52 protein-coding genes (2 of these 52 cut by a window edge) are annotated in these 56,272 nt (G+C 65.3%); 29 read left to right on the top strand and 23 right to left on the bottom strand.

Annotated features, from left to right (window positions below):
* The 3 genes in view from IAE34_RS10255 to IAE34_RS10245 are tightly spaced (at most 23 nt apart) and all read left to right on the top strand, a layout consistent with a single transcriptional unit that may run on beyond the window.
* Positions 1 to 795, top strand: partial view of a glucosyltransferase domain-containing protein gene (locus tag IAE34_RS10255; RefSeq protein WP_200138830.1) — the 3' portion only. Its footprint begins 726 nt before the window's first position; 795 of the gene's 1,521 nt are visible here — the last part of the coding sequence; its start codon lies beyond the left edge, outside the window; its stop codon occupies positions 793 to 795.
* Positions 796 to 818: 23 nt separating this feature from the next.
* The gene (locus tag IAE34_RS10250) at positions 819 to 1,160 is read left to right on the top strand and encodes a GtrA family protein (protein WP_200138829.1); all 342 of its coding nucleotides are present in this window, start codon (positions 819 to 821) and stop codon (positions 1,158 to 1,160) included.
* A complete protein-coding gene (locus tag IAE34_RS10245) occupies positions 1,157 to 2,095 on the top strand; it encodes a glycosyltransferase family 2 protein (protein WP_200138828.1) in 939 nt (312 codons plus the stop codon). The genes IAE34_RS10250 and IAE34_RS10245 overlap by 4 nt, the downstream gene beginning before the upstream one ends.
* Positions 2,096 to 2,177: 82 nt before the next feature.
* Here the strand turns inward: IAE34_RS10245 and IAE34_RS10240 are convergent, their stop codons facing one another.
* Positions 2,178 to 3,152 (bottom strand): 2-hydroxyacid dehydrogenase, encoded by a 975-nt coding sequence (locus IAE34_RS10240; protein ID WP_200138827.1) that lies wholly within the window; start codon positions 3,150 to 3,152, stop codon positions 2,178 to 2,180.
* 151 nt (positions 3,153 to 3,303) lie between these two features.
* Positions 3,304 to 4,245: a LysR family transcriptional regulator gene (locus IAE34_RS10235; RefSeq protein WP_200138826.1), complete on the bottom strand. Its 942-nt coding sequence runs from the start codon at positions 4,243 to 4,245 to the stop codon at positions 3,304 to 3,306.
* Between the two features lie 179 nt (positions 4,246 to 4,424).
* Here IAE34_RS10235 and IAE34_RS10230 point away from each other — a divergent pair, with 179 nt between their 5' ends.
* From IAE34_RS10230 to IAE34_RS10215, 4 genes are read left to right on the top strand one after another with little or no spacing between them, the layout of a single operon-like run.
* Positions 4,425 to 5,897, top strand: coding sequence for an efflux transporter outer membrane subunit (locus IAE34_RS10230; RefSeq protein WP_200138825.1), 1,473 nt, complete (start codon positions 4,425 to 4,427; stop codon positions 5,895 to 5,897).
* Positions 5,894 to 8,053 (top strand): FUSC family protein, encoded by a 2,160-nt coding sequence (locus IAE34_RS10225; RefSeq protein WP_200138824.1) that lies wholly within the window; start codon positions 5,894 to 5,896, stop codon positions 8,051 to 8,053. Before IAE34_RS10230 ends, IAE34_RS10225 begins: the two co-directional genes overlap by 4 nt.
* Entirely contained in the window at positions 8,043 to 8,243 is a 201-nt protein-coding gene (locus tag IAE34_RS10220) for a DUF1656 domain-containing protein (RefSeq protein ID WP_200138823.1), read from the top strand. The genes IAE34_RS10225 and IAE34_RS10220 overlap by 11 nt, the downstream gene beginning before the upstream one ends.
* Positions 8,244 to 8,298: 55 nt before the next feature.
* The gene (locus tag IAE34_RS10215) at positions 8,299 to 9,156 is read left to right on the top strand and encodes an efflux RND transporter periplasmic adaptor subunit (RefSeq protein ID WP_200138822.1); all 858 of its coding nucleotides are present in this window, start codon (positions 8,299 to 8,301) and stop codon (positions 9,154 to 9,156) included.
* A gap of 79 nt (positions 9,157 to 9,235) precedes the next feature.
* Here the strand turns inward: IAE34_RS10215 and IAE34_RS10210 are convergent, their stop codons facing one another.
* Positions 9,236 to 9,679, bottom strand: a complete 444-nt coding sequence (locus tag IAE34_RS10210; RefSeq protein WP_200138821.1) for a universal stress protein — start codon at positions 9,677 to 9,679, stop codon at positions 9,236 to 9,238.
* A gap of 165 nt (positions 9,680 to 9,844) precedes the next feature.
* Here IAE34_RS10210 and IAE34_RS10205 point away from each other — a divergent pair, with 165 nt between their 5' ends.
* From IAE34_RS10205 to IAE34_RS10190, 4 genes are all read left to right on the top strand, one after another.
* Positions 9,845 to 10,738 (top strand): LysR family transcriptional regulator, encoded by an 894-nt coding sequence (locus IAE34_RS10205; protein WP_200138820.1) that lies wholly within the window; start codon positions 9,845 to 9,847, stop codon positions 10,736 to 10,738.
* Between the two features lie 140 nt (positions 10,739 to 10,878).
* Entirely contained in the window at positions 10,879 to 12,396 is a 1,518-nt protein-coding gene (locus IAE34_RS10200; RefSeq protein WP_200138819.1) for an MFS transporter, read from the top strand.
* A 24-nt stretch (positions 12,397 to 12,420) separates the two neighbouring features.
* Positions 12,421 to 13,482 carry an HlyD family secretion protein gene (locus IAE34_RS10195; RefSeq protein ID WP_200138818.1) on the top strand — a complete coding sequence of 354 codons (1,062 nt, stop codon included), beginning with the start codon at positions 12,421 to 12,423 and terminating at the stop codon, positions 13,480 to 13,482.
* Positions 13,479 to 14,975 carry an efflux transporter outer membrane subunit gene (locus IAE34_RS10190; RefSeq protein ID WP_200138817.1) on the top strand — a complete coding sequence of 499 codons (1,497 nt, stop codon included), beginning with the start codon at positions 13,479 to 13,481 and terminating at the stop codon, positions 14,973 to 14,975. The genes IAE34_RS10195 and IAE34_RS10190 overlap by 4 nt, the downstream gene beginning before the upstream one ends.
* 49 nt (positions 14,976 to 15,024) lie before the next feature.
* On the opposite strand, the gene IAE34_RS10185 is transcribed toward IAE34_RS10190, so the two are convergent.
* From IAE34_RS10185 to IAE34_RS10120, 14 genes are all read right to left on the bottom strand, one after another.
* Positions 15,025 to 15,837: an SDR family oxidoreductase gene (locus IAE34_RS10185; RefSeq protein WP_200138816.1), complete on the bottom strand. Its 813-nt coding sequence runs from the start codon at positions 15,835 to 15,837 to the stop codon at positions 15,025 to 15,027.
* A gap of 80 nt (positions 15,838 to 15,917) precedes the next feature.
* On the bottom strand, positions 15,918 to 16,382 hold the full coding sequence (locus IAE34_RS10180; RefSeq protein ID WP_200138815.1) for a multidrug transporter: 465 nt from the start codon (positions 16,380 to 16,382) through the stop codon (positions 15,918 to 15,920).
* Between the two features lie 166 nt (positions 16,383 to 16,548).
* Entirely contained in the window at positions 16,549 to 18,003 is a 1,455-nt protein-coding gene (locus IAE34_RS10175) for a mannose-1-phosphate guanylyltransferase/mannose-6-phosphate isomerase (protein ID WP_200138814.1), read from the bottom strand.
* A 33-nt stretch (positions 18,004 to 18,036) separates the two neighbouring features.
* Positions 18,037 to 18,684, bottom strand: coding sequence for an alginate O-acetyltransferase AlgF (locus IAE34_RS10170; RefSeq protein WP_200138813.1), 648 nt, complete (start codon positions 18,682 to 18,684; stop codon positions 18,037 to 18,039).
* A 17-nt stretch (positions 18,685 to 18,701) separates the two neighbouring features.
* Positions 18,702 to 19,859: an alginate O-acetyltransferase gene (locus IAE34_RS10165; RefSeq protein WP_200138812.1), complete on the bottom strand. Its 1,158-nt coding sequence runs from the start codon at positions 19,857 to 19,859 to the stop codon at positions 18,702 to 18,704.
* 10 nt (positions 19,860 to 19,869) lie between these two features.
* Entirely contained in the window at positions 19,870 to 21,330 is a 1,461-nt protein-coding gene (locus IAE34_RS10160; RefSeq protein ID WP_200138811.1) for an MBOAT family O-acyltransferase, read from the bottom strand.
* Positions 21,331 to 21,448: 118 nt separating this feature from the next.
* Entirely contained in the window at positions 21,449 to 22,552 is a 1,104-nt protein-coding gene (locus IAE34_RS10155; protein WP_200138810.1) for a mannuronate-specific alginate lyase, read from the bottom strand.
* 7 nt (positions 22,553 to 22,559) lie between these two features.
* Positions 22,560 to 24,002: an alginate O-acetyltransferase gene (locus tag IAE34_RS10150; RefSeq protein ID WP_200138809.1), complete on the bottom strand. Its 1,443-nt coding sequence runs from the start codon at positions 24,000 to 24,002 to the stop codon at positions 22,560 to 22,562.
* A gap of 13 nt (positions 24,003 to 24,015) precedes the next feature.
* Entirely contained in the window at positions 24,016 to 25,575 is a 1,560-nt protein-coding gene (gene algG / locus IAE34_RS10145; RefSeq protein ID WP_200138808.1) for a mannuronan 5-epimerase AlgG, read from the bottom strand.
* Between the two features lie 19 nt (positions 25,576 to 25,594).
* Entirely contained in the window at positions 25,595 to 27,073 is a 1,479-nt protein-coding gene (locus IAE34_RS10140) for an alginate export family protein (RefSeq protein ID WP_200138807.1), read from the bottom strand.
* Positions 27,070 to 28,602 carry an alginate biosynthesis TPR repeat lipoprotein AlgK gene (algK, locus tag IAE34_RS10135; protein WP_200138806.1) on the bottom strand — a complete coding sequence of 511 codons (1,533 nt, stop codon included), beginning with the start codon at positions 28,600 to 28,602 and terminating at the stop codon, positions 27,070 to 27,072. The genes IAE34_RS10140 and algK overlap by 4 nt, the downstream gene beginning before the upstream one ends.
* Before the next feature lie 13 nt (positions 28,603 to 28,615).
* Positions 28,616 to 29,782 (bottom strand): alginate biosynthesis protein Alg44, encoded by a 1,167-nt coding sequence (locus IAE34_RS10130; protein ID WP_200138805.1) that lies wholly within the window; start codon positions 29,780 to 29,782, stop codon positions 28,616 to 28,618.
* A gap of 35 nt (positions 29,783 to 29,817) precedes the next feature.
* Entirely contained in the window at positions 29,818 to 31,299 is a 1,482-nt protein-coding gene (locus tag IAE34_RS10125) for a glycosyltransferase family 2 protein (RefSeq protein WP_200138804.1), read from the bottom strand.
* A 63-nt stretch (positions 31,300 to 31,362) separates the two neighbouring features.
* Positions 31,363 to 32,679 (bottom strand): nucleotide sugar dehydrogenase, encoded by a 1,317-nt coding sequence (locus IAE34_RS10120; RefSeq protein WP_200138803.1) that lies wholly within the window; start codon positions 32,677 to 32,679, stop codon positions 31,363 to 31,365.
* Positions 32,680 to 33,720: 1,041 nt separating this feature from the next.
* Here IAE34_RS10120 and IAE34_RS10115 point away from each other — a divergent pair.
* From IAE34_RS10115 to IAE34_RS24510, 3 genes are read left to right on the top strand one after another with little or no spacing between them, the layout of a single operon-like run.
* On the top strand, positions 33,721 to 34,653 hold the full coding sequence (locus IAE34_RS10115; RefSeq protein ID WP_200138802.1) for a hypothetical protein: 933 nt from the start codon (positions 33,721 to 33,723) through the stop codon (positions 34,651 to 34,653).
* 15 nt (positions 34,654 to 34,668) lie between these two features.
* Positions 34,669 to 35,241 carry a hypothetical protein gene (locus IAE34_RS10110; RefSeq protein ID WP_200138801.1) on the top strand — a complete coding sequence of 191 codons (573 nt, stop codon included), beginning with the start codon at positions 34,669 to 34,671 and terminating at the stop codon, positions 35,239 to 35,241.
* A gap of 11 nt (positions 35,242 to 35,252) precedes the next feature.
* The gene (locus IAE34_RS24510) at positions 35,253 to 35,765 is read left to right on the top strand and encodes an ATP-binding cassette domain-containing protein (RefSeq protein WP_325100983.1); all 513 of its coding nucleotides are present in this window, start codon (positions 35,253 to 35,255) and stop codon (positions 35,763 to 35,765) included.
* A gap of 16 nt (positions 35,766 to 35,781) precedes the next feature.
* Here the strand turns inward: IAE34_RS24510 and yaaA are convergent, their stop codons facing one another.
* Positions 35,782 to 36,561 (bottom strand): peroxide stress protein YaaA, encoded by a 780-nt coding sequence (gene yaaA / locus IAE34_RS10100; protein ID WP_200138800.1) that lies wholly within the window; start codon positions 36,559 to 36,561, stop codon positions 35,782 to 35,784.
* 134 nt (positions 36,562 to 36,695) lie between these two features.
* On the opposite strand from yaaA, the gene IAE34_RS10095 reads away from it, so the two are divergent.
* From IAE34_RS10095 to moaE, 5 genes are all read left to right on the top strand, one after another.
* Complete coding sequence (locus IAE34_RS10095) at positions 36,696 to 37,823, top strand: polysaccharide deacetylase family protein (protein WP_200138799.1); 1,128 nt, start codon at positions 36,696 to 36,698, stop codon at positions 37,821 to 37,823.
* A gap of 303 nt (positions 37,824 to 38,126) precedes the next feature.
* On the top strand, positions 38,127 to 39,521 hold the full coding sequence (locus tag IAE34_RS10090) for a PhoH family protein (RefSeq protein WP_200138798.1): 1,395 nt from the start codon (positions 38,127 to 38,129) through the stop codon (positions 39,519 to 39,521).
* A 106-nt stretch (positions 39,522 to 39,627) separates the two neighbouring features.
* Positions 39,628 to 40,098: a cyclic pyranopterin monophosphate synthase MoaC gene (moaC, locus tag IAE34_RS10085; RefSeq protein WP_200138797.1), complete on the top strand. Its 471-nt coding sequence runs from the start codon at positions 39,628 to 39,630 to the stop codon at positions 40,096 to 40,098.
* A complete protein-coding gene (locus IAE34_RS10080) occupies positions 40,098 to 40,343 on the top strand; it encodes a MoaD/ThiS family protein (RefSeq protein ID WP_200138796.1) in 246 nt (81 codons plus the stop codon). Before moaC ends, IAE34_RS10080 begins: the two co-directional genes overlap by 1 nt.
* A 2-nt stretch (positions 40,344 to 40,345) precedes the next feature.
* Entirely contained in the window at positions 40,346 to 40,795 is a 450-nt protein-coding gene (moaE, locus tag IAE34_RS10075; protein ID WP_200138795.1) for a molybdopterin synthase catalytic subunit MoaE, read from the top strand.
* A 72-nt stretch (positions 40,796 to 40,867) separates the two neighbouring features.
* Here the strand turns inward: moaE and rhlB are convergent, their stop codons facing one another.
* Together rhlB and IAE34_RS10065 are read right to left on the bottom strand one after the other, a co-directional pair.
* Positions 40,868 to 42,322, bottom strand: coding sequence for an ATP-dependent RNA helicase RhlB (rhlB, locus tag IAE34_RS10070; RefSeq protein WP_200138794.1), 1,455 nt, complete (start codon positions 42,320 to 42,322; stop codon positions 40,868 to 40,870).
* A 102-nt stretch (positions 42,323 to 42,424) separates the two neighbouring features.
* Positions 42,425 to 43,081, bottom strand: coding sequence for an alpha/beta hydrolase (locus tag IAE34_RS10065; protein ID WP_200138793.1), 657 nt, complete (start codon positions 43,079 to 43,081; stop codon positions 42,425 to 42,427).
* A gap of 335 nt (positions 43,082 to 43,416) precedes the next feature.
* On the opposite strand from IAE34_RS10065, the gene IAE34_RS10060 reads away from it, so the two are divergent.
* The 4 genes from IAE34_RS10060 (at position 43,417) to IAE34_RS10045 (ending at position 47,574) form a co-directional block, all read left to right on the top strand.
* Complete coding sequence (locus tag IAE34_RS10060) at positions 43,417 to 44,445, top strand: amino acid ABC transporter substrate-binding protein (RefSeq protein ID WP_200138792.1); 1,029 nt, start codon at positions 43,417 to 43,419, stop codon at positions 44,443 to 44,445.
* A gap of 67 nt (positions 44,446 to 44,512) precedes the next feature.
* Positions 44,513 to 45,691 carry an amino acid ABC transporter permease gene (locus IAE34_RS10055; RefSeq protein WP_200138791.1) on the top strand — a complete coding sequence of 393 codons (1,179 nt, stop codon included), beginning with the start codon at positions 44,513 to 44,515 and terminating at the stop codon, positions 45,689 to 45,691.
* A gap of 10 nt (positions 45,692 to 45,701) precedes the next feature.
* The gene (locus IAE34_RS10050; RefSeq protein WP_200138790.1) at positions 45,702 to 46,799 is read left to right on the top strand and encodes an amino acid ABC transporter permease; all 1,098 of its coding nucleotides are present in this window, start codon (positions 45,702 to 45,704) and stop codon (positions 46,797 to 46,799) included.
* A gap of 10 nt (positions 46,800 to 46,809) precedes the next feature.
* Positions 46,810 to 47,574 (top strand): amino acid ABC transporter ATP-binding protein, encoded by a 765-nt coding sequence (locus IAE34_RS10045; RefSeq protein ID WP_200138789.1) that lies wholly within the window; start codon positions 46,810 to 46,812, stop codon positions 47,572 to 47,574.
* 45 nt (positions 47,575 to 47,619) lie between these two features.
* On the opposite strand, the gene algW is transcribed toward IAE34_RS10045, so the two are convergent.
* Positions 47,620 to 48,786: a Do family serine endopeptidase AlgW gene (gene algW, locus IAE34_RS10040; RefSeq protein WP_200138788.1), complete on the bottom strand. Its 1,167-nt coding sequence runs from the start codon at positions 48,784 to 48,786 to the stop codon at positions 47,620 to 47,622.
* A gap of 190 nt (positions 48,787 to 48,976) precedes the next feature.
* Here algW and IAE34_RS10035 point away from each other — a divergent pair, with 190 nt between their 5' ends.
* From IAE34_RS10035 to IAE34_RS10020, 4 genes are all read left to right on the top strand, one after another.
* Complete coding sequence (locus IAE34_RS10035) at positions 48,977 to 49,735, top strand: Nif3-like dinuclear metal center hexameric protein (protein WP_200138787.1); 759 nt, start codon at positions 48,977 to 48,979, stop codon at positions 49,733 to 49,735.
* A gap of 231 nt (positions 49,736 to 49,966) precedes the next feature.
* Positions 49,967 to 50,884 carry a sulfate adenylyltransferase subunit CysD gene (gene cysD, locus IAE34_RS10030; protein ID WP_200138786.1) on the top strand — a complete coding sequence of 306 codons (918 nt, stop codon included), beginning with the start codon at positions 49,967 to 49,969 and terminating at the stop codon, positions 50,882 to 50,884.
* 15 nt (positions 50,885 to 50,899) lie between these two features.
* Entirely contained in the window at positions 50,900 to 52,801 is a 1,902-nt protein-coding gene (gene cysN / locus IAE34_RS10025) for a sulfate adenylyltransferase subunit CysN (protein ID WP_200138785.1), read from the top strand.
* 90 nt (positions 52,802 to 52,891) lie between these two features.
* Positions 52,892 to 53,377, top strand: coding sequence for a hypothetical protein (locus tag IAE34_RS10020; RefSeq protein WP_200138784.1), 486 nt, complete (start codon positions 52,892 to 52,894; stop codon positions 53,375 to 53,377).
* 6 nt (positions 53,378 to 53,383) lie between these two features.
* On the opposite strand, the gene IAE34_RS10015 is transcribed toward IAE34_RS10020, so the two are convergent.
* Positions 53,384 to 53,863, bottom strand: a complete 480-nt coding sequence (locus IAE34_RS10015) for an Lrp/AsnC family transcriptional regulator (RefSeq protein ID WP_200138945.1) — start codon at positions 53,861 to 53,863, stop codon at positions 53,384 to 53,386.
* Between the two features lie 127 nt (positions 53,864 to 53,990).
* On the opposite strand from IAE34_RS10015, the gene IAE34_RS10010 reads away from it, so the two are divergent.
* A complete protein-coding gene (locus IAE34_RS10010; RefSeq protein WP_200138783.1) occupies positions 53,991 to 55,187 on the top strand; it encodes a methionine gamma-lyase in 1,197 nt (398 codons plus the stop codon).
* Positions 55,188 to 55,283: 96 nt separating this feature from the next.
* Here the strand turns inward: IAE34_RS10010 and IAE34_RS10005 are convergent, their stop codons facing one another.
* Entirely contained in the window at positions 55,284 to 55,721 is a 438-nt protein-coding gene (locus tag IAE34_RS10005) for a YhcB family protein (protein WP_200138782.1), read from the bottom strand.
* Between the two features lie 135 nt (positions 55,722 to 55,856).
* On the opposite strand from IAE34_RS10005, the gene IAE34_RS10000 reads away from it, so the two are divergent.
* Positions 55,857 to 56,272, top strand: partial view of an alpha/beta hydrolase gene (locus tag IAE34_RS10000; protein WP_200138781.1) — the 5' portion only. 220 nt of this gene lie beyond the right edge of the window; the window shows 416 of its 636 coding nt (coding positions 1–416); its start codon is at positions 55,857 to 55,859; its stop codon lies beyond the right edge, outside the window.

The raw sequence follows: 56,272 nt of genomic DNA, 5'->3' as shown, positions 1-56,272 counted from the left end.
CTTGCCGAGATGCAGGCGCGTCTTCAAATCACCTCGGAGCATGTGGCGCTGTTGCTCACGCCGGGAACGATCTGGTTGTGCTGGACCCTGATCGGACTGGCGCTGGCGATGCTGACCGTCCATCTGGTTGCGATAGCACGCAGTTCTCGCCCGGTATGGGAGCGCTGGTGCCTGGGCGTCGCGTTGCTGCTACCGGTGCCGGTATCGTTGGTGATGGTATCGGGAATGGCGCTGCTGTTTGCCGAGTTCAACCCAGGCGCGCGCTTGCTCATGGGGTTTGGACCGTCGCTGGTCATCCTGCTCTGGTTGGCTCATGACGCCTTGCAGCGCGTCCACTCACGCCTGAGCTGGGTCATTGCGTTGCCCGTCTTGTTCATGCTGTCTTTTTCCTTCGCCTATGGTCGGGTGCTGGTGCAACAGAAAGAATTGCAGCGTGTGGTGAGCTTCTCGCTGGCCCACGAGTTGCAGGTCCAGCCGACTCTGCGCGATGCAGACCACTACTATCTGTTGGGTTACGATGCCGATCATTCCTGGGTGCCGGCCGCCAGTGGATCCTTCAAGGCGATGCCTGCGTTGGAGTACGTGCTCAATATCCACTTCATGATCCTGCCGGAGATGATGCCGAGGGTCGGTATCAAGCCTTTCCAGGGTGAGCCGCCACTGGATCGCCAGCAGCTTCAGGCATTGGCTCCCCGAGCGGTGGTGAACAGTGAGTTCTTCACGATTTACCGTATCGAGCAAAGCGTCTACGTGGTGATGAACTTGCCGCACGACCTGAGCAGTCCGTCCCTGTGAGTGGTCGGCGGATTGCGCGCTTCATGCTGGTGGGCTTGGGCAACACCCTCGTCCATTGGCTGGTGTTTTCGCTGGTCTATCTGATCTCGGGGCTCGGCCAGGCCGCGAGCAATCTAGCCGCTTTCATCGTAGCCGCAAGCGTTTCCTATTACCTCAACGCCCGCTTCACCTTCGCCGCCACGCCCAGCAGAGGCCGCTACCTGCTGTTCGTGGTCGGCATGGGCGCCTTGAGCCTGCTGCTCGGCGCGCTGGCCGACCGGGCGCGCCTGTCGCCCTGGTTGACCCTGGTGAGCTTTTCGCTGGTCAGTCTGGTGGTGGGCTACAGCTATTCCCGTCGAGTGGTTTTCAAAGGAAGAACGCCATGAACATCAGCTTGATCGTGCCGGTGTACAACGAACAGGACACCCTGGAGCACTTCTACCGGACCGTGCGCGGCGAGCCCTCGTTGCAGGGGATGACGGTGGAGATCCTGTTCGTCAACGACGGCAGCAGCGATGCCACCGAAGCCCTCTGCGAGGGCCTGGCGCAGCACGACGAATGGGTCACGGTGATCAACTTCTCGCGCAATTTCGGCAAGGAATCGGCGCTGTTCGCCGGGCTCGAATACGCCGATGGCGACGCCATGGTGCCCATCGACGTGGACTTGCAGGACCCCATCGAGCTGATCGCACAGATGGTTGAGCGCTGGCAGCAGGGCGCCGACGTGGTGCTGGCCAAGCGGCGCAGTCGCCAGGCCGATACCCCGCTCAAGCGCTGGAGCGCGCGGTTGTATTACCGGCTGCACAACCGCATCGCCTCGACCCACATCGAGGAGAACGTCGGCGATTTTCGCCTGCTCGACCGCAAGGTGGTGGAGGCGATCCGTCAGTTGCCCGAGCAGCAACTGTTCATGAAAGGCGTGTTGTCGTGGGTGGGCTTTCGTACCGAGATCATCGAGTACGACCGCCCGGCCCGCGTCGCCGGGCAGAGCAAGTTCGGCCTGTGGCGCCTGTGGAACCTGGCGCTGGACGGCATCACCTCGTTCAGCACGGTGCCGCTGCGGTTGTGGACCTACATCGGCGCTGGGGTATCGCTGTTCGCCTTGCTGTTCGCGGTGTACCTGATCGTGCAGAAGGTGCTGTGGGGCACCGATCTGCCCGGTTATCCCTCGCTGCTGTCGGCGATCCTGTTCCTAGGCGGCGTGCAACTGATCGGCATCGGCATCCTGGGCGAATACGTGGGGCGGATTTACCAGGAGGCCAAGCACCGGCCGCGCTATGTGGTGCGCAAGGTGCTGGGCAGACGGCGGCAGCCGCGTTGATGGCGTAGCGCCAGCGTCGTGCAGGGTTCGCAGCGGCACGGTGCCCGGTATCACGCCGGGCACCGTGCCCCTCGCGCTGCCGTCAGCCCTTCCACACCTGCGGGTTGACCAGGTCCTGCGGTCGCTCGCCCAGCAGCGCCGCGCGCAGGTTGTCCATCGCCCGGTTGGCCATGGCCTCGCGGGTTTCAGCGGTCGCCGAACCGATGTGCGGCAGGGTCAGGGCATTGGGCAGGCGGAACAGGGGCGAGTCGGCCAGCGGCTCCTTCTCGTACACGTCCAGCCCGGCGCCGCGAATGGTGCCGGCTTGCAGCGCCTCGATCAGGGCCGCCTCGTCCACCACCGGCCCACGGGCGATGTTGATCAGGAACGCGCTGGGCTTCATGCGCTTGAGCTCAGCTGCACCGATCAGCTTGCGCGTGGCCTCGGACAGCGGCACCACGATGCAGACGAAGTCCGATTCGGCCAGCAGTTGCTCCAGGCTGCGGTATTGCGCGCCCAGCTCCTGCTCCAGCGCCGGCTTGCGACTGTTGCCGGCGTACAGCACCGACATGTTGAACCCCAGGGCGCCGCGTCGGGCGATGGCGGCGCCGATGTTGCCCAGGCCGACGATGCCCAGGGTCTTGCCGTGCACGTCGCTGCCGAAATGCGTCGGGCCCACGCTCGCCTGCCAATGGCCGGACTTGGTCCAGGCATCCAGCTCGGCGGTGCGGCGGGCGCAGCCCATGATCAGCGAGAAGCCAAGGTCGGCGGTGCTTTCGGTGAGCACGTCCGGGGTGTTGGTGAGGGCGATGCCGCGTTCGTTGAAGTAGTCCAGGTCGTAGTTGTCATAGCCCACCGAGACGCTGGACACCACTTCGAGCTTGCCGGCGCCTTCGAGCTGCGCACGGCCGAGCTTGCGACCCACGCCGATCAGGCCATGTGCCTGGGGCAGCGCTTCGTTGAACTGGGCACTGACGTCGCCGAGCTTGGGGTCGGGCAGGATCACGTCGAAATCCTCGCGCAGGCGCTCGGCCATGGCCGGGGTGATACGGCTGAAGGCCAGGACGGTCTTTTTCATCGGCTACTCCTGTAGGCGCGGCATGACCCGCGATGGCCAGCGCTGCTGGCCGGTTGGATGTGCTGTCGTCGGTCGTTCACAGGGTGAAGGGACATGGGGTTGCCTGGCAACCCGTTGTGGGTGAATCGCCCCGGGGAACCGCCGTCGCCGCTCAATGAGCGCCTTCGTGGGTCTTGAGGTCGGCTTCGTGGGCCGCGAGGATTTCCGGCAGCGAATTGCGCAGGTACTCCACCCAGGTCTTGATCTTCGCATCCAGATACTGGCGCGAGGGATAGATGGCGTACAGGTTCAGTTCCTGCAAGCGGTAGTCGGGCATCACCCGCACCAGGCTGCCGTCGCGCAGACCGTCGATGGCCGAGTAGATCGGCAGCACGCCGACCCCCATGCCGCTGCGAATCGCGGTCTTCATGGCGTCGGCGGAATTGACCTGGAACGGCGAGCTGTGGATGTTCACCACCTCCTGCCCCTGCGGACCATCGAACAGCCATTTCTCCAGCGGGATCACCGGGCTGACCATGCGCAGGCAGCGGTGCTTGAGCAGTTCGGCCGGCTTCTGGGCGCTGCCGTGCTGGGCGATGTACTCGGGCGAGGCGCAGACGATGCTGTAGGTGATGCCCAGGCGCTGGGACACGAAGCCCGAGTCGGGCAGCTCGCTGGCCAGCACGATGGACACGTCGTAGCCCTCGTCGAGCAAATCCGGTACGCGGTTGGCCATGGTCAGGTCGAAGGTCACGTCGGGGTGAGTCTCGCGATAGCGGGCGATGGCATCGACCACGAAATGCTGGCCCACGCCGGTCATCGAATGCACCTTCAATTGCCCGGCGGGCCGGGCATGGGCGTCGCTGGCCTCGGCCTCGGCCTCTTCGACGAAGGTGAGGATCTGTTCGCAGCGCATCAGGTAGCGCTTGCCCGCTTCGGTCAGGGCGATGCGGCGGGTGGTGCGGTTGAGCAGGCGGGTTTGCAGATGGGCTTCCAGGTTCGACACCGCCCGCGACACGTTCGCGGTGGTGGTGTCCAGTTGCCCGGCGGCGGCGGTGAAGCTGCCGAGTTGGGCGACGCAGCTGAAAGCACGCATGTTTTGCAGGGTGTCCATGGGTCACTCTCGATCTAGAGGACGAAATTGTGCCATGACGCGCTGGAAATGCACGTGCGACCAAAGCCGGATTATCACGATTCCGGTAACAAAGATTCGCAGGAATGCGCGCTTATCGCCAATGAAACCGGCCCCTAGAATTGCCTCGCCCTTCACCTCACCCTCGGGAAATCGCCGCAGTGCCGCGTCGCTACCTCGGAGCGCTCAACGCGCTCAGTGCCTGTGCCCTCAGTCTGTCCCTGAGTGGCTGCATCACCTCGGCGGGCATCGGCCCGCACAGCCAAGCGCTGCAACCCGATCGACTGCTCACCGACGCCGCCATCCGCGAAGCCGAACAGGACGCGGCCTGGCCCGCGCAACGCTGGTGGCAGGCCTACGGCGATCGCCAGCTCGATCACTGGATCGATCTGGCCGTTGCCGGTAGCCCGAGCCTGGCCATGGCCGCGGCGCGGGTGCGCCAGGCGCGGGCCATGGCGGGGCTGGCCGAGTCGGCCGAGCAGTTGCAGGGCGATGCCCAGGTCAGCCTCAAGCGCCATGCCTGGCCGCAGGATCAGTTCTACGGCCCCGGTGCGCTGTCCGGCGCCGACACCTGGGACAACTCGGCCAACCTGGGCCTGCGCTACCCGCTGGACCTGTGGGGCGGCGAGCGCGCTGCCAGCGAGCAGGCCGTGGACCTGGCGCATCAGCGCGTGGCCGAGCAGCAGCAGGCGCGCCTGGAATTGCAGAGCAATGTGGTGCGGGCCTACATCCAGCTGAGCCTGGATTTCGCACGGCGCGACATCGTCGCCGCCCAGTTGCAGCAGCAGACGCAGATCCTCGAGCTGGCCCGTCGCCGCCTGGCGGCCGGGCTCGGCACCCACTTGGAGATCAGCCAGGCCGAGGCACCGCTGCCGGAAACCCGTCGTCAGCTCGACAGCCTCGAAGAAGCCATCGCCCTGGACCGCAACCAGCTGGCCGCGCTCGCCGGCAAAGGTCCGGGGGAGGGCGCCGCGCTGACCCGGCCGACGCTGGCCTTGGGCGCACCCCTGGGCCTGCCTTCCAGGCTGCCCGCCGAACTGGTCGGCCAGCGCCCGGACGTGGTCGCCAGCCGTTGGCAGGTGCAGGCGCAGGCACAGGGCATCGAGGTGGCGCACGCGGCGTTCTTCCCCAACGTCGACCTGGTCGGCGGCCTGGGTTTCGTGGCGACCGGAGGCGGCCCGCTGGCCTTTCTCGCCGGACGCAAATTCAACTACGACGTCGGCCCGGCGATCAGCCTGCCGATCTTCGACGGCGGCCGTCTGCGCGCCGACCTGGGCCGGGCGTCGGCCGAATACGACATGGCCGTGGCGCACTACGACGCCACGGTGGTGGCAGCGCTCAAGACGATCTCCGACCAGCTGATCCGCCGCGAGTCGATGGCCCAGCAGGCACGCCTGGCCGACGAGTCGGTGGCCGCCGCACAGAAAACCTGCGACATCGCCACCGTGGCCTTCCAGCGCGGCCTGACCGACTACCTGGACGTGCTCCACGCCCAGACCCTGCTGTTCCACCAGCGGCAGATCCAGCAGCAGGTGCAGGCCGCGCGGCTGAGCGTGCATGCAGAGCTGGTCACCGCACTGGGCGGAGGGCTCGCTGCCGGCAGCGATGTTCCGCGCGCGGAGCCCCACCGATGAAGCAGTGGTTGTCGGGCCTGGAGTGGCGCCGCGGCTTCTACGCCTGGGCACGCACCGACGGGGTCACCTGGATCTACATCTTCAAGGTGCTGGCCGCCGCCTTCCTCACCCTGTGGCTGGCCATGCGCCTGGAGTTGCCGCAGCCGCGCACGGCGATGATCACGGTGTTCATCGTCATGCAGCCGCAGAGCGGCCATGTGTTCGCCAAAAGCTTCTATCGCCTGCTCGGCACCCTGGCGGGCTCGGCGATGATGGTCACGCTGATCGCGCTGTTCCCGCAGAACACCGAGCTGTTCCTGCCCTGCCTGGCGCTGTGGATCGGCCTGTGCTCGGCCGGGGCGATGCGCCATCGGACCTTTCGCGCCTATGGCTTCGTACTGGCGGGCTACACCGCAGCGATGATCGGCCTGCCGGTGTTGCAACACCCGGATCAGGCCTTCATGGCCGCGGTGTGGCGGCTGCTGGAGATCGCCCTGGGTATCCTGGTCGCCACTCTGGTCAGCGCCGCGATCCTGCCGCAGTCGGCCAGCGCGGCCATGCGCCACGCGCTTTACCAGCGCTTCGGCGTGTACGCCGGGGTGATGGTCCAGGCGCTGCGCGGGCACAGCGAGCGCGCCGCGTTCGAAGCCGGCAACGTGCGCTTCATCGCCGAGGCGGTGGGCCTGGAGAGCCTGCGTAACGTCACCGCCTTCGAAGATCCGCACATGCGCCGCCGCTCTGGCCGGCTGATGCGCATGAACAGCGAGTTCATGGCCATCACCACGCGCTTCAACGCCCTGCATCGCTTGCTCGAGCGCCTGCGCGCCCGAGGACCTGCACAGATCGTCGCTGCCATCGAGCCAGGCGTGCAGACCCTGGTGCAACTGCTCGAACCTTATGTGAACCGCTACCTGACCGACCCCGACGCGCTGCGCCTGACCCTGGAACTGGCGGCCTACAAGGAGGGGTTGCAGACCCAGGTACGCCGTTTGCGCGCCGAGTACCTGCAGACCTCGCCCAGCGAGGCCGACCTGCTGGATTTCCACACCACCTACGAACTGCTGTACAGGCTGATCGACGAGCTCTACAGCTACGCCCAGACTCACGCGTCGCTGGCCGCGCACCGCCATGAGCGCGAGCGCTGGGACGAGCCGTACGTCTCCCAGACCAGTTGGCTGGTGTGCGTGGCAGCCGGGGTGCGCGGTGCGGCGGTGCTGTTGTTGCTGGGCAGCTACTGGCTGCTCAGCGACTGGCCCAGCGGCGCCATGATGACGCTGATCGCCACGGTCACCGCCGGGCTCTCGGCCGCCTCGCCCAACCCTCGGCGAATGGCCTTCCAGATGGCCTGCGGGACCCTGCTCGGGGCCTTCATCGGCTTCTTCGAGACCTTCTTCGTGTTCCCCTGGATAGACGGCTTCGCCCTGTTGTGCCTGGTGCTGGCGCCGGTGTTCGTGCTCGGTGCCTTTCTCTCCTCGCGCCCGGCCTACGCCGGCTACGGGGTGGGCCTGCTGGTGTTCTTCGCCATCGGCTCGGTGCCGAACAACCTGACGGTGTACGACCCCTACAGCTTCATCAATGACTACCTGGGCATGCTCATCGGCATGCTGGTGTGCGCGGCTGCCGGGGCGATCATCCTGCCGCCGAACAGCCGCTGGCTGTGGAGCCGGCTGCAGCGGGCGCTGCGCGAGCAGGTGCTGTTCGCCATCGGTGGACGCCTGCGCGGGCTCGGCTCGGCCTTCGAGAGTCGTACGCGCGATCTGCTGCACCAGGCCTATGGGCTGGCAGCGGGCAGGCCGCAGGTGCAGGCCGAACTGATGGGCTGGATGTTCGTGGTGTCGGAGATCGGCCACGCCGTCATCGAGCTGCGCAAGGAGCAGGCCAGTGCCCCCGTGCACCCGGCCTACGCCGAATCGCAGCCGTGGCGGCAGGCCATCCGGGTGATGGGGCGGGCCCTGGCACGGCTGTTCCTGCAACCGGATGCCAGCAATCACGAACGGGCGCTGGTGGCGGTGGACCATGCCATCAGCCGCGTGCAGGCCACGGACGAGCCTTTCGCCCGCCATTTCGACACCTCGGTGCTGCGGCGGGTGCAGAGCTACCTGCACTTCATCCGCACCTCGCTGCTGGACCCCTCGTCACCCCTGGCACCGGTCGAAGGAGCCCGCCATGCCCCGTGAAATCGCCTTCCATGGCGTGTACCTGCCCACCCTGACCTTGCTGTTCCTGTTCGCCGCGGGCCTGGCGTGGGGGCTGGACCGCTTCATCGCCAGCCACGACGGCTACCGTTTCTTCTGGCACCCGGCGCTGTTGCGTCTGTCGCTGTTCGTCTGTCTGTTCGGCGCGCTGGCGCTGCCGCTCTATTGGTGAGAATGCCCCCGTTGAGAATGCCCCCGTTGAGAATGCTCCTGTTGAGAATGCCCCGATGAAAAAATTCTTCAGCCTGCTGGCCACCCTGCTGGTGCTGGGCGCGGCCGTGGTGATCGGCCGCCAGCTATGGCTGCACTACATGACCACGCCCTGGACCCGCGACGGTCGGGTGCGCGCCGACATCGTCAACGTCGCCGCCGACGTGCCCGGCTATGTGGTGGACGTGCCGGTGCACGACAACCAGCGGGTCCGAAAAGGCCAGGTGCTGATTCGCATCGATCCCGAGCATTACCGCCTGGCGGTCGCCCAGGCCCGCGCCCTGGTGGCGTCGCGCAAGGCCACCTGGGCGATGCGCCAGGACAATGCGCGGCGCCGCGCCGACCTGGACAACCTGGTGATCTCTAAGGAAAACCGTGACGACGCCGGTACCCTGGCCAGCGCGGCCCTGGCCGATTACCAGCAGGCCCAGGCGCAGCTGGCCGCGGCCGAGCTGAACCTGGCGCGCACCGAGATCGTGGCCAGCGTGGACGGCTACGTCACCAACCTGAACATCCACAAGGGCGACTACGCGCGCACCGGCGAGGCGGTGATGGCCTTGGTCGACGAGCATTCCTTCTGGGTGTACGGATTCTTCGAGGAAACCAAGCTGCCCCACGTCAAGCCAGGCGACCGCGCCGAGTTGCAGATGATGAGCGGCGAGGTGCTGCGCGGGCATGTGCAGAGCATCGCCCGGGGCATCTACGATCGGGACAATCCGCAGAGCCGCGAGCTGGTGGCCGACGTCAACCCGACGTTCAACTGGGTGCGGCTGGCCCAGCGGGTGCCGGTGCGCATCGAGATCGACGAGGTGCCCGAGGGGTATCTGCTGGCGGCGGGGACCACGTGTACGGTGGTGGTGACGCCAGGGTCTTGAGCGCAGGGGGCGTGCCCGGCGAGGTGGGTGGCCTGGCTGGCATCATCGCCGGTAAGCCCGCGCCCAGCCCGCCTGGGCCTCACGTCGCCGGGCAGACCAGCACCGGCACGTCCACCTGGTCGATCACCTTGGCGCTGATCGAGGGGTCGAGCAGCCGGCCCAGGCGTGACAGGTGCCGATGGCCCATCACGATCAGCTCGCAGCCCAGTGCCCGGGCCTTGTCGACGATCGCCTCGACCGGCTGCGCGGCGACCATGCTGCCCTGGCACTCGAACCCCGCCTCGCGCAGGGTGCCGATGGCGCTGGCCAGGGCGCGTTCCGCCTGCTGCTGTTCGTCGCAGGCAGCGGGGTATTCCTCCCGTTCCTGCTCGGTGTAGGACGCAGGGCGCACGTGCACGGCGAAATCCGGATCGATGGCCAGCAGCACATGCAGCGGCTGCTCGCCGGGCCGGCAGTAGCGGCGCACGAGGTCGAGCAGGGTGAGGCTGGCGGGGGAGGCATCGAGGGCAATGAGTACAGGCATCAGGGTTCCTTCCTGTCAGAGGCGGGTTCATGCGCGATGAGGCTGCTCCATTCTTCAGTCTTGTTCCTGCCGGATAAAGCCCTGCCCATGCAGCTAATCATTGCACCAGACGCAATCCCTGGGCTGTTACCATCGCGTTTTCCACACTCATCCTGGTGATCGAGCATGCAGCTCCCGGACATGAACCTGCTGGTCGCCCTCGACGCCCTGCTGGACGAAGGCAGCGTGGTGGGGGCGGCGCAGCGCATGAACCTGAGCCCAGCCGCCATGAGCCGCACCCTGGGGCGGATCCGCGAGGCATTGGGCGACCCGGTGCTGGTGCGCGCCGGACGCGGCCTGGTGCCGACGCCACGGGCGCTGGCCCTGCGCGACCAGGTTCGGGCGCTGGTGGAACAGGCTGGCCTGGTGTTCAACAGCGCAGACAATGTCGACCTGTCGCGCCTGGAGCGCACCTTCAACGTGCGCACCAACGACCTGTTCATCGCCCTGTATGGCGCGCAACTGCTGCACATGATGCAGGACCAGGCACCGCGCACCGTGCTGCGCTTCGTGCCGGAGTCCCATGGCGACGACCTGGTGCTGCGCCAGGGGCACATCGATCTGGTGGTCAGTTCGAGCATCGAGCTGGGGCCAGAGATCAAGGTGCAGCACCTCTTCGACACCCATTTCGTGGGCCTGGCCCGTGAGAGGCATCCGATCTTCGACACGCCCATCACTCCGGAGAGTTTCGTGCGTTATCCGCAGATCAGCGTATCGCGCCGTGGCCGGGCCAACGGACCGATCGACGTGGAGCTGGCAAGTTTTAAACTGCATCGTCGCGTCGCGCTGATCACACCGAGCTTTCACTCGGCGATGTTCTCGCTGCCGGCCTCGGACCTGATCCTGCCGATGCCGGCCAACATACTGGGCAATGTCCTGGAATTCGGCTTGCCGCTGCGCGCGTTCGAGATTCCGATGCCATTGGAAAAGGTGCGGGTGATGCAGGCCTGGCACCCGCGTTTCGACAACGACCCAGCCCATCGCTGGTTGCGCCGTACCTTGAAGGCTTGCTGCCAATAGGCGTCCTACCTGAAAAATGAACAGACGCTATATGGATTGCGTTTGACGCAACTCAAACCTTCCAACAAGTCAGTTTTCGTAAGTATTCGTGACCTCTAGAATCTCCCAGGCCATAAATTGTTGCCGGAGATGTCCAAATAATGAGTGTCGCGATTGCACCTGCCACCGCTGCGCCCGTGCAGTCGGCGTTCGGCCTGCGCGTGATCGCGGGCCTGTTCGGGGTGCTGCTGGCGGTGCTGTGTGCCGGTCTCAATGAGACCGTGACCAAGCTGTCGCTGGCCGATATCCGCGGTGCCATGGGCATCGGCGCCGATGAAGGCGCCTGGTTGCTGGCGGTGTATGCCGCCGCGTCGGTCTCGGCCATGGCCTTCTCTCCCTGGCTGGCCACCACCTTCTCGCTGCGCCGCTTCACCCTGGTCGCCATCGGCGCCTTCGCCGTGCTGGGCCTGGTCCAGCCCTGGGCACCGAACCTGCACTGCCTGATGCTGCTGCGTGTGCTGCAAGGTTTCGCTTCAGGCGCGTTGCCGCCGATGCTCATGAGCGTGGCGCTGCGATTCCTGCCACCGGGCATCAAGGTCTATGGCCTGGCCTGCTATGCCCTGACCGCGACCTTCGGTCCGAATCTGGCCACGCCGTTGGCGGGCCTGTGGACCGAGTACGTCGGTTGGCAGTGGGCGTTCTGGCAGATCATCCTGCCCTCTGTGTTGGCCATGGCCTGCGTCGCCTGGGGCCTGCCACAGGACCCCCTGCGCCTGGAGCGCTTCGCCCAGTTCGACTGGCGCGGCGTGCTGCTCGGCCTGCCGGCCATCGCCAGCCTGGTGCTGGGCCTGTCGCTGGGCGACCGCTGGGGCTGGTTCGACTCGCCGCTGATCACCTGGCTGCTGGGCGGCGGCAGCGTTCTGCTGGTGCTGTTCCTGTACAACGAGTGGTCCGAGCCGCTGCCCTTCTTCCAGTTGCGCATGCTGTCGCGGCGCAACCTGAGCTTCGCCCTGCTGACCCTGGCGGGGGTGCTGGTGGTACTTTCCGGGGTGGCCAGCATTCCCTCGGCCTACCTGGCGCAGATCCAGGGCTACCGGCCCGCGCAAACCAGCCCGCTGATGCTTCTGGTGGCCCTGCCGCAACTGATCGCACTGCCGCTGACCGCCGCGCTGTGCAATCTGCGCGCGGTGGACTGTCGCTGGGTGCTGGCGATTGGGCTGGCGATGCTGGCGGTGTCGTGCCTGGGCAGCAGCCTGTTGACCAGCCAGTGGATCCGCGGCGATTTCTATCCGCTTTACCTGCTGCAAGTGTTCGGCCAGCCGATGGCGGTGCTGCCGCTGCTGATGCTCTCGACCACCGGCATGAGCCCGCAGGACGGGCCCTTCGCTTCTGCCTGGTTCAACACGGTTAAAGGATTGTCGGCGGCCATCGCCAGTGGGCTGCTCGATGCCGTGGGCACCCTGCGCCGGCATTTCCACTCCACCCACCTGGTCGACAGCCTGGGCAATGCGCCGCAGATGGGCGATGCAGCGGCCAACCTGGCAGCCCGGCTGCACGAGCAGGCGCTGGTGCTGACCTCTGCCGACCTGTATCGGGTGATGGCGTGCATCGCCATCCTCCTGATCTGCCTGATTCCCTTCGTGCCTACTCGGGTCTATCCGCCCCGGGCGGTGGCCTGACCCTGACGTTCGAGACACGCGACCATGACTCAGAAGCGCAAGACACTCCTCATCGGCGCGGTGCTCGCCGTCGCCCTGCTGGCTGCCCTGGTCGGCCCCTGGCTGCTGGGCAGCGATCAGCACCAGAGCACCAACGACGCCTACGTGACCGCCGACTTCACCGTGGTCGCGCCCAAGGTGTCCGGCTTCATCAAGCAGGTGCTGGTGGAAGACAACCAGCAGGTGCAGGCCGGCCAGTTGCTGGCCACCCTCGACCCGCGCGACTACCAGGCCGCGCTCGACGCCGCCCAGGCGCAGCGGCTGGTGGCGCAAGCCCAGAGCCTCGACGCCCGCGCCACCCTGGACCGGCAGGCGGCACTGATCGCGCAGGCCGAGGCGGCGCTGAAGGCGGCGCAGGCCGAGACCGCCTTCGCCGAGCACGAAGTGAGCCGCTACAGCCGGCTGGCCGAGCAGGGCGCGGGCACCGTGCAGAATGCCCAGCAGGCGCGCAGCCGGGTCGACAAGGCCCGCGCGCAGTTGGCCAACGGCCAGGCGGCGCTGGTGGCCACACGCAAGCAGGTGGACGTGCTCCAGGCCAAGGTCGCCAGTGCCGATGGTCAGCTCAAGCGCGCCGAGGCCGGAGTGGAGAAGGCCGAACTGGACCTGTCCTATACCCGCATCGTCGCACCGGTGGACGGTATGGTCGGCGAACGGGCGTTGCGCGTCGGTGCCTACGTCAACCCGGGGGCGCGCCTGCTCTCGGTGGTGCCGCTGCGCCAGGCCTATGTGATCGGCAATTTCCAGGAAACCCAACTGACCCACGTGCAGCCGGGACAGCCGGTGCGCATCAGCGTCGATACCTTCGCCGGCGAACAGCTGCAGGGTCGTGTCGACAGCATCGCGCCGGCGACCGGGGTCACCTTCGCGGCGGTCAAGCCGGACAACGCCACCGGTAACTTCACCAAGGTGGTACAGCGCATTCCGGTGCGCATCGTCTTCGATGCCGACCAGCCGCTGCTGGCAAAGCTGCGGGTGGGGATGTCGGTGGAGGCGACCATCGACACCCAGGATGAGGGCGCGGTCGCACATGAGGTGACGGCACGATGAAACAGACGATCGCGCCGGTGGCTTTGCGCAGCGCGCCATTGCCTCAACGCGGCGGGTTTGGCGCTCCCAGGTATGTGACCCTGGTGCTGCTGGCCGCCTTGCTCGCCGGCTGCACCCTCGGGCCGGATTTTCAGCGCCCCGACAGCCAGGCGCCGCAGCGATGGGCGGCCATCGAGGGGCAGCAGGCGGCCAGTCAGCCAGTGGTCGAGCCTTTGCAGGTGCGCTGGTGGGACAGCTTTCACGATGCGCGCCTCAGCGCGCTGATCGAGCAGGTCGCCGCGCGCAACCTGGACCTGCAGATGGCCAGTGCACGCCTGCTGCAAAGCCGTGCCCAGCGCAGCAGCGTGGCGGCCGACCAGACGCCGTCGCTGGCTGCGCAAGCCGGCTATAGCCGGGCACGCAACAGCGCCGAAGGTCTCAACGACCCCTCCGGAAACTCGGGCAAATCGGCCTATGACCTGTGGCAGGGTGACCTGGTGGCCGGCTGGGAGCTGGACCTGTGGGGACGCGTACGCCGCCAGGTGGAGGCCGCCGACGCCAACGTCGAGGTGGCCGAGAACGATCGCAATGCGCTGTTGCTGGCGCTGCTCGCCGAGACCGCAGGCGACTACATCCAGTTGCGCGCCGTGCAGCACACCCTTCAGGTCACCGAGGACAACCTGGACGTCGCCCGCCATAGCCTGAAGCTGTCCGAACAGCGCCAGGCCGAGGGCGTCGCCACGCGCCTGGACGTGGCCCAGGCCAGCGCCCAGGTGGCGACCATCGAGGCGCGGCTGCCCACCTTGCAGGCCCGGCGTGACGACCTGATCAACGCCCTCAGCCTGCTGGCGGCCGAGCCGCCGCGCCGTTTGCAGGCGAGTCTGGCGGCGCCTGCCGAGTTGCCCGCGCCCCAGCAGCGCTTCGCCATTGGCGTACCTTCGGAGCTGGCGCAGCGACGTCCCGACATCCGCCAGGCCGAGGCCCGGCTGCATGCGGCGACCGCCAGCATCGGCGTGGCCAAGGCCGATTTCTACCCCAGTATCCGACTGTCGGGCAGCGCGGGTCTGCAGTCCATGCAGCTAGCGGATTTCGGCGCCTGGAGTGCGCGGCGCTTCAGCGTCGGCCCGCAGCTGTCGCTGCCGATCTTCGAGGGTGGGCGGTTGCAGGGCCAACTGCAGTTGCGCGAGGCCCAGCAGCAGGAAGCGGCGCTGAACTACCGCCAGGTGGTACTGGCTGCCTGGCACGAAATCGACGACGTGCTGCGCCTGTACAACGCCAGCCAGCTGCGCCGCGACCACCTGGCCGAGGCGGTGCGACAGAACCGCGTGGCGCTGGAAACGGCGCAGCGCCAGTATGTGGAAGGGGCGGTGGATTTCCTCAACGTGCTGTCGGTGCAGTCGGCGCTGCTGGCCAGCCAGGAGCAGTGGATCGACAGCTCTGCGGCGGTGTCCCAGGCGCTGGTGGGGTTGTACAAGGCGCTCGGAGGGGGATGGCAGGCGTTCGATCAAGGTTGAGGGGCGTGGCGGCGCTCGTGGGGAAACCCGCACCAGGCCCGTCAGCCCTTTACAACGACCGCAGCAGCCCGAAGCGCCGGCGCAGCACCCAGTCCAGCAGGCGCCGGGGCACCCAGCGCGCGATCCACGGCAAGGCCGCGCTGCCATTGCCGAGACGAACCACGGCGGGCACCGGCCGCTTGCGCGTAGCGGCCAGCACACCTTCGGCGAACACCGCGGCCGGTGTCGGCTTGTCCTGCGACGCTCGTGCCCTGGCCTGCACCTGCGCGCGCACCGGCCACCATGGCGAGTCGCTCGCCAGCACCTGGTCCACCGACTGCTGCGCATGGCGGGCGAACTGTGAAGCGATGGCCCCCGGCTGTACCTGCATGACCTGGATGCCGAACGGCGCCAGCTCCAGGCGCAGCGCGTCGCTGAGCGCATGCACCGCCGCTTTGGATGCGCAGTACACGCCGGCGAAGGGGGTCACCAGCAGCCCCGAGACGCTGCCGATGTTCACCACCAGCCCGCGGCTGCGGCGCAGCGGCGAAAACAATGCGCGGGTCACGCCCACCACGGCGAACACGTTGGTTTCGAACTGTCGCTGTAGCGCCTCGACGCCGCCATCGAGCACCGGCCCCATGGCGCCGTAGCCGGCGTTGTTGATCAGGATATCGAGCTGCTCCAGCTCCTCGGCCAGGCGCGCCAGGGCGGGCGCGTCGTTGACGTCGAGCTGGCGGGCGATGAAGCCGGCGTCGGCCAGGCGCTGCACGTCTTCGGCCTGGCGTGCGGTGGCCCAGACGTGGTGGCCGGCATCGCGGAAGGCGTCGGCCATGGCGCGGCCGATGCCGCTGGAGCAACCGGTGATGAGGACGGTGGACATGGTGAGGGCCTGCTCGGTCAGGAGAATGATGAGGATAGCGACGCGATCGTGGGTACGCCCGCGAAGGGGCGCCCACCCGATCAGTTCGCGAACGTGCCTTGCAGATGCTCGGCACGAAACTCCAGGGTCTGCGCCCGATACCCTGAACGCAGCGGCGGCAGCGGCAGGCAGTCCTGCCACTGGGCGCCGGCCTGCAGTTCACCGGGCCCACGATAGCGCGGCGCGGCATAGGTGTTCTCGGCCAGGTTCACGGTATCGCCCGGCGCGTAGGCCCCCACCCGCCAGCGCAGTTCGGTGAGCGGAACGCGGTTGTCGTTGCGGATCCGCACCTGCAAGGCGCGGTCGCCCGGACACAGGTCCGGCGCATAGCTCAGGCGAATGTCCAGGCGTGCCAGGCGCGAGGCCTCGCGGCTGTCCTGCCAGATTACGAACAAGGCGACCAGCCCCAGCCCGCACACGGCGGCCAGGGAAATCGGCAAGGCCTTGGCGGGGTAGCGCAGCAGCAGGACCAGCCAGGTGAGAACGAGAAGAGCACCGATGATCATGGAGGTACACTCGGCAAAGGTTGAACGCTCCTGGACGCTTCAGGGCGCACGTTCGAAACTGCAATGAAAAAGCGCAGCGGTGGTGAATCCACTGTATCGGATTCGACGCCGCTGCGCTTTTTCATCTTGCGTGCAGCTCAGCTCGTCGCTGGCCGCCAGGTGTCGCTCACTGGGCGATGGTCTTCACCGAAACCCCGCCCTCGACCGGCGTCGAAGTGCGCCCGTACACGTCCTCGAAGCGCTCGATGTCGTCCTCGCCCAGGTAGCTGCCGGACTGCACTTCGATGATCTCCAGCGGGATCTTGCCCGGATTGCGCAGGCGGTGCACCGACGCGATGGGGATGTAGGTGGACTGGTTCTCGGTGAGCAGGAACACGTTCTCGTCGCAGGTCACCTCGGCGGTGCCGCTGACCACGATCCAGTGTTCGGCGCGGTGGTGGTGCATCTGCAACGACAGGCTGGCACCGGGCTTGACCGTGATGTGCTTGACCTGGAACCGGCCCCCCATGTCCACCGAGTCGTAGGAGCCCCACGGGCGGTACACCTCCAGGTGATTCTGGGTCTCGCTGCGGCCCTGTTCGTCCAGGGTGTTGACCAGTTGCTTGACGCCCTGGACCTTGTCCTTGTGGGCGATCATCATCGCGTCCTTGGTCTCGACCACCACGATGTTCTCCAGGCCGATCACCGAGACCAGCTTGCCGTTGCCATGGATCATGCAGTTGCGGCTGTCCTGCACCACCACATCGCCCTTGGTGACGTTGCCGTCATCGTCCTTCTCGTGCACGTCCCACAGCGACGACCAGCAGCCCACGTCGCTCCAGCCGGCCGAGAGCGGTACCACGCAGGCGCGCTGGGTCTTCTCCATCACCGCGTAGTCGATGGAGTTGTCCGGGCAGCAGGCGAAGGTCGACTCGTCGATGCTCAGGGCGTCGCCGTACTCCTCGCTGCGCTCCAGAGCCAGCAGGCAGGTGTCGTAGATGTCCGGGTCGTGCTTCTTCAGCTCTTCGAGGAAGCGGCTGGCGCGGAACAGGAACATGCCGCTGTTCCAGAAATAGCCGCCCGCGCGGACGAACTCGACCGCGCGCTTCTCGTCGGGCTTCTCGACGAACTGCGCGACCCGCGCCACGCCCTCGGGCAGCAGTGCATCCTGGCTGGAGCGGATGTAGCCGTAGCCGGTCTCGGGCTTGGTCGCCGGCACGCCGAACAGCACCATTTCGCCGCGCTCGGCGGCGACGGTGGCCAGGGCCAGGGCGCGTTGCAGGGCTTTCTGGTCCTCAATGACGTGGTCGGCCGGCAGCACCAGCATCAACTCGTCACGGCCTTCGTTGACCAGCTTCATGGCGGTCATCGCCACCGCTGGGGCGGTATTGCGACCGAAGGGCTCCATCAGGATCGCCTGGGTCTGCAGCTTCAGCGCGCCCAATTGCTCCTGGACGATGAACTTGTGGTCCTTGTTGCAGACCACGATCGGGCTGTCCATGCCTTCGAACACCAGGCGCTGGAGGGTCTGCTGGAACAGGGTGTGCTCGCCGGTCAGGGCCAGGAACTGCTTGGGAAACTGCTTGCGCGACAAAGGCCACAGACGCGAACCGCTACCACCAGAAAGAATTACCGGGATCATCGTGTTTCTCCAATAGTCGTTGAGAGGCAGGGATCAGTTGCTGGCCACGGGACGGGTGACCCACACAGGCGACAGGCGGCTGCCGTCACCGGTGACGTACAGCACGGCGGCTTCGCCGCGCTCCAGGGCGACGGGTTTGACGTCGCTGACTTTGGTGTTGCCGTCGAACAGGGCGAGGTTGACCTTCACCGGGTTGATTTCGCGCTCGCCGCGCGCCTTGGCCGCCACGGCCTTGACCACTTCGGTCTTGCCGTCGGCGGTCTTGAGCGTCAGCGAGCGGTCACTCAGGTTCTGCACCCGTACCAGGGCCTTCTGCTTGTTCTTGAACGGGGGCTCCTCGATCAGTTGCGGGTTGCCTGCCGCGCCGTTGACCAGGGTGTAGTAATGGTCGGCAGCCAGCTTGACCGGCACGCTCTTGCCGCCGACCTGGGCGCTGTAGTCGCCACCGGGCAGGAAACTGAAGTCGCTGCTGGCGCCGGCGCCGACCTGCTTGATCTGGGTGTTGCCCACCGAGGCGGCGGCCGGTGCGGCGCTGGCGTTGTACAGGCGCACGAAGGTCGAACCCTTCGGCGCGCTCGGCCCGTACAGGGCGGCGTCGGCGCCGGCGAAGGCCTGCAGCGAGGCCAGGGAAAGGCCGGCCGCGAGGGTGAGGGCTTTGGCGATGGATGGCTTGCGAGTCATGTGCGTGTTCCTCTCTTTCAGGGGTGCGTCCGGGAGGACGACAGGGCCAGGTTTTCTGTGGATTTACGGGTGTTCTTCAGTTGCGCGATCCACTTCGGATCGAAGCTGCTGAGGTCGCTGCCCATGGGCAGGTAGCGCTCGGGGAATTCCCACACCACCACCTGCGGCGGGCTGTTCTTGAAGGCGTCGCTCTGCAGGTACTTGAGCATCGGTTGCACGGGACCGTGACCGTCCTCGGCGTAGTTGGCGACGTCGCTGTGCAGCGCCTGCTGCAAGGCACCGAGGAAGTTCCAGTGCGGGTTGGCGCTGTAGCTGGTGCCCACCAGCGCCACCGGGATGGCGTTGTCGGCGAACAGCGCGTCGTCGCCTTCGCCCTCGGGCTGAGCCGGGCGCGTGCTGCGCTGTTGCAGGGTGTCCGGTGCGGGCAGCAGGTCGCTGAACAGCGGGTCCAGGGGCAGGAAGTTGGTCAGGTCGCCCTTGTACGGCGCGTTCTGGCCCGCTTCGGTGACGAAGGCCTGGGGCTCGGCGTCGAGCAGTCGCTGGCGCTTGACCGCCTCGCCCAGGGTCTGGGCGACCACCTCGGCGCCCATCGGCGTCCAGTGGGTGTCGGTGCGGAGGAACACCTGGCCGCGCGCCTTGGCCTGTTCCAGCGGCGCCAGCAGGTCAGGTGCGAAGACGTTGGCCTGGCGGACCTGCGCATGAAACTGGTTGAACAGCTCGCCGTGCAGGCTGGCCGGCTGCTCCTTGCCCAGGTATTCGGCGTACACCCGCGCCTTGGCCGGCACGATCGCCAGTACCAGCTGGATGTCGCGCTGTTGCAGGGTGTCGCGCACCCCGCGGATCAGCGCCAGGTTGTCCTGCACCTGCTGGCTGGCTCGCGCCTGCGGCTTGAATTCCTCGTCGCTGAACAGCCATTGGTCGCGGCCCAGCACCACGCCGGGGCGCCCTTCGTCGAACAGGGTGAAGTCCAGCGCGGCCCAGAGGTTGGTGCCCAGGCGCTTGATCGGGAACTGATCGTCGTAGTGGGTCTCGGCCGCCTTGGCCAGCTTGCCGTCGAGCAGGGTCATCTGCGCGGTACGCTCGAAGCGCTGCAGGCCGCCCAGCGACCACACGCCCAGGCCCACCAGCAGGCCCAGGAACGACAGCGAATAGGTGATGCGAAGAGTCCGGTTCATGTCGGCGCCCTCAGAACTGGAAGTACAGGAACGGCGAGTAGCTCTGCGCCGAAAGCTTGAGGATCGAGGCGACGAACAGCAGCAGCACCAGGGCGCGGGTCATCACCCGGCTCCAGTCCAGGCTGAGACTGCCATCGCCCTGGACCTGCGCCGGCACGCGCGGCGCCGCTGGCGGGGTGGCGTTGCGGTAGAAGTCGCGCAGGCCGAAGAACGCCAGGCTCAGGTAGGCGATGACCAGGGTGGCCACTTGCAGGCCGGTGAGTTGCGCGCGGTTGAGTTCAGACAGCTGCCACTGGCCGAAGCTGAACATGGCGCCGTACATGCGCCCGGCCACTTCCAGGTTCTCGGCGCGGAAGATCACCCAGCCGACCACCACCAGCAAGAAGGTGAACGCCCATTTGAACGGGTTGAAGCGCTGCGGGTTGGTGTCGATGCCCAGCGCTCGCTCGATCGCCAGCCACAGGCCGTGCCAGGCGCCCCAGATGATGTAGGTGAAGTTGGCGCCGTGCCACAGGCCGCCCAGCAGCATGGTCAGGAACAGGTTGCGGTAGGTGGCCAGGGTGCCTTTGCGGTTGCCGCCCAGGGTGATGTAGAGGTAGTCGCGCAGCCAGGTGGACAGGCTGATGTGCCAGCGCCGCCAGAACTCGGTGATCGACTGGCTGATGTAGGGTTGCTTGAAGTTCTCCATGAAGCGAAAGCCCATCATCAGACCCAGGCCGATGGCCATGTCGCTGTAGCCGGAGAAGTCGAAGTACAGCTGTGCGGTGTAGGCCAGCGCGCCGAGCCAGGCATCGCCCGTAGTGGGATTCTGCAAGGCGAAGCAGTGGTCGGCGACCACCGCCAGGGTGTCGGCGATGAACACTTTCTTGATGAAGCCCTGCATGAAGCGGGTGCAGCCTTCGGAGAACTTGTCCAGGGTGTGGGTGCGGTGGTTGAACTGCTCGACCAGGTCCTTGAAGCGCAGCACCGGGCCGGCGATCAGGTGCGGGAAGATCGCCACGAAGGCCGCGAAGTCGATCAGGTTGCGCGTGGCGGGGGTGTCGCCGCGGTACACGTCGATGATGTAGCTGATCGACTCGAAGATGTAGAACGAGATACCGATCGGCAGCAGCACATGGGTGAGGATGAACGGCTCCAGGCCGAACGAGGCGATGATCGCGTTCAGGCTGTCGACGCCGAAGTTGGCGTACTTGAAGTAGCCGAGAATCGCCAGGTCCATGCCCACGCCCAGCAGCAGCCAGCGCTGGGCAGGCTGGGTGCGCACGCCGGCGGCGCCCACCTTCAGGCCGATCCAGTAGTTCCACAGGGTCACGCCGGCGAACAGGGCGAGAAAGTCCACCCGCCACCAGGCGTAGAAAATGTAGCTGGCGACCAGCAGCAGCAGGTTGCGATAGCGGTTCCCGCTCAGGTAGTACAGGCCGAGGAAAACCGGCAGGAACAGGAACAGGAACACATTGGACGAAAAGACCATCCCGGTTCTCCTTGTTGTTCAGTATCCGGGGCAGCAGCCCCCCAAACCCCCCAGCCAACGCCGGAAGGCAGTTCGTCATCCTGCAGGGGCGGCGAGCCGCCGCGCCCCGCAGCGAGTGTCATTTCTTCTGTTCAGCGCTCGGGTCGTAGACCCGGGTCATGTCGCCGCCCATGCGGAAGCTGTTGAACGGCTGCATGCTGTGCTTGCGCTGCTGGGTGTCGCCCACGCACTGGTACAGCGCGCACCACGGCTCGAGCCAGGCGTACTTGCTGTCCATCTTCAGGTCCTTGAGGTCCTGGCGTACCCCGGCGCGCTCGGCGAAGTGGCTGGGGTCGCGGGCGCCGGCCAGCACCCCTTCGCCCAGGCGCTGCAAGGCGAAGTTGTTCTCGCGGCGCAGGTCCAGGCCGTTGGCCTGGGCGAAGCTGGCGATCATCGCCAAGGGCGGCAGCGCGTAGTTGTGGTAGGCCAGGGCGCGCTGGCGACGCTTGATCTCGTTGGGCAGGAAGCCCTGGTCGTCGATCTGGTTGATGCCGACCCGGTACTGCTTGACCGCCCAGTCGAACAGGTCGCGGCGATCGGTCGCCACGGCCGTGGCCATCACCGACCAGGCCGCCCAGTAGCTATGGTTGTTGATCTTCTCCAGCGGCAGGTCGCTCCAGTCGCGCACGGTCTGCTCGGCCAGTTTGGCGAACCAGCGCTCGATGCGCTGCGCCTCGGCAGGGTGCGCGGCCAGCGGCTGGGCGCTGGAAAACTTCAGGCGCAGCCAGGAGCCGCTCATGCTGCCCAGGGCCCATTTGCGCATGGACTTGCCGGTATGGTTGAAGTCCTTGGATTCCAGCGCATCGGCCTGTGCCCAGCGGTCCAGCCAGCCCAGCACGCAGTCCAGCTGGGCGGGTCGACCGTCGCGCAGGTACTGCCCGACCATCTTGCTGACCCCTTTCTCCAGCGTGGTGATGTCGACGGTGGACTCATGGAAGGCCTGCTCGGATTCGCGGTTCAGCGTGGCCCGGGCCTTGTCCGAGCCCTCGTACTTGCTGCGAAACTGCAACGCGCCGGTGTAGGGCTTGGGCGCCGGCTCGCAACTGAAGTTGCCGTCGCTGGTCTTGAGTTTCTCGATGCCTTCGTAGTAGCCCTGGGGTGGCACCAGGGCCGCCTGGGCGGCGCCCCCGAACAGCACCAGGGCCAGCAGGGTAGGACGCAGGGTGTGCTTCAATGCAGTCATGTTCGCCTCACTGGCCGGCTTGCGCGGTGTGACCCGCGGTGCCGGCGAAGTTGTTGCGTTTGCAGAGCTTGGCTTCGACCTTCTGGGTGCCGCTTTCCGGCCCCTGGACTTCCAGGGCCAGCAGGTTCTGGCTGGCCCAGTCCTCGTCCTCGCGCATCTGGAAGACGAAGCGGCCATCGGTGTCGGAGGTTTCCGGTTTCTCCAGCTTGATGTCCTCATGGCGGCCGTTCAGGTACCACAGCGTGGCCTGAAGCACCTTCACCGAGGGGTCTTCGAAGCGGATATCGATCTGGTGACTGCGGTTGACCAGGTCCTTGATCACGCCATTGCGCCCGTTGACCAGCAGCTCGTTCTTGCCAGGCTTGAGCGTGGCGCTGGCGCTCATCTGCGCCGGGCGATCGTCGCAGCCGTCGTCGAGCAGGCCGAGGATCTGCCGCCAGATGCTTTCCTGGTCCAGACGATACAGCGGCGAGAATTCCCAGATCAGGATCTTGGGCGGGTTCTTGCGAAATTCCTCGCTGCCCAGGTACTGGATCATCGAGCCTTCCAGGCCGCCACCGGGGAAGGCGACGTTGAGCACGTCGGCGCCGATGTACTGCTCCAGGAAACCCGAGAAGTTGTAGTTCTTGCCACTGTGGCTGGTGCCCACCAGGGTGATCTGGGCGTTGCCCGAGTCGCCGAACAGGTCGTCGCCACCACTTTCGCCCTTGGGCTCGGTGCTGAACTGATCCATGTACTGCACCGCATAGCTGGTGCCGCACAGTTGGCCGGCGACGTTGTGCAGGGTGCCGGTCTTGCCCATGCGCCCGGACTTCTGGGTTTCGAATGCCTTGCGCGGGATGCCTTCGAAGGCCGGCATGCCGTGCACGGTCCTGGCCACGATCTGCGCGGCGCGCTGGGCGCCATAGGGCGTCCAGTGCTGATCGCCGCGGAAGTAGAAGTCCTTGCCCTGGTCGGCGGCGGCCAGCTGCTCGTTGGTCAGCGGCGACAGGTCGGGCACGTTGTAGCCCATCCGGGCGAAGCGTTGCAGCATGGCCTGGTAGTTGTGCAGGGCCTTCTGGTAGTCGAAGGCGGCCTTCTCTTGAGGGTTGAGCATGTTGCGGTTCACCAGACCACGGGTGGGCTGGTACACCACCACCAGCTCGACGCCGCGCTTCTTGAAGGCATCGTGCACCTGCTGCAGGCGCTTGTAGCCTGCCGCAGTGGTGTCGAATTCGGTGCGCAGGTCCTCGCGGGTGCGGAACAGCCAGTCGCCCTGGGCCTGCACCAGGGTGGTGAAGTTCTGCTGGTAGCGGGTGGTGTAGCGGCTGGGGTCGTGCGCCTCGGGGCACAGCTGGCAGCAGGGCTCGGCGCTGAAGTTCGGCGCCTGCACGTCGTCGGCGCGCACGCCCTGGCTGATGGCCAGGAGCGCGGCGGACAGGCCCAAAAGTTTGATCAGGTGTGGGGTCATGGTCTGGGCTTCCTCAATCGATCATGTCGGTCTGGCGTTCGACCGGGTCGATCAGCACGGCCTTCTGCTGGCGCACCAGCAGGTCGAGAATTTCGTCCTGGCGCTCGCCCAGCACGCCATTCAGGCTGATGCCGCTGGACTTGCGCGGGGCGAGCATGGACACCTTGTACAGCTCCACCGACAGTGGCGAGTCGATCGACAGCGGCCCCGAGCCATTGGCCGCCAGCTCGCCGCCGACCACGATCAACGACACCTTGGTGTCGAACGGATCCAGGGCGATGTCGCGGTCGGTGTCGGACAGGTCCTTGATATGGCCGTAGACCCCGACCAGGCCGTTGGCCATCGCCACGTTCTCGTACAAGCGGATGTTCACGCTGTTGCGCACGCGGATGCCGTGGCGACGGTTGTTGATCAGCTGGTTGCCCCAGAGCAGGTTGTCGCCGCTCTCGTAGAGGGTGATGCCGTCGGTGTGGTTGCGGTAGATCTCGTTGTAGGCCACCACGTTGTTGACGCTGTTGCGGTCGATCACCACTCCCGAGAGCTTGTTGTCGTAGCTCTTGTTGTTGATGATCCAGCTGTCGTCGACCTCGCGGGACACGATGATGCCGTGTTTCTTCTTGGTGCCATGCACGGTGTTGCCGGCGATGATCAGGCCGTGGGAGCGGTCGTGGGGGTCGATGCCGTAGACGATGTTGTCGCGGTAGGTCGAGTCCCTGATCACGAAGCCCTGGGTTTCGTAGCAGTAGAAGCCGTACCACAGGTCGCTGAACTGCGAGCCGATGATCCATCCGGTGGGCTCGGTACGGCCTTTCTGCTTGGCCATGTTCGGCGTGTACTGAGAGATGCTCACGCCATACGACTTGGACTTGGCATAGCCCAGGCTCGCCACCTGGCTGTCGACGATGTAGGTCTCGGTGCCGCCCCAGCTGAGCAGGAACGGGCGGAATTCCCTGGGCGAACGGAAGGTCGCCGGCCCATCGTCGCGCTCGCGCCAGCCGGTGAGCCGGGTGTGGCTGACGAACAGCTTGCCGTCGTTGATCAGGAACGCGCCGCCTTCCTGGGACAGGCGCAGTTCCTTGACCTTGCCGTCGATCTCCAGCACGCCGTTGCGCCCGACCACGATCGGCAACCGCGCCAGGTACACGCCAGGGGCGGTCTCGCGCAGGTACTGGGCAGGCACCTTGCGGCTCAGCTCGGCCAGGTCGACATGCCCGTCATCGACGAAGATCGCCTGGGGGATGCCATGCTGGCGCTGCACCCACTCGGCGGCCTTGTTGTCGCCGCCGATGAATTCCTTGAGTGCGTCTTCCTGAAGCATGCGCCGCACGCTGACCTTGCCCTTGCGGCTGCGCTCGATCTTGCCTTGCACGGCCTCGGCGGTGTAGCCGGAGAGGTCGGGCAGGGCCGGTGGGTCCATCTGCAACGGCTCGCTCGGGGCGGCCGCCACGGTGTAGGTCTTGGCCTGATGCAGCCCCTTGGCGAGGGCCGCCGGTTCGGCGGCACCCGCCAGGCCGGTGGTCAGCAGCAGGGCGCTGGCGAGCAGGCTGTGGCGAAGAGTGGGGTGCAGGTTCATAGGGTGTCCTCGGCCGGCCTCAGAAGCGCCAGATCACATCGACGAAGGCGCGATGCATGTAGGAGTCCGCTTCCTTGCCATAGGCATCGCCCGGCTTGAACACACCGGCGCGCAGCCGCACCAGGGCCGACGGCTCGTCGATCGACTGGCTCAGCGAGGCGGGCAGCAGACCCTGCTTGAAGTACTTGGTGACCACCAGGTCCATTTCCTGGCCGAGGTCTTTCTCGCCATTGATCAGCGGACGGTTGATGCCCTCGTCGTCGACCACCGCGTTGATGCCGCTCGAACCGATGTTCTGCTGGCCATCCACGCGCCAGAAGCGGTGGTAGATGAAGCTGGCGTCGTAGTCTTCGCGCAGTTGCCAGGAGGCGAACAGGGTCGCGGCCTGCAGGTTGCCCAGCTCGCCGCGGAAGGCTTCGCCGAAGCGGTGCACCCGCGAACGGGTGCCGGTGAAGTTGGAGCGGTTGCTCTCCAGGCCGGTCTGTTCGAAGTTGTTGGTGCCCTCGCTGCCGCCGCCACCGCTGCCCCGGGCGTAGGCCGCACCGACCTGCCAGTTGGGGTCCAGGCGCACGCGGATACCGAGGTCGGTGGCCCAGGCGTTGACATCGCCGCTGCGTTTGCCGGTGGCGATCTGTTCGTCGCCCACCAGCTCGGAGCTCAGGCTGTCGCGGTTGCCGGTCAGCCAGGTCAGGCTGCCCCAGTAGTTGACGGTGTGGTCGTTGCGCCAGTTGTAGGCATCGCTGTTGGCTTCCAGGCCCAGCCAGGTGAGATCGCCGGTACGCGTCTTGTCCAGCCCATCGACCTGCTCGCCAGGGCGCTTCAGGCTGCCGCTGTCATGGGTGTGATGGGCGCGCAGGCCGACCCAGTGCCCGGGCGTCCACTGGGTGGCGACGTTGCCGTAGACGTGGGTGCGGTGCTTGTCCTCGGGGGCCAGCTCGGTGAGGTCGGTGCGGTACTCGCTGAAGCGCTGCGCCACGCCCAGGTCGGCCTTGAGCAGGGTGGTATCGAAGGTCCAGTTCAGCGCCTCGATGTTGCTGTCGCGCCACATGCCATCGTCGCTGCGCAGGCGCTGGCGACCGAAGCGCAACTGCTCGCCGGGGTAGGGCGTGAAGCCGCTGTAGCCGATCCAGAACTCGCGCATGGCCAGGTAGCTCTTGTCCGGTTTGCGGCTGTCGTCGCCGGTGTCGACGGCGCTGCCGTCGTCGTTCTGACGCAGGGTGTCGGTCTCGATGGTGTCGGTGGCGGTGACGGCCTGGCCCATGGCGTAGCCGCTCCAGTTGCCGCGCTCGCCGTAGACCCAGGGCCGCAGGTCCAGGCCCAGGCCGTTGACGTCGCCGCCCGGACGGGTGCCCAGGTCACGGTCGTCCTCGGACTGGCCGGTGACCTTGATCTCCAGGCCGAAATTCTTCGCCGCGGTTTCCGCGGCCAGGCTCGGCAGCGACCACAGCAGGGCGAAGCTCAAGCCGATGCCGGCTTTTACGAATGGGTTGAGCGTCATAGCGAATCCTCGGCGTCGGCGTCTACATCTGTCTCATCGTTGCGATCCTGCAGGGCGTCCAGCGCCAGGCTGCCGGCGCTGGCCTGAAGCAGGCTGGCGCGAGCACGCTTCTCCTGCTCCAGCAGGCGCTGGGCCTGGCTGCGCTGCGCTGCGTCGAGCTGCGGCTCGAGTCGTTGCAGCAGTTCGCTGGACGGCTCGCTCGGGTTGAGCTGGGCGAGCTGGGCGAAGACCCAGGCGTTTTCGGGGTCGGGCCGGATGCCGTGGCCCTCGCTGAACAGCTGCGCCAGGGCGTAGTCGGCACTGAGCTGACCACCGCGGGCAGCGGCCAGCAGGTGGTCGACCGCTTTCTGTGGCTCCACGTGACCCAGGTAGCCACGGCGGTACAGTTGGCCCAGGTAGTAATGGGCGCTGATTTCACCGGCATCGGCGGCCGCCTTCAGGTGCTGCTCGGCTTTCTGCGCATCGGCCGGCACCTGCTTGCCTTCGTAATAGAGGCGGCCCAGCAGCAGGTCGGCGCGCGGCTGTTCGGCGTCACGGCCTTTGTCCAGATAGGCCAGCATCTGCTCGGTATCGCCCAGCTCCGGGAAGTCGTAAAGCAGTTGCGCCAGGCTCACCCAGGAGGCGGGGTTCTGCTCGGCGATGCCCTCGAGCAGGGCCTTGGCGGTGTTCTCGTCGGTCTGGCCGAGGCTGCGGTCGGCGAGCACGCGCGCCACGCCGTCGACACGCGTGGCCGGCACGCTGCCCCGGGCATTGGCCGCCTTGAGCTGGTCGATCAGCGCGGCCTGACGGTCGGCCTGGGCGCGCTTCTGGTACACCGTGGCCAGCTCCACATAGCAGACATCGGCACTGGCAAGCGCCGCCTGGCAAATGCGTTCCACGTTGTCCAGGTGCTGGTCGTAGCTGCCCTGGGTGCGGTACAGCAGCACCTGGGCCAAGCCCGCCTCGGGGTAGCCGGCGGCGCGCCACTGGTCGATCTGCTGCTGGGCGTTGATGTCCGGGAAGCTCTGCGGATATTGCAGATAGAGCATTGCCAGCGGGATCAGGGTGTTGCCTTCGCCCTGGCGCGCAGCCTGCATGAGCAGCGACTGCGCCTCTTCGCGCTCGGCCTGGGTGCTACCCGGCTTGGCCACCAGCAGGCGACCGAGGCGAGCCTGGGCACGCGGCGAAGTGGCCGCCGCAGCGCGGTAGGTGGCTTCGGCCTGCGCCAGTTGCGCCGGGTCGCGGGTGGCCACCTGGATATCAGCCAGGCCCACTTGCGCGTCGCTGTAGCCCAGGTCGGCCAGGGCCTTGTAGTTGGCCTGGGCGGTGGTGGTGTCGCCGCGTTTGAGCGCTTCGTTGGCCAGGCGCTGGTCGGGCAGTCCCGAGCAGCCGGCCAGGGCGATGGCCAGGGCGCACAACCCAAGGGCCGCGCGCTCCTTGTGGGCGCGGGCTTGTCCGCGGATCGCTCGCAGCAGCCCGTGCGGTCGTGCCGCTGGCCTCTTCGCGAGCAAACCTGCCCCCACAGGGTTTCGGTTCTGGTTGGCGATCATCGTCCGGTCCCTCTCAGAGGCCACGTGCCACGGCGCGGTGGACCAGCCAGTTCAGCGACGGCCCGCGGTCGCTCTCGACCGACGCCGGGTGTCCGGCCAGCTCGGCCGGCAGCGCGCCGTCGGGCTTGATCTGCACACGGATGTCCGAGGCCAGGTTGTCGGTGTCCAGGCTGCTGCTGCCGACGATCACGCCGGTACGCTGCTCGTCGTCGCCGGCTATCTGGAAGTTGACCCGGGTGCCCGGCTTGACCTCGTCGAACTGGCGGTAGCTGAAGCGCGCTTCGATCATCGGGTTGGTGGTCCGTGGAATCAGCTGGTACACCGCCTGGCCCTTGCTGGCGTACTGGCCGTCATCCACCAGCTGACGCGCGACCACGCAGTCGCAGGGGCTGGTGAGGGTGCCGGAGAGTTGCTTGCCGAACAGCTCCTCGACCTTGGCCGGCTCCAGTTGCGAATCGTCCAGGTGGCCCTTGAGCAGGTCGAGCATGCTGGTGTTGAAGGTCGCCAGTGGCGCGCCCTTGATCACCTGGGCGCCGGTCTGCACCAGGCTCTGCATGCTGCCGTCACGGGGCATGGTGATGGTGGTGGTGGGCACGGCGACCACGCCGGCCTCGGCGTGGCTGAGGAAGTACAGGCCATACAGCGACTTGGCGACGAAGCCGAAGGCGGCGATGCCGACCACGAACACGCCCAGCGTCACGGTCACGGCGCGCAGGCGGGCGAAGGCCGACAGCCCGGCGCCGCCGTCCTTCTGCTTGCGCGCCTTGGTGAAGTTGTCGCGTTGCAGGGTACTGAGCACGTCGCCGACGCTGATCAGCTCGCCGGACAGGTGGCTGGTGATGATGTGGCGCAGGGTGGCGATGTCGCGGGGTTCGAGGTTCTGGAACTCGGCACCGACGCGCCCGCTGCTGGCGTCGCTGGAGCGCACCAGCAGCTCCACGTCCATCGCCAGGCCGAGGTTGTCGACTACGAACTGCAGGCGGGCACGCAGCATCTCGCCGACCGGCAGGGCGCGCTTGGCATGGAAGGACAGCCCGCCCGCGGACAGGTCATCGACCTTCACTTCCTGCTGCTGACGCTCGCCATCGAGGTAGCGCAGCTTGGCAGGGATGCGCACCCGGGCGTGCTGACGCTGGGCTTCGGACTCGTGCACGACATTGACGTTGACGGCGTTACTCATGGCGATTTGTTCCTTTGAATCGATCCGGGTTGGGCTCACACGACCATGAACAGCACGGCCACGAAGATGCTGGCGGCCGAGAAGGTCATGGTCCGCGAGGACCAGGTGTTGAACCATTGTTGAAAACTGGCGAGGTCACGCTTGAGGGCCGTCGGCTGACGGGTCCAGGACTGTTTGTCGAGGCGGAAGAACACGTAGATCTTCATCAGCGCGCCGACGATCTGGTTGTAGTAAAGGATCACCGGGTAGGCCGGCCCGACGCTGTGCCCCGAGCACAGCAGCATGATGGTGAGGATCAGCCGGGTGATGCCGATCCACAGCAGGTACACCAGCAGGAACTGCAGGCCGAACTTGAAGCTGGCGATCAGCGCCACGGTCAGGCCCAGCAGGCTGGTCCACATCGACACCCGCTGATCGAGCAGCACGATGCTGGTGAACAGCCCCAGGCGCCGCAGGCCCAGGCCCAGGGCGCGGGAGTTCTGCCGCAGGTTGTTGCCGTACCAGCGGTACATCAGCTTGCGGCTGGCCTTGACGAAACTCTTCTCCGGCGGGTGCTCGACCGTGTTGATCGCCGCGTCCGGCACGTAGAAGGTGTCGTAGCCCAGGCGCATCAGGCTGAACCAGCTGGACTTGTCGTCCCCGGTGAGGAACTTGAAACGGCCCAGGCGCCAGTGCATCAGCGAGTCGCTTTCCACGTCGGCGATGAACTCGGGATTGGTGACCACGCTGGCGCGGAACATCGACATGCGACCGGTCATGGTCAGCACGCGCTTGGACAGGGCCATCGAGCACATGTTGATGTGGCGCTGGGCGAAGCGCAGCTTGTGCCACTCGCTCATGATGTAGCCGCCGCGCACTTCGCAGAATTCGTTGGTGGTCAGGCCACCGACATTGGGGTAGAGCTTGAACCAGGGCACGGTCTTGCGGACCACGCCATCGGCCAGCACGGTGTCGCCGTCGATCACCGCCACCACCGCGTTCTCGTCCGGCAGCGAGCGGGAGATGGCTCGAAAACCGTAGGCCAGGCCGTCACGCTTGCCGGTGCCGGCGATGCGCACCACGTCCAGCGCCACATGCTCAGGCGGGTTGTACTTGGCCCACAGGCTCTTGACCAGCAGCTCGTCGGACTTCTCCACCAGCGAGCAGACCACGGTGGTGGGGTAGCCGCAGTCGATCGCTTCGCGGATCACCGAGCTGTACACCTGGGCGGTGGTCAGGGCGTCGATGCGAAAGCTGGTGACCATCAGGTACACATGGGACGGGTCGGCTGCCTTGCCCAGCTTCTGCACCTTGCGCCGCAGGTAGGGGTAGACCAGGTACAGGAAGATCATGCCGCGGATGAAATGGGTGGCGCCCATCGAGTAGCGCCAGATGCCGACAGCGCCGACCAGGAAGATGAAGTGCTTCGATTGCGAGTCGAAGATATCGCTGGGCAGGGCCAGGGCGATCAGCATGAGCAGGCTCATGAAGAGCAGCCATCCGGCGCACTGCAGCAGCACTGTCTGGAGCCTTTGCATGTTCAGCATCCGTCGCGAGAAAGTCAGGGAATGCGGGGCCGGACGGCCCCGCGTCGGGCTGGTTTACCAGCAGATGCCTTCGGTGCGGCTGACCACGCTGGTGGGCTTGCTCATGAAGCCGACCAGGTCGATCACCTGCTTGCCTTCAGGGGCTTGCTGGGCGAGGGCATGGAACTGCTCGTCGCGGTTGCCGAGCACGATGATGTCGGCGCCGTCGACCACTTGCTGGAAGTCGGCGTTGAGCAGCGAGGAGACGTGGGGAATCTTCGACTCGATGTAATCCTTGTTGGCCCCATGGACGCGGGCGTACTCGACGTTCTGGTCGTAGATGTTCAGCTCGTAGCCCTTGCCGATCAGGCGCTCGGCCAGTTCCACCAGCGGGCTCTCGCGCAGGTCGTCGGTGCCGGCCTTGAAGCTCAGGCCGAGCAGGGCGACCTTGCGCTTGTCGTGGCTTTCGATGAGGTCGAAGGCGTTCTGCACCTGCGATTCGTTGCTGCGCATCAGCGAGTCGAGCAGCGGCGCCTTCACATCCAGGCTGGCGGCGCGGTAGGTGAGGGCGCGCACATCCTTGGGCAGGCACGAGCCGCCGAAGGCGAAGCCGGGGCGCATGTAGTACTGCGACAGATTCAGGGCCTTGTCCTGGCAGACCACGTCCATCACTTCACGGCCATCGACACCCACGGCCTTGGCGATGTTGCCGATCTCGTTGGCGAACGTGACCTTGGTGGCGTGCCACACGTTGCAGGTGTACTTGATCATTTCGGCCACTTCGATGGGCTTGCGGATGATCGGCGCGTCGAGTTCTTCGTAGATCGCCTGCAGCACGTCGCCGCTGGCGCTGTCCAGCTCGCCGATGACGGTCATCGGCGGCTGGTCGTAGTCCTTGATGGCGGTGCTTTCGCGCAGGAACTCAGGGTTCACGGCCACACCGAAGTCGACCCCGGCGCGCTTGCCCGAGCAGTCCTCGAGAATCGGGATCACCACGTTCTTCACGGTGCCCGGCAGTACCGTGCTGCGCACCACGATGGTGTGGCGGCGGGTGGTGTCGCGCAGCACGTAGCCGATTTCGCGGCACACCGACTCGATGTATTCCAGGCCCAGGTCGCCGTTCTTCTTGCTCGGCGTGCCGACGCAGATCATCGATACTTCGCTGGCGCGAATCGCTTCGGCGAAGTCGGTGGTGCCGCGCAGGCGACCCGTGGCGATGCCCTGCTGCAGCAACTGCTCCAGGCCCGGTTCGACGATGGGCGACTTGCCCTGGTTGATCAGGTCGATCTTGGTGGTGGACACATCCACGCCGATGACTTCATGGCCACGCGCCGACAGGCAGCCTGCACAGACTGCACCCACATAACCCAAACCAAAGATGCTGATACGCATTGTATTCACCTCGTGTGTATATCGCGCCGGCTCTTTCACAGAACCGGACCGGGTTGATTGACTTGCTCTTGCAGGCGCACGGGTTCATGGCGAAGTGATACTTCACCGAACGCAGGCATGAGCGAATCCGGAGCGCGAAACGTAGTGCGCTCGAACTTGGCAGTGTTAGGCCAGTAATAAAAAGGCGTGCCCTTGCTTGAATGCAGCCGTCTTGTTGCAACGCCTTGTGCGGCGCGTTGCTGTGCTTGTTATTTCAAGTGATTAAATCCTTTGAAATCAACCACTAGGACGATTAGTAGGGGCGCGTCTCTCCTTCTCGGACAGTCCGCCAGAATAGACCTGTGCGGTAGCCAAAGTTGTCATGGCAGGTGATGAATACCTGCCTCGATGTGTTGTAAGTCATCTCTCACGTTACACGCTGGTGAATCGTTACGGGAGTTATGAGCGGTGCTCTGGAGGGAAGTTCCGAGGTGGGTTTGGCGCACATGAAAGATTTCTAAATATTTTCTTAAGAGGAAATACTTTCATTTTGATGGCATCGAGACCTGGCGTCCCGATATATAAAGGGTGAAATCGAGGTGGGATGGTTATATGCCAGCATCCGGAATTTTTTTTCAAAAAAATGGCGGAAATCTACGAGTGGTCGTGCTGCGAAGAATGAGAACAACCGCCTGCGACTGTAAATTGGCGTCAATTATTCGTCGGTTTCATGCGGATTTTTCTTGCGCAGTCGGACTACGCGGTGCTCTGAGTATAAGCCGCACTGTTTATAGGGTTTATAGCCCATATGAGATTAAATCTGGGTCTGCCGCCGTTTGATCTGACAGCTAGGAAGGATGCGTATGACCGGCGCATCAAGCGGCGGTGCGAGCTGCCCGGCGTCAGTCACCCGCACCAACGCTGACTACGCCTGGGCGGTGGAATTCACCCTGCGCTAGCGATGCTCACAGCAGTCGCTGATCCAGTTTTCAGCTCAGCGGCAGTTGTGAAACACATCTCCTTCTATCACCGGAACCAAACTAGCGGGGTTGGCAGGTTTCCATGGAAATCGTATCGAATGGCGTCAATACCTTCACTGCTTCACGTACTGATGCCAAGGACGGGCAATCTGGTCCGCCTTTCGAGGCGCTCGGCATCAGTCAGCCAGTGGTGTCCTCACCGCCAACCAGTACCGCACGCTTGTCTTCGCTTTCCCAGCAGCTCAGCGCGGCGGCTGAACGGGCTGCTGTCAGGGATAGCCAACTGTCACGCAAGGCGTTGGCCGCGCTTGCTTCGCATATTCATGAGCAGATAGAGGGCGAGCAGTATTGGCTCTTCAAGGATACCTATGATTCACAGCGACCTGATACCGACGATGCGCAGTGGCTGGAGCGCGTCCAGCAGGCTACGGATTTCGTCAACGGCAAGGCTCCTAACCCGTTCAAGGGCATGAGTCGTGAGCAGTTGAGCCTGATCACTCATGACCAGGAGGGTTCATTCACCATCAACGAACGCAGAGCCGCATCGGCCGAGGCGGGCGCGCAAGAGTTCGAATGGGCCAAGTACATCATTGACAAGATGGATGCCGAGCGTCGTTCTACAGGACGCTCCGATCAAGCCATGCTAGAAACGATCGCTCACTACGACTCGCTGCCACGAATCGACGTCGCCGCCCATGGCAATTACGAAGCGGCGATACGCAATACGATGCAGATGCACGAATTCGAGGTGCAATTGCCAACAGTCGGTACCAGCTTGCTCGAGCAATTGGCAAACGAATGGGGAGACTCGGATGAGCTGCCCAATTCGCAACTTTCCGGTCTGGCTACGTATTCGTCTGCGGATATGTCCGCCGTTCTGAATGACAGCGCGATTTCGACCCGCGATCAATCTGCACGTGTGGCGATACAACAGTCCCCAGCGGATCTTGAACTGTCGGCCCTGGCTCAGCAGCTGCACGCTGCAGCACTGCGAGCCTCGGCAAGGGACAGTTAGCTTTCTCGCAGCGAGTTGGCTGAGCTGGCTGCCCGGCTCAATGCCAGCCTGTCAGGTGACAACTATGCATTTGCCAAAGACTTCTACGACGCCCAGATGCCCACGATGCTAACCCCTGAGTTGATGGAGCGGGCTCGCCAGGCTACCGCCTTCATCAACGGCACGGGTGCAAATCCGTTTCTGGGGATGTCGCGGCAGCAACTGAGCCTTATCGCCTATGACGAGGGCTCGGAGTTCACGTTCAATGAACGCAGAGCCGCGTTGTGGGAGTCGAGCCGACAGGAAGCCGAGTGGACTCGCTCAGTCGTTGGGAAAATGGACATCGAGTCGCAACGAACCGGTCGCTGCATACAAGGACTCAAGGAGATCGTGAGTTACTACCAGTCCCTCCCGCCTATCGAGGAGGCACAACATGGAAACTACGAAACGCAGATCGCGAGGCAGGCATCCCTCGAAGAAATCGAGTGGCCAGAGTTTCGCACCTCCCTCATCGACTTGATGGCCAATGAGTGGAAGATCGTCGATAACCCTCTGGACCAGCAGCGCCCGGATGCTTCGGCTGATGCGCCAGCTGCGCAAAAGGCATGACGACTCCGGCTGTGAGCTTGCAGCTCATCACCCGCAGCTTCGCAGGGCGCGCAGCCCTGGTCGACATCTCCCTCACCATCCCCACCGGCCAGACCTGCGCGATCGTCGGCCTTTCAGGCGCCGGCAAGAGTACCCTGCTCGACCGACCTTGCCAGGGACGACTGCTGCTGGGCGGCCACGTCGAACATGTGGATTGGCAGGCGCAGCAGCCACAGGCCGAGGGCGCCTGGTTCGAGCTGCGTATCGCACTCGATGAACAGCCCGATCCCCTGGCACTGGGTGTGCGCCTGGGCATGAGCGCGCAGGTGCAGGTCCGGCTGCACAGCACGGCGCAGGCCGTAGTGCTGCCGCTGGAGGCGGTGCAGGGGGACGCCGCCGAGGGACACTGGGTGGTGTTTCGCCGTGACGGCGAATCGGTGGCGCAGCAGGTGCCGGTGCGGGTGGACGCGGCGCAGGTGGCAGGCGTGCAGGTCCAGGGGCTGGAGGCCGGCTGGGTGTGGGTCGCCGAGCGTTCCGGCCCCTGACGCGTCCGGGCAGCGGTCAGCGCTCGGGCTGATCGCGCAGAAACACCAGGTGATCCTCACGCGACTGTTCGGCGCTGTAATAGTAGCCCTGCACGTCGAAGCTTTTCAGGCGCTCGGGGTCGGCAATGCGCTCCTGGATCACGAAGCGGCTCATCAGCCCGCGGGCCTTTTTGGCGTAGAAGCTGATGATCTTGTACTGACCATTTTTCAGGTCCTTGAAGTCGACGTCGATCACCCGTGCCTTCAGCGCGCTCTTGTTCACGGCAGCGAAATACTCGTTGCTGGCCAGGTTCAGCAGCAGGTCGTCGCCCTGCTCGGCCAGTGCCTGGTTCAGCCACTCGCTGATGCGCGTGCCCCAGAAGGCGTAGAGGTCCTTGCCGCGGGCGTTGGCCAGCTTGGTGCCCATTTCCAGGCGATAGGGCTGCATCAGGTCCAGCGGGCGCAGCAGGCCATACAGGCCGGAAAGCATGCGCAGGTGGTGCTGGGCATAGGTGAAGTCGTCTTCGCCGAGGGATTCGGCATCCAGGCCGGTGTACACATCGCCCTTGAAGGCCAGCAGCGCCTGTTTCGCGTTGGCCGGCGTGAACTCGGCGCTCCAGCTGCCGAACCGCGCGGCGTTCAGACCCGCAAGCTTGTCGGACAGGTGCATCAGTTCGCCGATCTGCGCCGGCGTCAGCTCGCGCAACTGGTCGATCAGCACCTGAGCGTGATCCAGGTGCTGCGGCAGGGTGTGGCGCTTGATCACTGGCGGGGTGTCGTAATCTAGGGTCTTGGCGGGAGAAATCACCGTCAGCATGGGTTCGGCTCCTGGAAAGGTTGGCGTGATTCTACGGGGGCCTGGGTTCGAGCGCCAAACTATGCCTGCCATAGGCACAGACCATCGGCGGCTGTGACGCTATAGTGGGCCGGTTCACTTCGTGGAGACTGCTCGTGCGCATCGCCCTCGCTGTTCTATTCACGCTGTTCGCAGCCGCCGCGCAGGCTGCCCCGCCACTGGCGGTCAGTTTCGATCGCAGCCTTTGGCCAGAGCAACTGGACAGCCCGGTGCTGTTCGACGTGGCTTCGCGGGCGCAGATCCTGTCGTTCGCCCAGGTGCTGCACGAAAGCGAAATGCTCGACGACGCCAGCCTGGCGACTCGCCTGGGGCTGCGTCAGGTCAACCTTTCGGTGATTCGCGCCGTGCGTGCGCGGATGTGGCAGCGCCTGTGGGAGAACTACCAGCAGGCGCAGCTCAGTTGCGAAGAGGATGCCTCGTTCTGCTATGCCCTGCAGTCGATGGACGATCTGCGCGCACGTGCGGTGACATTCGCCAGTGAAGTGGGCGAGTTCTACCAGCGCTGGGTCGAGCCGAGCTATCGCTTCAACCAGCGCTACCTCGACGAGCAGTTGCGCAAGGCTGCGCTGTTTCCGCAGACCAGCAGCGAAGTAGAGCGCCTGTCCAATGCCGAGCGCAGCGGTGACGAGCTCAACGACCGGGTGTTCCTGCTGACCTTCGCCGGTGGCCCGGGCCCTGCGGGCACCAGCACGGACGATCTGGCGCAGTACCTGCGCCGCCAGCAGCTGGGGGGCATTTTCTTCGTGCTCGGCAGCCGTGTGCAATTGCGCCGGGACGCCACCCAGGGGGCGGACCTAGGCGCGCTGTACGCCGGCCAGTGCGTGGGTATCCAGGGGTGGGAGTACCGCTCCCACGCCCAGTGGCAGGGCTGGCAGGATTCCCTGCGACGCAGCCAGGCGCAGGTCCAGGCGCTGCTGCCGGAGCAGTACGTCCCCCTGTTTCGCCCACCCTATGGCCAGCGCCGCGCCGATGGCGAGGCGTTCATGGCGGCGCAGGGGCTGCAGGTCTCGCTGTGGGACATCGACGCCCAGGACGACACGGCCCTGGAGGCCGATCAGTCGGCCCAGCGCGTGCTGACCCTGATGTTGCTGTGGCGCAAGGGCGTGATCCAGCTGCACGACAGCCTGCCCAAGGCGCAACCGGCCCTGGATTGGCTGTTCCAGCATACGGCGCAAAGTGGCATCGCCTGGGAAGACTGCCACGCCTATGGCGATCCGCGCTGAGCGGGCCGGCAACCGCGACGCGCAAGCCCATCCCTGACTGTAGTCGCCCTTGGGCCTGACGCCAAGGGTGCTCGTCACTCGACGAAATAAACTTCACCGCCGCTAAAAAAGTCTTTTTTCCGTCATGTCTTTTGCGGTATGAAGGAGTCAGACAGCCGATTCCTGCAGCACAGGTGGCGTCATCCAGGCCCTCCTTTGCCAGGTGCGCTCCCCGCCCGTAACGACGCGGATACGGGGAGAACGGCGGTCACTCTGCGGCGCAGCACGCCTGTGCCGTCTTGCTTTCACACAAGGTGAACGAGTATGGATGACCAAGGACGCAACCTTTCCTCCACCAAGCCCATCCTGTATGTCCTCGATACCAACGTCCTGATACACGACCCCAATGCCCTGCTCAATTTCGAGGAGCACCACGTCGCCATCCCGATGACGGTGCTGGAGGAACTGGACAAGCTCAAGACCGGCAAGCAGACCATCGCCGCCGAATGTCGCCAGGCCATCCGCCTGATCGACCAGACCCTGGGCGAGGCCTCGCCTACCGACGTCGAGCAGGGCGTGCCGATCCAGCGTGGCAAGGGTGGGCCCAAAGGCTCGCTGTCGATCCTGATGAGCCCGCGTCACGAGCCTTCGCGGCTGCTGCCCGAGCATCTGAACGACAACATCATCATCAACCAGCTGCTGGAACTGCGCAGCCGCCGTGCCGACCTGGACGTGGTACTGGTCACCAAAGACATCAACATGCGCCTGAAGGCGCGGGCCTGCGGCATCGCCGCCGAGGACTACAGCACCGATCAGCTGGTCGACGACGTCTCGCTGTTGTCCAAGGGCTACCACTCGGTCAGCGGCTCGTTCTGGGACCGTGTCAGCAAGGTCGACACACGCCAGGAGCGCGGCCGCACCTGGCATCGGGTGCAACTGAGCGAGCCGCTGCCGGCGGTGCACGTCAACGAGTTCATCATCGACGAGCAGGGCTTCGTCGGCTGGATAAAGGGCGCGCGCGAGGGCGAACTGCTGCTGCTCGACCTGCACCAGGAGCCGCTGCTGCATCAGGAAGCCTGGGGCCTCAAGCCGCGTGACATCCACCAGAGCCTGGCACTGTTCGCCTTGCTCGACCCGGACATCCACCTGGTCAACCTCACTGGCGCGGCCGGCTCGGGCAAGACCATCCTGGCCCTGGCCGCTGCCATCGAGCAGACCATGGTCAGCAAGCGCTACCGGCGCATCATCGCCACCCGCAGCGTGCAGGGGCTGGACCAGGAGATCGGCTTCCTGCCCGGCACCGAGGCCGAGAAGATGGAGCCTTGGCTGGGCGCGATCACCGACAACCTCGAAGCCCTGCACATGGATGACGAGAGTACCCACGGCAGCGTGGAATACATCCTCGAACGGGTTCCATTGCAGTTCAAGTCGCTGAACTACATCCGCGGGCGCAGTTTCCAGCAGAGCCTGATCCTCATCGATGAATGCCAGAACCTCACCCCGCACCAGATGAAAACCATCATCACCCGTGCAGGCGCTGGCTCCAAGGTGGTCTGCCTGGGCAACCTGGCGCAGATCGACACTCCCTACCTGTCCGCCACCAGCTCGGGCCTGACCTACCTCACCGAGCGGTTCAAGGACTTCCCCCATGGCGTGCATATCACCCTGCAAGGGGTACCGCGCTCGGTACTGGCCGAGTACGCCGAGTCGCACATGTAGCGCTGCACCCGGCGCCGCGGGTTCGACCGCGGCGCCTTTTTTTTTGCGCCTGCACTTCTGCCCGGCACGGGTTTACACTCTGCATTTGCGCCACAGGAGCAGAGCAGTGCTGACCCATCTCGATTCCCAGGGACGCGCCAACATGGTCGACGTCACTGAAAAAGCCGTGACCGCCCGCGAGGCGACCGCCGAGGCGCGGGTGCGCATGCTGCCCAGCACCTTGCGCATGATCGTCGACGGTGAGCACCCCAAGGGCGACGTGTTCGCCGTGGCGCGCATCGCCGGCATCCAGGCGGCGAAGAAGACCAGCGAGCTGATCCCGCTGTGCCACCCGCTGATGCTCACCAGCGTCAAGGTCGAGCTGAGCGCCGAAGGACAGGACACCGTGCACATCCGCGCCCGCTGCAAGCTCGCCGGCCAGACCGGCGTGGAAATGGAAGCCCTCACCGCCGCCAGCGTGGCGGCGCTGACGATCTACGACATGTGCAAGGCCGTCGACAAGGGCATGGTCATCGAGCAGGTGCGACTGCTGGAAAAGCTCGGCGGCAAGAGCGGCCACTACCAGGTGCAGGCGTGATGAACATCCAGGCGTTGTACTTCGCCCGCTATCGTGAGCGGCTGGGATGCGATGGCGAATCGTTGCAAGGTGATTTCAAGGTGCTCGACGACGTGCGCCAGGCGCTGCTCGCCAGAGGCGAGGCCTACGCGGTGCTCGCCGAGCCGAACCTGATGTGCGCCCGCAACGAAGAACTGTGCCGGCTCGATGAGCCTGTCGAGGACGGCGATGAAGTGGCGTTCTTTCCACCGGTCACGGGGGGTTGAACATGGGCGTGCAGGTACAGCAGGCACCGTTCGATCCCGGCCAGTTGCTCAATGCGCTGCATGCCGCCAATGTGGGAGTGGGCGCGGTGGTCGGGTTCGTCGGCTACGTGCGCGACTTCAACGACGGCCGGGACGTGGCGGGCCTGTTTCTCGAGCACTATCCGGGCATGACCGAAAAAGCGCTGCTCAAGATCCTCGGCGAGGCCGAGCAGCGCTGGCCGCTGCTCAAGGTCCAGGTGCTGCATCGCATCGGCGCCCTGGCGCCCGGTGAGCCGATCGTGTTCGTCGGCGTCGCCAGCGCCCATCGCCAGGCGGCGTTCGAAGCCTGCGATTTCATCATGGATTACCTCAAGACCCGTGCGCCGTTCTGGAAGAAGGAAGACACCCGGGACGGGCCGCGCTGGGTCGAAGGCCGGCAGAGCGACCAGGACGCGGCGGGCCGCTGGCGCTAGCGCTGTCGAAGGCACCGGCGATCGAGCGCGTAGCGGTCCGCCAAGGCCGCTCGCTCGCCGAGCCTGCGGCCACTAGCCCTTGCGCGGCACCGCAGTGAGCAGCTCGTCCGGCGGCATCTCGCACTTGATCTTGCGCCCCAGCAATTGCTCGATCGCCGGCAGCTGGTAGGAGTCGTCCTCGCCAGCGAAGCTGATCGACACGCCGCTGGTGCCGGCCCGTCCGGTTCGACCGATGCGGTGCACGTAGTCGTCCGGATCTTCCGGCAGGGTGAAGTTGATCACGTGGCTGATGCCGTCGATATGGATCCCGCGCCCAGCCACGTCGGTGGCCACCAGCACGGTGATGCGGCCTTCGCGGAAGCTCTCCAGGGTACGGATGCGCTTGTGCTGCGGCACGTCGCCGGACAGCTGAGCCGCATTGATGCCATCGCGTACCAGCCTCTCCTCGATGCGCCGCACTTCGTCCTTGCGGTTGGCGAAGACCATCACCCGTTGCCACTGGTTCTGCGAAACCAGGTTGTACAGCAGCTTGTACTTGTCGCTGCCGGCCACGGCGTAGACATGCTGCTCGACGGTTTCGCTGGCGACGTTCTCCGGCTCGATCTCGACGATGGCCGGGTCCGTGGTCCACTGCTTGGCCAGGTTCATCACATCGTCGGTGAAGGTGGCGGAGAACAGCAGCGTCTGCCGCTCGCTCTTGGGCGGAGTCTGGCGGATGATCTGCCGAACCTGCGGGATGAAGCCCATGTCGAGCATGCGGTCGGCCTCGTCCAGCACCATCACTTCGACCATGTCCAGGTGGACCTCGCCGCGCTGCTGGAAGTCCAGCAGACGTCCCGGCGTGGCCACGAGGATGTCGCAGTAGCGTTTTTCCAGGGCCTTGAGCTGCTTGTCGTACTCCATGCCGCCCACGAAGCTCATCACGTTCAGCCCGCTGTAGCGGGTCAGGGCCTCGGCGTCCTTGGCGATCTGCACCACCAGCTCGCGGGTCGGTGCGATGATCAGCGCCCGTGGCTCGCCCATGTAGCGCTCCCTGGGCGGTGGCGTCTGCTGCAATTGCGCGATGATCGAGATCAGGAACGCGGCGGTCTTGCCGGTACCGGTCTGCGCCCGGCCGATCGCGTCCTGGCCACGCAGGGTATGGCCCAGCACCTGCGCCTGGATAGGCGTGCAGTAGGGAAAGCCGAGGTCATGAATGGCGTGCATCAGCTCGCTGGAGAGCTTGAAGTCGTGAAAGCGAGTCTTGCCCTCCTGCGGGGGGACCACGAAGTCTTCGAGCTTCCACAGGCTGGCCTGAGGCTTGGGTTTGCGCTCGCGGCGAGGTTTTTCCCGGGGCGCTTGAGTCACGCTGGCCGCAGGCTGGGGCGCTGGCTGCGCGACGGCAGCAGGTGCGGTGGTGCGCTCGACCAGCTTCGAAGCGCGCAGGGCGGCCGCTGGCGGGGCAGGGGCGATCACGGGGGCAGCGGGCGCGACGGTCTGTGGGGCGACGTCTGCCTTGCCGAATAGTTTCTTGAGTGCCTTGAGCACGGTCGTCTCGTCAACTGATTGAGGAATGTACGCCGGGCAGTGTAATGCAAGAACCAGGCTCGGCGTAGTTCAATGCGCCTGGGGCTACAGGCGCGTGGGAAATCACTGCAGGCGCTGGGCCAGCCAGTCGTGGATGTCGCTCAGTTCCTCCACCATCACCTCATGCTCCATGGGGTACTCCTGCCAGCGCGCCGCCACCCCCCAGGTGTCCAGGTACTCGAATGCGGTGCGGCCCATCGAAGGAATCACCACTGGATCGTGTATCCCGTGCAGGCAGAGCGCCGGGGTGCGCTGCTGGCCGGCACTCAGCTGATGCCCGTCGGCGAAGGTCGGTGCATAGGTGGACAAGGCGATGACGCCGCCCAGGGCCTGTTGCCATGTCAGGTAAGCCGTGTGCAGGACCACCGCGCCACCCTGGGAGAAGCCGGCCAGGACGATGCGCGTCGGGTCGATGCCCTTGGCCTGCTCGGCCTCGATCAGTTCCACCACCTGGGCCGCCGAGTCCTGCAACTGCACTTCGTCGATGGCCCTGGCCGGGCTCATGGCCTTGATGTCGTACCAGCTGGGCATGGCGTAGCCGCCATTGATGGTCACTGGCCGAGTCGGGGCCTGGGGCATGATGAAGCGCGTGCTGTGCAGACGCTCCTGGAGAAATTCGGCCACGGGCAAGAAGTCGTAACGGTCGGCGCCCAGGCCGTGCAACCAGATCACGCAGGCATCGGCGGTGTTCTTGGGTTCGAGAATCAACGGTTGGGTCATGGCTGCTCCGAAAGAGTGCGTGGAATGAAAATGAGTGCATGAAAAGGCGGCAGCGTCGGCGGCTGCTGTAACGACATGTCGCAACCCTGCAACTTTACCCTCTTGACGCCTACTGAAACGCCCTTGGCGAGCACTGTGGTACGGCCCTTGCTATGTCGATGTCGCTGCAAAGGACGAAATCGGACCGGTATCACCGTCCACTTGCAGGGAAGGCTGTCACAGAACGGCCCATTGCGCCAATTGACCCGAATAACACGCCAACCAGGGTCGGATGCGCCTCATGAGGGCGCGGTGCAATTCCGGCTCGATACAACAAGAGCATTTGGAGGTTGTTGATGAAGATGTTGAAAACCACGCTGGCTGTCCTGACCGCCGCCGCCGCCCTGGGTGCCGTGAGCACCGCGCAGGCCGGAGCCACGCTCGATGCGGTGAAGAAGAAGGGCTTCGTGCAGTGTGGCGTGAGCGATGGCCTCCCTGGTTTTTCCGTACCTGACGCTCAGGGCAAGATCATCGGCATCGACGCCGATGTCTGCCGCGCCGTGGCAGCGGCCGTGTTCGGCGATGCCGGCAAGGTCAAGTTCAGTCAGCTCAACGCCAAGGAACGTTTCACCGCCCTGCAGTCGGGCGAGGTCGACGTACTGTCGCGCAACACCACCTGGACCAGCTCGCGCGATGCCGGCATGGGCCTGGTGTTCACCGGCGTCACCTATTACGACGGCATCGGTTTCCTGGTCAACAACAAGCTGGGCGTCAAGAGCGCCAAGGAGCTGGACGGCGCGACCATCTGCATCCAGGCCGGCACCACCACCGAGCTCAACGTCTCCGACTATTTCCGCGCCAACGGTCTGAAATACACCCCCATCACCTTCGACACCTCCGATGAAAGCGCCAAGTCGCTCGAATCCGGGCGCTGCGACGTGTTGACCTCGGACAAGTCGCAGCTCTACGCACAGCGCTCCAAGCTGGCGTCGCCTGACGACTACGTGGTTCTGCCGGAAACCATCTCCAAGGAGCCGTTGGGTCCGGTGGTGCGCAAGGGCGACGAAGACTGGTTCAGCATCGTGCGCTGGACCCTGTTCGCCATGCTCAACGCCGAGGAGGCCGGTATCAGCTCCAAGAATGTCGAGGCCGAGGCCAAGTCCACCAAGAACCCAGACGTCGCCCGCATGCTCGGCGCCGACGGCGAGTACGGCAAGGACCTGAAGCTGCCCAAGGACTGGGTGGTGCAGATCGTCAAGCAGGTGGGCAACTACGGCGAAGTGTTCGAGAAGAACCTGGGCAAGAGCACCCCGCTGCAGATCGACCGCGGCCTGAACGCGCTGTGGAACAACGGCGGAATCCAGTACGCACCGCCGGTGCGCTGATCCCTGCCGCCTGCGGCGCCATCGGTGGCGTCGCAGGGCGTTCCAACCCTTGTTTTCGGGGCACTACATGAACGATCCAATCGACGCACGCCAGGGGTTGTCCCTGAGCGATCCGCGCGTGCGTGCGTGGCTGTTCCAGGGCATCACGGTCGTGGCCGTGATCGCGCTGGGCTGGTTTCTCATCCATAACACCCAGGCCAACATGCAGCACCGGGGCATCACCTCGGGCTTCGACTTTCTCGAGCGCAGCGCCGGCTTCGGCATCGCCCAGCACCTGATCGACTACAGCGAGACCGACACCTATGCCCGCGTGCTGCTGGTCGGCCTGCTCAACACCCTGCTGGCCAGCGTCATCGGGATCGTCCTGGCGACGATCCTGGGCTTCGTCATCGGTGTTGCCCGGCTGTCATCCAACTGGATGATCGGCAAGCTCGCAGCGGTGTATGTCGAGATCTTCCGCAACATCCCGCCGCTGCTGCAGATCCTCTTCTGGTATTTCGCCGTCTTCACTGCATTGCCAGGGCCGCGCGGCAGCATCAACATCGACGACCTGTTGTTCATCAGTAGCCGCGGCGTGAACATGCCCGGTGCGTCGATGGCCGGGGGCTTCTGGCCCTTCGTCGCTGCCCTGCTGCTCGCGCTGCTGGCCATCGTCGCGATGGTCCGCCTGGCCAACCGACGTTTCGACGAGACCGGCCAGCCCTTCCACACGTTCTGGGTCGGCCTGCTGCTGCTCATCGGTATTCCCGGCCTGAGCGTGCTGCTGTTCGGCAGCCCCGTTCAGTGGGAGGTGCCGCAGCTCAAGGGCTTCAACTTCACCGGCGGCTGGGTGCTGATTCCCGAGTTCCTCGCCCTGACCCTGGCGCTGTCGATCTACACCGCCGCCTTCATCGCCGAGATCGTGCGCGCCGGTATCCGCTCGGTCAGCCATGGACAGACCGAGGCCGCCCGCTCGCTGGGGCTTCGCGAAGGACCGACCCTGCGCAAAGTGATCATCCCCCAGGCGATGCGGGTGATCATTCCGCCCTTGACCAGCCAATACCTCAACCTGATCAAGAACTCGTCGCTGGCCGCGGTGATCGGCTATCCCGAGCTGGTCTCGCTGTTCGCCGGCACCGTGTTGAACCAGACCGGCCAGTCGGTGGAGGTCATGGCCATCACCATGGGCGTGTACCTGACGATCAGCATCGCCATCTCCGTGCTGATGAATCTCTACAACAAGCGCATCGCGCTGATCGAACGTTGAGGAGCGGCGCATGACGACCCATGTGTTCAAACCCGATATGCCGCCGCCGATCAAGAGCGTCGGCGTGCTGGCCTGGTTGCGTGCCAACCTGTTCTCCAGCTGGATCAACACCCTGCTGACACTGTTCGCGCTGTACCTGATCTGGCTGATCGTGCCGCCGCTGGTGCAGTGGGCGCTGCTGCAAGCCAACTGGGCAGGCACCACCCGCGCCGATTGTACCGCCCAAGGCGCCTGCTGGGTGTTCGTCCAGCAGCGCTTCGGCCAGTTCATGTATGGCTACTATCCCGTCGAGCTGCGCTGGCGGGTGGACCTGACCGTCTGGTTGGGCGTGATCGGCGCCGCGCCGCTGTTCATTCGCCGCGTCCCGCGCAAGGTGCCCTACGGCATCGGCTACCTGGTGCTGTACCCGGTACTGGCCTACCTGCTGCTGCACGGCGGCAGCTTCGGCCTGGCCGTGGTGCCCACCCAGCAGTGGGGCGGGCTGATGCTGACCCTGGTGATCGCCACGGTGGGCATCGCGGCGGCCCTGCCGCTGGGCATCCTGCTGGCTCTGGGCCGGCGTTCCAACTTGCCGGTGGTCAAGGCGGTCTCGGTGACCTTCATCGAGTTCTGGCGCGGTATCCCGCTGATCACCGTGCTGTTCATGTCCTCGGTGATGCTGCCGTTGTTCATGCCCGAAGGCACCAGCTTCGACAAGCTGCTGCGGGCGATGATCTTCGTCATCCTGTTCGAATCGGCCTATGTCGCCGAAGTGGTGCGCGGCGGTCTGCAGGCCATTCCCAAGGGCCAATACGAGGCGGCCTCGGCCATGGGCCTGGGCTACTGGCGCGCGATGGGGCTGGTGATTCTGCCCCAGGCCCTGAAGCTGGTGATTCCCGGCATCGTCAACACCTTCATCGCGCTGTTCAAGGACACCAGCCTGGTCATCATCATCGGCCTGTTCGACCTGCTCAACAGCACCCGCCAGGCCACCGCAGACCCTGCCTGGCTGGGCATGGCCACCGAGGGCTACGTGTTCGCCGCCCTGGTCTACTGGATTTTCTGTTTCGCCATGTCGCGTTACTCCATGCACCTGGAGCGCACGCTGGACACCGGCCACAAGCGTTAGGAGTTTCGAGATGAGTGAAGCGATCAAGCAAGGCCTCGGCACCGAGGGCATCATCCAGATGCAGGGCGTGAACAAGTGGTACGGGCAGTTCCACGTGCTCAAGGACATCAACCTGAACGTGCGCCAGGGCGAACGCATCGTGCTGTGCGGGCCGTCCGGTTCCGGCAAGTCCACCACCATCCGCTGCCTGAACCGTCTGGAAGAGCATCAGCAGGGGCGCATCGTGGTCGATGGCGTGGAGCTGACCAACGACCTCAAGCAGATCGAAGCGATCCGCCGCGAGGTGGGCATGGTGTTCCAGCACTTCAACCTGTTCCCGCACCTGAGCATCCTGGAGAACTGCACCCTGGCGCCGATGTGGGTACGCAAGCTGCCGCGGCGCAAGGCCGAGGAAATCGCCATGCATTACCTGGAGCGGGTGCGCATTCCCGAACAGGCGCACAAGTTCCCGGGCCAGCTGTCCGGCGGCCAGCAGCAGCGGGTGGCGATCGCCCGCGCGCTGTGCATGAAGCCCAAGATCATGCTGTTCGACGAGCCCACCTCGGCGCTGGACCCGGAAATGGTCAAGGAAGTGCTCGACACCATGGTCGGCCTGGCCGAGGACGGCATGACCATGCTCTGCGTGACCCACGAGATGGGCTTCGCCCGTACCGTGGCCAACCGGGTGATCTTCATGGACAAGGGCGAGATCGTCGAGCAGGCTGCGCCGGACGACTTCTTCGACCGTCCGCGCAGCGACCGCACCCGCCTGTTCCTGAGCCAGATCCTGCACTGACGCCCCCGGCTGCGCCGCAGGTACCGCCCGGTGCCTGTGGTGGCGCTACTTCTCTTCCTGCTTGCTGGGCTGGGCAGGGGCCGGCGGCGGGCGCAGGCCCACCTCGGCGATCAGCTTGAGCTGCTTGCCGTTGCGCATCACTTCGATGCTGATCTTCTCGCTCGGCTTGATCCGCGCCACCTGATTCATCGACTTGCGACCATCGCCGGCCGGCTCGCCGTTGATGCTCAGGATCACGTCACCCAGTTGCAGGCCGGCGCGCTGGGCCGGACCATCGCGGAAGATGCCCGCGACGACGATGCCCGGGCGGCCCTTCATGCCGAACGACTCGGCCAGGTCCGGCGACAGCGGCTGCACCTCGATGCCCAACCACCCCCGAATGACCTGGCCGTGCTCGACGATCGACTTCATCACTTCCAGCGCCAGCTTGGCCGGGATGGCGAAGCCGATGCCCTGCGAGCCGCCGGACTTGGAGAAGATCGCGGTATTGATGCCGATCAGGTTGCCATTGGCATCCACCAGGGCGCCCCCGGAGTTGCCCGGGTTGATGGCCGCGTCGGTCTGGATGAAGTCTTCGTAGTTGTTCAGCCCCAGCTGGTTGCGGCCGGTGGCGCTGACGATGCCCATGGTCACGGTCTGGCCGACGCCGAAGGGGTTGCCGATGGCCAGGCAGACGTCGCCGATGTGCACGTTGTCAGAGCGACCAATGGTGATGGCTGGCAGGTTCTTCAGGTCGATCTTCAGCACCGCCAGGTCGGTTTCCGGATCGCTGCCGATCACCCGCGCCAACGTCTCGCGACCATCCTTGAGCGCCACTACGATCTCGTCGGCGCCGCTGGTCACATGGTTGTTGGTCAGCAGGTAGCCTTCGCGGCTCATGATCACCGCCGAGCCCAGGCTCGATTCCCAGCGCCGCTGCTTGGGCAGGTTGTCGCCGAAGAAGCGGCGGAACTGCGGGTCTTCGAACAGCGGGTGGGCGCTCTTGCTGACGGCTTTGGTGGTGTACAGGTTGGCCACCGCCGGCGCGGCGAGGGTCACCGCATCGGCATAGCTGACCGGCCCCTGCATGATCCGTGTGGTCTGCGGAGCCTGTTGCAGATTGACGTCCTGGCTCGGCAGACCGACCCATTCAGGGAAGCGCTGTATGATCAGCGCGGCGATCAGCACGCCGGTCAGCAGGGGCCAGCCAAAGTAACGCAGAGCCTTGAACATCTGAATAAATCCTGGGGTAGGGCGGGGGCCGTGGGGTGCAGCGCGAGCGCGCGCGATGATACACCCGAACCTGCGCAGCAGGCGATGCCGACGCGGGCAGGTTTCCCCGAGCCCGACGGCGACCCATAATAGCGCGCAGTATACGAGGCCTTGCCTCGCTTGATGAAACGAATCACGAGGAGTTCTGCCCATGGCTGTCGCCCTGAGCACCCTGGTCGAGGAAGCCGAGCGCTACCTGGCCAGCGCCAAGATCCAGGATTACTGCCCCAACGGCCTGCAAGTCGAAGGACGTCCACAGGTGCGGCGCATCGTCAGCGGCGTCACCGCCAGCCAGGCGCTGCTGGACGCGGCGGTCGAGGCCGAGGCCGACCTGGTGCTGGTGCACCACGGCTACTTCTGGAAAGGTGAAAACCCCTGCATCACCGGCATTCGCCAGCGCCGAATCAAGACCCTGCTCAAGCACGACATCAGCCTGCTGGCCTTCCATCTGCCGCTGGACGTGCACCCCGAGGTCGGCAACAACGTGCAGTTGGCCCGCCAGCTCGACATCACCGTCGAAGGCCCGCTGGACCCGCACAACCCCAAGGTGATCGGCCTGCTCGGCTCGCTGGCCGAGCCCATGACCGCCGGCGATGTCGCCCGCCGTGTGCACGAAGCGCTGGGGCGCGAGCCCCTGCTGGTCGAAGGGCCGGGCATGGTCCGTCGCGTGGGCTGGTGCACCGGGGGAGGCCAGGGCTACATCGACGCGGCCATCGCCGCCGGGGTCGACCTGTTCATCAGCGGCGAAGCCTCGGAACAGACCTTCCACAGTGCGCAGGAAAACGGCGTGAGCTTCATCGCCGCGGGCCACCACGCGACCGAGCGCTATGGCGTGCAGGCCTTGGGCGATTACCTGGCCAGGCGTTTCGCCCTGGAGCATCTGTTCATCGATTGCCCGAATCCGATCTAGCTGGCCTCCCGACCCGGCGCTGTCACCGCAGGACCACACCTCGCCGCGCAGCGGTCCGGCCCCTGCGGTCGCACACCTGTTGCCTGGCGCGGTCCGATGCCAAACCGGCAGTCATATCATTAGATTCTTTCGATCTAGCGCCACGCCTGGATAGAAGAAGGCCCTGTGATAGAGTGCCTGGCTCGAACACGGCCCGCTGGCCGTCCATAAGATCGTTTTACGTGAGTAGCCATGGTCGACAAACTGACGCACTTGAAACAGCTGGAGGCCGAGAGCATCCACATCATCCGCGAGGTGGCCGCCGAGTTCGACAATCCGGTGATGCTGTACTCGATCGGCAAGGACTCCGCCGTGATGCTGCACCTGGCGCGCAAGGCCTTCTTCCCGGGCAAGTTGCCGTTTCCCGTGATGCACGTCGACACCCGCTGGAAATTCCAGGAAATGTACCGCTTCCGCGACAAGATGGTCGAGGAAATGGGCCTGGAGCTGATCACCCACGTCAACCCCGAGGGTGTGGCGCAGGGCATCAACCCCTTCACCCATGGCAGTGCCAAGCACACCGACATCATGAAGACCCAGGGCCTGAAACAGGCGCTGGACAAGCACGGCTTCGACGCCGCTTTCGGCGGTGCGCGCCGCGACGAAGAGAAGTCGCGGGCCAAGGAGCGCGTGTACTCGTTCCGTGACAGCAAGCACCGCTGGGACCCGAAGAACCAGCGCCCCGAGCTGTGGAACGTCTACAACGGCAAGGTCAACAAGGGCGAGTCGATCCGCGTGTTCCCGCTGTCGAACTGGACCGAGCTGGACATCTGGCAATACATCTACCTCGAAGGCATCCCGATCGTGCCGCTGTACTTCGCCGCCGAGCGCGAGGTCATCGAGAAGAATGGCACCCTGATCATGATCGACGACGAGCGCATCCTCGAGCACCTGAGCGACGAGGAGAAGGCGCGCATCGTCAAGAAGAAGGTACGTTTCCGTACCCTGGGCTGCTACCCGTTGACGGGCGCTGTCGAGTCCGAAGCCGAAACGCTGACCGACATCATTCAGGAAATGCTGCTGACGCGTACTTCCGAGCGTCAGGGCCGGGTCATCGACCACGATGGCGCCGGCTCCATGGAAGACAAGAAACGTCAGGGCTACTTCTAACTTCAGGGTCACCTCATGTCGCACCAATCCGATTTGATCAGCGAAGACATCCTCGCTTATCTGGCTCAGCACGAGCGTAAAGAACTGCTGCGTTTCCTCACCTGCGGCAACGTGGATGACGGCAAGAGCACCCTGATCGGGCGCCTGCTGCACGACTCCAAGATGATCTACGAGGACCACCTCGAGGCCATCACCCGTGATTCGAAGAAATCTGGCACCACCGGTGAGGAAGTGGACCTGGCGCTGCTGGTCGACGGCCTGCAGGCCGAGCGCGAGCAGGGCATCACCATCGATGTCGCCTACCGCTACTTCTCCACCGCCAAGCGCAAGTTCATCATCGCCGATACGCCGGGCCACGAGCAGTACACCCGCAACATGGCCACCGGTGCCTCCACCTGCGACCTGGCGATCATCCTGGTCGACGCCCGTTACGGCGTGCAGACCCAGACTCGCCGGCACAGCTACATCGCCTCCCTGCTGGGCATCAAGCACATCGTGGTGGCGGTCAACAAGATGGACCTCAAGGGCTTCGACGAAGCGGTCTTCGAGTCCATCAAGGCCGACTACCTGACGTTCGCCGAGGCCATCGACCTGACCCCGAGCAGCCTGCACTTCGTGCCGATGTCCGCGCTCAAGGGCGACAACGTGGTCAACCACAGCGAGCAGTCGCCGTGGTACACCGGCCCGACGCTGATGGAAATCCTGGAAACCGTCGAGGTGGCGGCCGACCGCAACTTCACCGACCTGCGCTTCCCGGTGCAGTACGTCAACCGCCCCAACCTCAACTTCCGCGGCTTCGCCGGTACGCTGGCCAGTGGCGTGGTGCACAAGGGCGACGAAGTGGTCGTGCTGCCTTCGGGCAAGAGCAGCCGGGTGAAATCCATCGTCACCTACGAGGGCGAACTGGAGAGCGCAGGCCCGGGCCAGGCGGTGACCCTGACCATGGAAGACGAGATCGACATCTCCCGTGGCGACCTGCTGGTGCATGCCGACAACGTGCCGCAAGTGACCGATCAGTTCGACGCCATGCTGGTATGGATGGCCGAAGAGCCCATGCTGCCGGGCAAGAAGTACGACATCAAGCGCGCCACCAGCTACGTGCCGGGCTCGATCGCCAGCATCACCCACAAGGTCGATGTGAACACGCTCGAGAAAGGTGCCGCCAGCGCCTTGCAACTGAACGAGATCGGCCGCGTCAAGGTGGCCTTGGACAGTGCCATCGCGCTGGATGGTTACGAAAGCAACCGCACCACGGGGGCGTTCATCGTCATCGACCGCCTCACCAACGGCACCGTCGGGGCCGGCATGATCATCGCCCAGCCTGTACCGTCCCACGGCGGTGCCGGGCAGCATGGCAAGCTGGCGCACGTCTCGACCGAAGAGCGTGCCCTGCGCTTCGGCCAGCAGCCTGCTACCGTGCTGTTCAGCGGCTTGTCCGGAGCCGGCAAGAGCACCTTGGCCTATGCCGTGGAGCGCAAGCTGTTCGACATGGGGCGGGCAGTCTACGTGCTCGACGGCCAGAATCTGCGTCATGACCTCAACAAGGGCCTGCCCCAGGATCGTGCCGGACGTACCGAGAACTGGCGCCGAGCCGCCCACGTGGCGCGCCAGTTCAACGAAGCGGGCCTGCTGACCCTGGCCGCCTTCGTGGCCCCGGATGCCGAAGGCCGCGAACAGGCCAAGGCCCTGATCGGCAAGGACCGGCTGGTGACCGTCTACGTGCAGGCCTCGCCGCTGGTCTGCCGTGAACGCGATCCGCAAGGGCTGTACGCCGCGGGTGGCGACAACATCCCTGGCGAAAGCTTCCCGTTCGACGTACCGCTGGATGCCGACCTGGTGATCGATACCCAGGCCGTCAGCGTCGACGAGGGCGTCAAGCAGGTGCTGGACGTGCTGCGTCGGCGTGGTGCGATCTGATCGGCGCGCGGGAGTGCAGGCCCCTGCCCAGGTGGGGGCCAACTCCCGCTATCGGAGGGGGCTGCACAGCATGCACACAGAGGCGGCCCCATGAAGTTGCGCCCTGAGTTACTGCCGCCCGAGCTCGACCCGCAACGGGTCGAGCACCTCACCGCCCTGGTGTCGTCCATCGACGGCGGAGACCGGCGCGAAGTGGCACCGTTGCTGGACGAATTCAATCACCTGGCATCGACGGCTTTCGAATTTCACCAGTTGCAGGGGATCCTGGGAAGCCAGGACCACGACACGTGGGTGCGCGTAGTGCTGGCCTCGCCCGCTGTGCAACTGCTGCCTGACATCACCGAGCCCGAGCTGGTCGAACTGGCGAGGCGGGTGATGAACGCTGAAGGCAGCGAGCACGCGATCCAGTTCTGGCTGGAGCTGCTCGAGCGCAACCTCCCGGGCTGCAAGATCTCGGACCTGATCTTCTGGCCGGATGCCTATTGTTCAGGGGGGTACGCTAACGACGACCTCACCCCCGAGCAGATCATTTGCCTCGCGCTTGATGACTCGGGCAGGCGTCTGGTCGGTCGTTGACCAGGCTCAAGGGGGCCGACTCGGCACGGGAACCACGCGCCGTTCCTTGACCACCTTGTACGAAAAGCTCGAATAGATTTCCTTCACGCCGGGTAGACGCTGCAACACTTCACGAGCGAACTCGCCGAATGACTCCAGATCCTGCGCCAGCACCTCCAGCAGAAAATCATAACGTCCGGACACATGGTGGCAACTGACGATTTCTGGAATTTCCAGCAGCTTCTGCTCGAACGCCTGAGCCGCCTCCTTGCCGTGGGAATCCATCATGATGCTGACGAAGGCCGTCACGCCGAAACCCAGGGACTTCGCTGAAAGAGTGGCCTGGTAGCCCGTGATATAGCCGCTTTCCTCGAGCAACTTGATCCGTCGCCAGCAAGGCGAGGTGCTCAGCGCGACCTTGTCGGCGAGTTCGGCCACCGTCAGTCGAGCATTGTCCTGCAGGGCAGTGAGCAGGGCGCGATCGGTTCGATCCAGCGCAGAGGGCATGTCTTGCCCTGTCAGTCGTCTGTTGAGCTTTTTCATGCCAGCAAATCCCGGGAAGGCGGGGCGATTTTGGAACGTCTTTGCGGTCGGTGAGGCATAAGCTTAGATCAAATAACAACGAGGCCATGCCATGCGCACTGTCCGCGGCAAGCCGGGGTTCGCCACCCGGGCCATCCATGAAGGCTACGATCCCCTGTCCCACGGTGGCGCGCTGGTGCCCCCGGTCTACCAGACCGCCACCTACGCCTTCGAGAGCGTCGAATACGGCGCGGCCTGTTTTGCCGGTGAGCAGGCCGGGCACTTCTACAGCCGCATCTCCAACCCCACCCTGAACCTGCTCGAGCAGCGCATGGCGTCGCTGGAAGGCGGCGAGGCGGGGCTGGCGCTGGCGTCCGGCATGGGCGCCATCACCTCGACGCTGTGGACGTTGCTGCGTCCAGGCGACGAGCTGATCGTGGGCGATACCTTGTATGGCTGTACCTTCGCCTTCCTGCACCATGGCATCGGCGAGTTCGGCGTGAAAATCAGGCATGTAGACCTGAACGACCTGTGCGCACTGGAAGCGGCCATCACCACCCAGACGCGCATGGTGTATTTCGAAACCCCCGCCAACCCCAACATGCACCTGGTCGACATCGCTGCCGTGGTGGCCGTGGCGCACCGCCACGATCTGCTGGTGGTCATCGACAACACCTATTGCACGCCGTACCTGCAACGTCCGCTGGAGCTGGGCGCGGACCTGGTGGTGCATTCGGCCACCAAATACCTCAGCGGCCACGGTGACCTCACCGCCGGCCTGGTGGTGGGGCGTAGCGAGCTGATCCAGCGCATTCGCCTGGAAGGCCTCAAGGACATGACCGGTGCGGTGCTCTCGGCCCAGGATGCAGCATTGCTGATGCGCGGCATCAAGACCCTGGCGCTGCGCATGGAGCGGCATTGCAGCAACGCGCTGCGGGTCGCGCAGTTCCTCGAGCGCCAGGCTCAGGTCGAAGTCATTCGTTATCCTGGCCTGCCGAGCTTTGCCCAGTTCGGCCTGGCCCAGCGGCAGATGCGCCTGCCGGGCGGCATGATCGCGTTCGAGCTCAAGGGCGGCGAACAGGCCGGTAGGCGCTTCATGAACGCCCTGAAATTGTTCGGTCGCGCGGTGAGCCTGGGTGATGCCGAGTCGCTGGCCCAGCACCCGGCCAGCATGACCCACTCCAGCTACACCGCGCAGGAGCGCGCCCGCCACGGCATCGCGGAGGGGCTGGTGAGGTTGTCGGTGGGGCTGGAGGACATCGACGATCTGCTCGCCGATCTGGAGCAGGCGCTGGCAGCGTGTGACTGACGACCGGGCAACGGCGACAGCCGCGACAAGGCTCGAACGTCGGGCGAAAAAAAGGGGCCGCACGCTGGGCCCCTTGGTCTTTCGCTGAGTGGTGACTCAGCGCTTCAAGCCATAGCTCTCGTCGAGCATGCCCGGCGAGTTGGGTGCCTTGGGCGCATAGTCGCGCGGCACTTCGGCCGTGTCCCGAGGGGGCGTCAGGCGATCGCGCGGACCATGGCCGGCCTCCGAGTGCAGCGAGGCCAGCAGGCGCTGACGGGTCAGCTCGTCCAGGGCCAGGCGGTTGGCACCGTCGGCCAGGTGGTCCTGCACGTCCTGGTAGCTCTGGGTCAGCTTCTTGACCAGTGAAGCGGTGCTGTTGAAGTGGGTCACCACTTCGTTCTGGTAATTGTCGAAACGCTGCTGGATGTCGTCCAACTGGCGTTGCGTGCTGTTGGGGGCCGCATGGGGAAGCAGGCGGGCCAGGGCGAAACCGACGACCACACCGACGACCAGTGCCAGGGTCGGCAGCAACCAAACAAGGAGCGAGTGTTCCACGAGTCCTTCCTCTATAAACGGCTTTGCTTTACGTTAACGGCTCAGACCTGCGCTGTATACCGCGAGCGATCGCAAATCAGAACAGAATTCCCCTCCTAGACGAATCGACCTTTGCCAAGGTCACGGAGTAGCACCGTGCTTGTCCGCGAAACCCCCTTGTTCATCGACGGTCCCGAAGGCCCGCTGGAGGCCTTGTACCTGGACGTGGCCGACGCCCGCGGCGCCGTGCTGATCTGCCACCCCAACCCGGTCCAGGGCGGCACCATGCTCAACAAGGTGGTCTCGACCCTGCAACGCACGGCGCGCGATGCCGGCTACGTGACGCTGCGCTTCAACTACCGTGGCGTGGGTCAGAGCGCGGGCAGTCACGACATGGGGGCGGGCGAGGTGGCCGATGCCCAGGCCGCGGCCGCCTGGCTGCGCGAGCGTCATCCGCCGCTTGCCCTGACCCTGCTGGGGTTCTCCTTCGGCGGCTTCGTCGCCGCGAGCCTGGCCGGACGTCTCGAGGCCGACGGCGCGCCACTGGCGCAGCTGTTCATGGTGGCGCCCGC

Origin of the sequence: Pseudomonas sp. S30, from assembly GCF_016518545.1 — a bacterium.
Taxonomy (GTDB): Bacteria; Pseudomonadota; Gammaproteobacteria; order Pseudomonadales; family Pseudomonadaceae; genus Aquipseudomonas.
The sequence above is the reverse complement of the archived record's forward strand: the minus strand, read 5'-3'. Positions and strand labels throughout refer to the sequence as shown.

Excerpts from the sequence above, each read along its gene's own strand:
- IAE34_RS10140 (WP_200138807.1), bottom strand. The coding sequence starts at position 27,073 with ATGACGCTCAACCCATTCGTAAAAGCCGGCATCGGCTTGAGCTTCGCC.
- IAE34_RS10060 (WP_200138792.1), top strand. The coding sequence starts at position 43,417 with ATGAAGATGTTGAAAACCACGCTGGCTGTCCTGACCGCCGCCGCCGCC.
- IAE34_RS10235 (WP_200138826.1), bottom strand. The coding sequence starts at position 4,245 with ATGGACACCCTGCAAAACATGCGTGCTTTCAGCTGCGTCGCCCAACTC.
- IAE34_RS10150 (WP_200138809.1), bottom strand. The coding sequence starts at position 24,002 with ATGACCCCACACCTGATCAAACTTTTGGGCCTGTCCGCCGCGCTCCTG.
- IAE34_RS10065 (WP_200138793.1), bottom strand. The coding sequence starts at position 43,081 with ATGACCCAACCGTTGATTCTCGAACCCAAGAACACCGCCGATGCCTGC.
- algW (WP_200138788.1), bottom strand. The coding sequence starts at position 48,786 with ATGTTCAAGGCTCTGCGTTACTTTGGCTGGCCCCTGCTGACCGGCGTG.
- algG (WP_200138808.1), bottom strand. The coding sequence starts at position 25,575 with ATGAACCTGCACCCCACTCTTCGCCACAGCCTGCTCGCCAGCGCCCTG.
- yaaA (WP_200138800.1), bottom strand. The coding sequence starts at position 36,561 with ATGCTGACGGTGATTTCTCCCGCCAAGACCCTAGATTACGACACCCCG.
- IAE34_RS10020 (WP_200138784.1), top strand. The coding sequence starts at position 52,892 with ATGAAGTTGCGCCCTGAGTTACTGCCGCCCGAGCTCGACCCGCAACGG.
- IAE34_RS10185 (WP_200138816.1), bottom strand. The coding sequence starts at position 15,837 with ATGTCCACCGTCCTCATCACCGGTTGCTCCAGCGGCATCGGCCGCGCC.
- moaE (WP_200138795.1), top strand. The coding sequence starts at position 40,346 with ATGGGCGTGCAGGTACAGCAGGCACCGTTCGATCCCGGCCAGTTGCTC.
- IAE34_RS10155 (WP_200138810.1), bottom strand. The coding sequence starts at position 22,552 with ATGACTGCATTGAAGCACACCCTGCGTCCTACCCTGCTGGCCCTGGTG.
- IAE34_RS10055 (WP_200138791.1), top strand. The coding sequence starts at position 44,513 with ATGAACGATCCAATCGACGCACGCCAGGGGTTGTCCCTGAGCGATCCG.
- IAE34_RS10220 (WP_200138823.1), top strand. The coding sequence starts at position 8,043 with ATGCCCCGTGAAATCGCCTTCCATGGCGTGTACCTGCCCACCCTGACC.
- IAE34_RS10010 (WP_200138783.1), top strand. The coding sequence starts at position 53,991 with ATGCGCACTGTCCGCGGCAAGCCGGGGTTCGCCACCCGGGCCATCCAT.
- IAE34_RS10205 (WP_200138820.1), top strand. The coding sequence starts at position 9,845 with ATGCAGCTCCCGGACATGAACCTGCTGGTCGCCCTCGACGCCCTGCTG.
- IAE34_RS10130 (WP_200138805.1), bottom strand. The coding sequence starts at position 29,782 with ATGAGTAACGCCGTCAACGTCAATGTCGTGCACGAGTCCGAAGCCCAG.
- IAE34_RS10245 (WP_200138828.1), top strand. The coding sequence starts at position 1,157 with ATGAACATCAGCTTGATCGTGCCGGTGTACAACGAACAGGACACCCTG.
- IAE34_RS10015 (WP_200138945.1), bottom strand. The coding sequence starts at position 53,863 with ATGCCCTCTGCGCTGGATCGAACCGATCGCGCCCTGCTCACTGCCCTG.
- IAE34_RS10195 (WP_200138818.1), top strand. The coding sequence starts at position 12,421 with ATGACTCAGAAGCGCAAGACACTCCTCATCGGCGCGGTGCTCGCCGTC.
- IAE34_RS10080 (WP_200138796.1), top strand. The coding sequence starts at position 40,098 with ATGAACATCCAGGCGTTGTACTTCGCCCGCTATCGTGAGCGGCTGGGA.
- IAE34_RS10250 (WP_200138829.1), top strand. The coding sequence starts at position 819 with ATGCTGGTGGGCTTGGGCAACACCCTCGTCCATTGGCTGGTGTTTTCG.
- IAE34_RS10165 (WP_200138812.1), bottom strand. The coding sequence starts at position 19,859 with ATGAACCGGACTCTTCGCATCACCTATTCGCTGTCGTTCCTGGGCCTG.
- IAE34_RS10190 (WP_200138817.1), top strand. The coding sequence starts at position 13,479 with ATGAAACAGACGATCGCGCCGGTGGCTTTGCGCAGCGCGCCATTGCCT.
- IAE34_RS10090 (WP_200138798.1), top strand. The coding sequence starts at position 38,127 with ATGGATGACCAAGGACGCAACCTTTCCTCCACCAAGCCCATCCTGTAT.
- IAE34_RS10125 (WP_200138804.1), bottom strand. The coding sequence starts at position 31,299 with ATGCAAAGGCTCCAGACAGTGCTGCTGCAGTGCGCCGGATGGCTGCTC.
- IAE34_RS10200 (WP_200138819.1), top strand. The coding sequence starts at position 10,879 with ATGAGTGTCGCGATTGCACCTGCCACCGCTGCGCCCGTGCAGTCGGCG.
- IAE34_RS10115 (WP_200138802.1), top strand. The coding sequence starts at position 33,721 with ATGGAAATCGTATCGAATGGCGTCAATACCTTCACTGCTTCACGTACT.
- IAE34_RS10050 (WP_200138790.1), top strand. The coding sequence starts at position 45,702 with ATGACGACCCATGTGTTCAAACCCGATATGCCGCCGCCGATCAAGAGC.
- IAE34_RS10240 (WP_200138827.1), bottom strand. The coding sequence starts at position 3,152 with ATGAAAAAGACCGTCCTGGCCTTCAGCCGTATCACCCCGGCCATGGCC.
- IAE34_RS10045 (WP_200138789.1), top strand. The coding sequence starts at position 46,810 with ATGAGTGAAGCGATCAAGCAAGGCCTCGGCACCGAGGGCATCATCCAG.
- IAE34_RS10170 (WP_200138813.1), bottom strand. The coding sequence starts at position 18,684 with ATGACTCGCAAGCCATCCATCGCCAAAGCCCTCACCCTCGCGGCCGGC.
- algK (WP_200138806.1), bottom strand. The coding sequence starts at position 28,602 with ATGATCGCCAACCAGAACCGAAACCCTGTGGGGGCAGGTTTGCTCGCG.
- IAE34_RS10035 (WP_200138787.1), top strand. The coding sequence starts at position 48,977 with ATGGCTGTCGCCCTGAGCACCCTGGTCGAGGAAGCCGAGCGCTACCTG.
- IAE34_RS10160 (WP_200138811.1), bottom strand. The coding sequence starts at position 21,330 with ATGGTCTTTTCGTCCAATGTGTTCCTGTTCCTGTTCCTGCCGGTTTTC.
- IAE34_RS10225 (WP_200138824.1), top strand. The coding sequence starts at position 5,894 with ATGAAGCAGTGGTTGTCGGGCCTGGAGTGGCGCCGCGGCTTCTACGCC.
- cysD (WP_200138786.1), top strand. The coding sequence starts at position 49,967 with ATGGTCGACAAACTGACGCACTTGAAACAGCTGGAGGCCGAGAGCATC.
- IAE34_RS10210 (WP_200138821.1), bottom strand. The coding sequence starts at position 9,679 with ATGCCTGTACTCATTGCCCTCGATGCCTCCCCCGCCAGCCTCACCCTG.
- IAE34_RS10215 (WP_200138822.1), top strand. The coding sequence starts at position 8,299 with ATGAAAAAATTCTTCAGCCTGCTGGCCACCCTGCTGGTGCTGGGCGCG.
- IAE34_RS10175 (WP_200138814.1), bottom strand. The coding sequence starts at position 18,003 with ATGATCCCGGTAATTCTTTCTGGTGGTAGCGGTTCGCGTCTGTGGCCT.
- cysN (WP_200138785.1), top strand. The coding sequence starts at position 50,900 with ATGTCGCACCAATCCGATTTGATCAGCGAAGACATCCTCGCTTATCTG.
- IAE34_RS10120 (WP_200138803.1), bottom strand. The coding sequence starts at position 32,679 with ATGCGTATCAGCATCTTTGGTTTGGGTTATGTGGGTGCAGTCTGTGCA.
- IAE34_RS10180 (WP_200138815.1), bottom strand. The coding sequence starts at position 16,382 with ATGATCATCGGTGCTCTTCTCGTTCTCACCTGGCTGGTCCTGCTGCTG.